Annotated in this window: 52 protein-coding genes and 1 pseudogene (1 of these 53 only partly in view); 23 read left to right on the forward strand and 30 right to left on the reverse strand. The window is 68.0% G+C overall.

Annotated elements, in window-relative coordinates:
- Window positions 1–463 (reverse strand): annotated as a pseudogene (locus VGD28_RS07985) (hypothetical protein); the annotation flags it as partial.
- 87 nt (window positions 464–550) lie between these two features.
- Complete coding sequence (locus tag VGD28_RS07990; RefSeq protein ID WP_331027807.1) at window positions 551–1,804, reverse strand: S8 family serine peptidase; 1,254 nt, start codon at window positions 1,802–1,804, stop codon at window positions 551–553.
- Between the two features lie 95 nt (window positions 1,805–1,899).
- On the opposite strand from VGD28_RS07990, the gene VGD28_RS07995 reads away from it, so the two are divergent.
- Window positions 1,900–2,382 carry an RNA polymerase sigma factor gene (locus tag VGD28_RS07995; RefSeq protein ID WP_331027808.1) on the forward strand — a complete coding sequence of 161 codons (483 nt, stop codon included), beginning with the start codon at window positions 1,900–1,902 and terminating at the stop codon, window positions 2,380–2,382.
- Window positions 2,379–3,077 (forward strand): anti-sigma factor, encoded by a 699-nt coding sequence (locus tag VGD28_RS08000; RefSeq protein WP_331027809.1) that lies wholly within the window; start codon window positions 2,379–2,381, stop codon window positions 3,075–3,077. Before VGD28_RS07995 ends, VGD28_RS08000 begins: the two co-directional genes overlap by 4 nt.
- A gap of 18 nt (window positions 3,078–3,095) precedes the next feature.
- Here VGD28_RS08000 and VGD28_RS08005 read toward each other — a convergent pair whose 3' ends face one another.
- Entirely contained in the window at window positions 3,096–5,081 is a 1,986-nt protein-coding gene (locus VGD28_RS08005; RefSeq protein WP_331027810.1) for a right-handed parallel beta-helix repeat-containing protein, read from the reverse strand.
- Window positions 5,082–5,104: 23 nt separating this feature from the next.
- A complete protein-coding gene (locus VGD28_RS08010; RefSeq protein ID WP_331027811.1) occupies window positions 5,105–5,833 on the reverse strand; it encodes an SDR family oxidoreductase in 729 nt (242 codons plus the stop codon).
- A 60-nt stretch (window positions 5,834–5,893) separates the two neighbouring features.
- Between VGD28_RS08010 and VGD28_RS08015 the strand changes: the two genes are divergently transcribed.
- Together VGD28_RS08015 and VGD28_RS08020 are read left to right on the forward strand one after the other, a co-directional pair.
- On the forward strand, window positions 5,894–7,510 hold the full coding sequence (locus tag VGD28_RS08015; protein WP_331027812.1) for a rhamnogalacturonidase: 1,617 nt from the start codon (window positions 5,894–5,896) through the stop codon (window positions 7,508–7,510).
- The gene (locus VGD28_RS08020) at window positions 7,507–8,517 is read left to right on the forward strand and encodes an aldo/keto reductase (RefSeq protein WP_331027813.1); all 1,011 of its coding nucleotides are present in this window, start codon (window positions 7,507–7,509) and stop codon (window positions 8,515–8,517) included. The genes VGD28_RS08015 and VGD28_RS08020 overlap by 4 nt, the downstream gene beginning before the upstream one ends.
- Before the next feature lie 143 nt (window positions 8,518–8,660).
- Here the strand turns inward: VGD28_RS08020 and VGD28_RS08025 are convergent, their stop codons facing one another.
- The 3 genes from VGD28_RS08025 to VGD28_RS08035 form a co-directional block, all read right to left on the reverse strand.
- Window positions 8,661–9,158 carry a DNA starvation/stationary phase protection protein gene (locus VGD28_RS08025; protein WP_331027814.1) on the reverse strand — a complete coding sequence of 166 codons (498 nt, stop codon included), beginning with the start codon at window positions 9,156–9,158 and terminating at the stop codon, window positions 8,661–8,663.
- Window positions 9,159–9,256: 98 nt separating this feature from the next.
- A complete protein-coding gene (locus VGD28_RS08030; RefSeq protein ID WP_331027815.1) occupies window positions 9,257–9,823 on the reverse strand; it encodes a TMEM165/GDT1 family protein in 567 nt (188 codons plus the stop codon).
- An 18-nt stretch (window positions 9,824–9,841) separates the two neighbouring features.
- Window positions 9,842–10,159: a hypothetical protein gene (locus tag VGD28_RS08035; protein ID WP_331027816.1), complete on the reverse strand. Its 318-nt coding sequence runs from the start codon at window positions 10,157–10,159 to the stop codon at window positions 9,842–9,844.
- A 190-nt stretch (window positions 10,160–10,349) separates the two neighbouring features.
- On the opposite strand from VGD28_RS08035, the gene rpmG reads away from it, so the two are divergent.
- Complete coding sequence (gene rpmG, locus VGD28_RS08040) at window positions 10,350–10,517, forward strand: 50S ribosomal protein L33 (RefSeq protein ID WP_066571778.1); 168 nt, start codon at window positions 10,350–10,352, stop codon at window positions 10,515–10,517.
- A 111-nt stretch (window positions 10,518–10,628) separates the two neighbouring features.
- Here rpmG and VGD28_RS08045 read toward each other — a convergent pair whose 3' ends face one another.
- The gene (locus VGD28_RS08045) at window positions 10,629–10,991 is read right to left on the reverse strand and encodes a response regulator (protein WP_331027866.1); all 363 of its coding nucleotides are present in this window, start codon (window positions 10,989–10,991) and stop codon (window positions 10,629–10,631) included.
- A 41-nt stretch (window positions 10,992–11,032) separates the two neighbouring features.
- Between VGD28_RS08045 and VGD28_RS08050 the strand changes: the two genes are divergently transcribed.
- The 4 genes from VGD28_RS08050 to VGD28_RS08065 all read left to right on the forward strand — a co-directional run bounded on the left by VGD28_RS08050 (window position 11,033) and on the right by VGD28_RS08065 (window position 13,470).
- Complete coding sequence (locus VGD28_RS08050; RefSeq protein WP_331027817.1) at window positions 11,033–11,305, forward strand: DUF3572 family protein; 273 nt, start codon at window positions 11,033–11,035, stop codon at window positions 11,303–11,305.
- Window positions 11,302–11,949: an HAD family hydrolase gene (locus VGD28_RS08055; RefSeq protein WP_331027818.1), complete on the forward strand. Its 648-nt coding sequence runs from the start codon at window positions 11,302–11,304 to the stop codon at window positions 11,947–11,949. The genes VGD28_RS08050 and VGD28_RS08055 overlap by 4 nt, the downstream gene beginning before the upstream one ends.
- Window positions 11,946–12,404 carry a RidA family protein gene (locus VGD28_RS08060; RefSeq protein WP_331027819.1) on the forward strand — a complete coding sequence of 153 codons (459 nt, stop codon included), beginning with the start codon at window positions 11,946–11,948 and terminating at the stop codon, window positions 12,402–12,404. Before VGD28_RS08055 ends, VGD28_RS08060 begins: the two co-directional genes overlap by 4 nt.
- A 217-nt stretch (window positions 12,405–12,621) precedes the next feature.
- Window positions 12,622–13,470, forward strand: a complete 849-nt coding sequence (locus VGD28_RS08065) for a TorF family putative porin (RefSeq protein WP_331027820.1) — start codon at window positions 12,622–12,624, stop codon at window positions 13,468–13,470.
- A 76-nt stretch (window positions 13,471–13,546) separates the two neighbouring features.
- On the opposite strand, the gene VGD28_RS08070 is transcribed toward VGD28_RS08065, so the two are convergent.
- The 7 genes from VGD28_RS08070 to VGD28_RS08100 all read right to left on the reverse strand — a co-directional run bounded on the left by VGD28_RS08070 (window position 13,547) and on the right by VGD28_RS08100 (window position 21,381).
- Window positions 13,547–14,017 (reverse strand): DUF3035 domain-containing protein, encoded by a 471-nt coding sequence (locus tag VGD28_RS08070; protein WP_331027821.1) that lies wholly within the window; start codon window positions 14,015–14,017, stop codon window positions 13,547–13,549.
- Window positions 14,010–14,549, reverse strand: coding sequence for a signal peptidase II (lspA, locus tag VGD28_RS08075; protein WP_331027822.1), 540 nt, complete (start codon window positions 14,547–14,549; stop codon window positions 14,010–14,012). Before lspA ends, VGD28_RS08070 begins: the two co-directional genes overlap by 8 nt.
- Window positions 14,550–14,559: 10 nt before the next feature.
- Entirely contained in the window at window positions 14,560–17,673 is a 3,114-nt protein-coding gene (locus tag VGD28_RS08080; RefSeq protein WP_331027823.1) for an isoleucine--tRNA ligase, read from the reverse strand.
- A 179-nt stretch (window positions 17,674–17,852) separates the two neighbouring features.
- The gene (locus VGD28_RS08085; RefSeq protein ID WP_331027824.1) at window positions 17,853–18,791 is read right to left on the reverse strand and encodes a bifunctional riboflavin kinase/FAD synthetase; all 939 of its coding nucleotides are present in this window, start codon (window positions 18,789–18,791) and stop codon (window positions 17,853–17,855) included.
- 37 nt (window positions 18,792–18,828) lie between these two features.
- Window positions 18,829–20,001, reverse strand: coding sequence for a dipeptidase (locus tag VGD28_RS08090; protein WP_331027825.1), 1,173 nt, complete (start codon window positions 19,999–20,001; stop codon window positions 18,829–18,831).
- A gap of 112 nt (window positions 20,002–20,113) precedes the next feature.
- Window positions 20,114–20,590 (reverse strand): dihydrofolate reductase, encoded by a 477-nt coding sequence (locus VGD28_RS08095; protein ID WP_331027867.1) that lies wholly within the window; start codon window positions 20,588–20,590, stop codon window positions 20,114–20,116.
- Window positions 20,587–21,381 (reverse strand): thymidylate synthase, encoded by a 795-nt coding sequence (locus VGD28_RS08100; protein WP_331027826.1) that lies wholly within the window; start codon window positions 21,379–21,381, stop codon window positions 20,587–20,589. The genes VGD28_RS08095 and VGD28_RS08100 overlap by 4 nt, the downstream gene beginning before the upstream one ends.
- Window positions 21,382–21,550: 169 nt before the next feature.
- Between VGD28_RS08100 and VGD28_RS08105 the strand changes: the two genes are divergently transcribed.
- Entirely contained in the window at window positions 21,551–21,949 is a 399-nt protein-coding gene (locus VGD28_RS08105; RefSeq protein ID WP_331027827.1) for a JAB domain-containing protein, read from the forward strand.
- Between the two features lie 141 nt (window positions 21,950–22,090).
- On the opposite strand, the gene VGD28_RS08110 is transcribed toward VGD28_RS08105, so the two are convergent.
- The 4 genes from VGD28_RS08110 to VGD28_RS08125 form a co-directional block, all read right to left on the reverse strand.
- Window positions 22,091–22,870, reverse strand: coding sequence for a class I SAM-dependent methyltransferase (locus tag VGD28_RS08110; RefSeq protein ID WP_331027828.1), 780 nt, complete (start codon window positions 22,868–22,870; stop codon window positions 22,091–22,093).
- Window positions 22,867–23,994: a peptide chain release factor 2 gene (gene prfB / locus VGD28_RS08115; RefSeq protein WP_331027829.1), complete on the reverse strand. Its 1,128-nt coding sequence runs from the start codon at window positions 23,992–23,994 to the stop codon at window positions 22,867–22,869. Before prfB ends, VGD28_RS08110 begins: the two co-directional genes overlap by 4 nt.
- 123 nt (window positions 23,995–24,117) lie before the next feature.
- Window positions 24,118–26,628, reverse strand: a complete 2,511-nt coding sequence (locus tag VGD28_RS08120; protein WP_414714478.1) for a penicillin-binding protein 1A — start codon at window positions 26,626–26,628, stop codon at window positions 24,118–24,120.
- Between the two features lie 201 nt (window positions 26,629–26,829).
- Window positions 26,830–28,077 carry an N-acetylmuramoyl-L-alanine amidase gene (locus tag VGD28_RS08125; RefSeq protein ID WP_331027830.1) on the reverse strand — a complete coding sequence of 416 codons (1,248 nt, stop codon included), beginning with the start codon at window positions 28,075–28,077 and terminating at the stop codon, window positions 26,830–26,832.
- Between the two features lie 464 nt (window positions 28,078–28,541).
- Here VGD28_RS08125 and VGD28_RS08130 point away from each other — a divergent pair, with 464 nt between their 5' ends.
- The 5 genes from VGD28_RS08130 to VGD28_RS08150 all read left to right on the forward strand — a co-directional run bounded on the left by VGD28_RS08130 (window position 28,542) and on the right by VGD28_RS08150 (window position 35,239).
- A complete protein-coding gene (locus VGD28_RS08130) occupies window positions 28,542–31,181 on the forward strand; it encodes a ribonuclease E/G (RefSeq protein ID WP_331027831.1) in 2,640 nt (879 codons plus the stop codon).
- A 132-nt stretch (window positions 31,182–31,313) separates the two neighbouring features.
- On the forward strand, window positions 31,314–32,663 hold the full coding sequence (locus tag VGD28_RS08135; RefSeq protein ID WP_331027832.1) for a M48 family metalloprotease: 1,350 nt from the start codon (window positions 31,314–31,316) through the stop codon (window positions 32,661–32,663).
- Window positions 32,660–33,412, forward strand: a complete 753-nt coding sequence (locus tag VGD28_RS08140) for a DsbA family protein (protein WP_331027833.1) — start codon at window positions 32,660–32,662, stop codon at window positions 33,410–33,412. Before VGD28_RS08135 ends, VGD28_RS08140 begins: the two co-directional genes overlap by 4 nt.
- Before the next feature lie 118 nt (window positions 33,413–33,530).
- A complete protein-coding gene (locus VGD28_RS08145; RefSeq protein WP_331027834.1) occupies window positions 33,531–34,472 on the forward strand; it encodes an ABC transporter ATP-binding protein in 942 nt (313 codons plus the stop codon).
- Window positions 34,469–35,239 carry an ABC transporter permease gene (locus VGD28_RS08150; protein ID WP_331027835.1) on the forward strand — a complete coding sequence of 257 codons (771 nt, stop codon included), beginning with the start codon at window positions 34,469–34,471 and terminating at the stop codon, window positions 35,237–35,239. Before VGD28_RS08145 ends, VGD28_RS08150 begins: the two co-directional genes overlap by 4 nt.
- Before the next feature lie 143 nt (window positions 35,240–35,382).
- On the opposite strand, the gene VGD28_RS08155 is transcribed toward VGD28_RS08150, so the two are convergent.
- The 3 genes from VGD28_RS08155 to glpX all read right to left on the reverse strand — a co-directional run bounded on the left by VGD28_RS08155 (window position 35,383) and on the right by glpX (window position 39,156).
- Window positions 35,383–37,242: a CocE/NonD family hydrolase gene (locus VGD28_RS08155; RefSeq protein ID WP_331027836.1), complete on the reverse strand. Its 1,860-nt coding sequence runs from the start codon at window positions 37,240–37,242 to the stop codon at window positions 35,383–35,385.
- A gap of 54 nt (window positions 37,243–37,296) precedes the next feature.
- The gene (locus tag VGD28_RS08160; RefSeq protein WP_331027837.1) at window positions 37,297–38,004 is read right to left on the reverse strand and encodes a CPBP family intramembrane glutamic endopeptidase; all 708 of its coding nucleotides are present in this window, start codon (window positions 38,002–38,004) and stop codon (window positions 37,297–37,299) included.
- A gap of 183 nt (window positions 38,005–38,187) precedes the next feature.
- Complete coding sequence (glpX, locus tag VGD28_RS08165; protein ID WP_331027838.1) at window positions 38,188–39,156, reverse strand: class II fructose-bisphosphatase; 969 nt, start codon at window positions 39,154–39,156, stop codon at window positions 38,188–38,190.
- A 168-nt stretch (window positions 39,157–39,324) separates the two neighbouring features.
- Between glpX and VGD28_RS08170 the strand changes: the two genes are divergently transcribed.
- Both VGD28_RS08170 and VGD28_RS08175 read left to right on the forward strand, forming a co-directional pair.
- Complete coding sequence (locus VGD28_RS08170; RefSeq protein ID WP_331027839.1) at window positions 39,325–39,651, forward strand: hypothetical protein; 327 nt, start codon at window positions 39,325–39,327, stop codon at window positions 39,649–39,651.
- 55 nt (window positions 39,652–39,706) lie between these two features.
- A complete protein-coding gene (locus tag VGD28_RS08175; RefSeq protein WP_331027840.1) occupies window positions 39,707–40,057 on the forward strand; it encodes a hypothetical protein in 351 nt (116 codons plus the stop codon).
- A gap of 130 nt (window positions 40,058–40,187) precedes the next feature.
- On the opposite strand, the gene VGD28_RS08180 is transcribed toward VGD28_RS08175, so the two are convergent.
- From VGD28_RS08180 to VGD28_RS08190, 3 genes are all read right to left on the reverse strand, one after another.
- The gene (locus tag VGD28_RS08180; protein ID WP_331027841.1) at window positions 40,188–41,480 is read right to left on the reverse strand and encodes a homoserine dehydrogenase; all 1,293 of its coding nucleotides are present in this window, start codon (window positions 41,478–41,480) and stop codon (window positions 40,188–40,190) included.
- A gap of 154 nt (window positions 41,481–41,634) precedes the next feature.
- The gene (locus tag VGD28_RS08185; RefSeq protein ID WP_331027842.1) at window positions 41,635–42,585 is read right to left on the reverse strand and encodes an isopenicillin N synthase family dioxygenase; all 951 of its coding nucleotides are present in this window, start codon (window positions 42,583–42,585) and stop codon (window positions 41,635–41,637) included.
- A 133-nt stretch (window positions 42,586–42,718) separates the two neighbouring features.
- Window positions 42,719–43,222 carry a hypothetical protein gene (locus VGD28_RS08190; protein ID WP_331027843.1) on the reverse strand — a complete coding sequence of 168 codons (504 nt, stop codon included), beginning with the start codon at window positions 43,220–43,222 and terminating at the stop codon, window positions 42,719–42,721.
- Window positions 43,223–43,325: 103 nt separating this feature from the next.
- Between VGD28_RS08190 and VGD28_RS08195 the strand changes: the two genes are divergently transcribed.
- The 5 genes from VGD28_RS08195 to VGD28_RS08215 all read left to right on the forward strand — a co-directional run bounded on the left by VGD28_RS08195 (window position 43,326) and on the right by VGD28_RS08215 (window position 46,530).
- Entirely contained in the window at window positions 43,326–44,567 is a 1,242-nt protein-coding gene (locus VGD28_RS08195) for a multidrug effflux MFS transporter (protein WP_331027844.1), read from the forward strand.
- 67 nt (window positions 44,568–44,634) lie between these two features.
- Window positions 44,635–44,973, forward strand: a complete 339-nt coding sequence (locus tag VGD28_RS08200) for a DNA primase (protein ID WP_331027845.1) — start codon at window positions 44,635–44,637, stop codon at window positions 44,971–44,973.
- Window positions 44,974–45,030: 57 nt separating this feature from the next.
- Window positions 45,031–45,624: a YdeI/OmpD-associated family protein gene (locus VGD28_RS08205; protein ID WP_331027846.1), complete on the forward strand. Its 594-nt coding sequence runs from the start codon at window positions 45,031–45,033 to the stop codon at window positions 45,622–45,624.
- A 62-nt stretch (window positions 45,625–45,686) separates the two neighbouring features.
- Window positions 45,687–46,094, forward strand: coding sequence for an ExbD/TolR family protein (locus VGD28_RS08210; RefSeq protein WP_331027847.1), 408 nt, complete (start codon window positions 45,687–45,689; stop codon window positions 46,092–46,094).
- Between the two features lie 40 nt (window positions 46,095–46,134).
- Complete coding sequence (locus VGD28_RS08215; protein WP_331027848.1) at window positions 46,135–46,530, forward strand: acyl-CoA thioesterase; 396 nt, start codon at window positions 46,135–46,137, stop codon at window positions 46,528–46,530.
- A 608-nt stretch (window positions 46,531–47,138) separates the two neighbouring features.
- Here the strand turns inward: VGD28_RS08215 and ppc are convergent.
- The 5 genes from ppc to gyrB form a co-directional block, all read right to left on the reverse strand.
- The gene (gene ppc / locus VGD28_RS08220; protein WP_331027849.1) at window positions 47,139–49,814 is read right to left on the reverse strand and encodes a phosphoenolpyruvate carboxylase; all 2,676 of its coding nucleotides are present in this window, start codon (window positions 49,812–49,814) and stop codon (window positions 47,139–47,141) included.
- Window positions 49,815–49,885: 71 nt separating this feature from the next.
- The gene (locus tag VGD28_RS08225; protein ID WP_331027850.1) at window positions 49,886–51,505 is read right to left on the reverse strand and encodes an MFS transporter; all 1,620 of its coding nucleotides are present in this window, start codon (window positions 51,503–51,505) and stop codon (window positions 49,886–49,888) included.
- 132 nt (window positions 51,506–51,637) lie between these two features.
- Window positions 51,638–52,012 (reverse strand): septal ring lytic transglycosylase RlpA family protein, encoded by a 375-nt coding sequence (locus VGD28_RS08230; RefSeq protein WP_331027851.1) that lies wholly within the window; start codon window positions 52,010–52,012, stop codon window positions 51,638–51,640.
- A 108-nt stretch (window positions 52,013–52,120) separates the two neighbouring features.
- A complete protein-coding gene (locus tag VGD28_RS08235; RefSeq protein ID WP_331027852.1) occupies window positions 52,121–53,212 on the reverse strand; it encodes an alpha/beta hydrolase in 1,092 nt (363 codons plus the stop codon).
- On the reverse strand, window positions 53,205–55,745 hold the full coding sequence (gyrB, locus tag VGD28_RS08240; RefSeq protein ID WP_414714479.1) for a DNA topoisomerase (ATP-hydrolyzing) subunit B: 2,541 nt from the start codon (window positions 55,743–55,745) through the stop codon (window positions 53,205–53,207). The genes VGD28_RS08235 and gyrB overlap by 8 nt, the downstream gene beginning before the upstream one ends.
- A gap of 159 nt (window positions 55,746–55,904) precedes the next feature.
- Between gyrB and VGD28_RS08245 the strand changes: the two genes are divergently transcribed.
- Window positions 55,905–56,049, forward strand: the 5' end (the start) of a protein-coding gene (locus VGD28_RS08245) for a DUF4893 domain-containing protein (RefSeq protein ID WP_331027854.1). The gene runs 491 nt beyond the window's last position; 145 of the gene's 636 nt are visible here — the first part of the coding sequence; its start codon is at window positions 55,905–55,907; its stop codon lies beyond the right edge, outside the window.

Genomic DNA, 56,049 nt, shown 5'->3' on the forward strand with positions numbered 1-56,049 from the left:
GGAGGTCATCGGTGCCGATCAGGTCGGCGGATGCCCCGCCCGACGCGCTGCCCGATGCCGCGCCGCTGCCCGACAGCCCGGCGCGACGGCCGAGCGCGCTGGTCTGGTTGTCGAGCGTGCCGCCGATGCTGCCATCGGCCCGGCCGCTCGCGCTTGCCTTGCCGCTGCGGCGGTCGATGCTGCGGTCGACCTCGGCCGATCCGCGGGCGCGCTTGGCGGCGCGGGTGGTGGATTCGACGGGTGCGTCGAGCCGGTCGAGCGGTACGCGCTCCAGCGGGCGGCTGATCGGGCGATCGAGCATGCTCCCGCCAGGTCGGCTGAGCGTGCCGCCCAGCGTGCCGCCGATCTGACCGCCGAGGCCGCCGGTCAGGCCGCCGCCATTGCCGCCCAGCAGCTGAGCCGAAGCGGGCGCCGAAAGGGTGAGGGCCGCGACCGCGGCGGCCGAAAGGAACAGGGTTTTCATCGCTTCCTCCATCGTCCGCGCGCCGGGCTTTGCGGCGCGCTTCACATGGGGAACGGATGCGGCTGCGGGTTTAATCCGAAGAAAGTTTCAGCGCGGGCGGGTGGCGCAATCGCCGCAGATCAGCCCTCGACCGAACTGCTTGTCGGCGCCGCGCTTGCCGAGATCCTTCGCCTCGCCGTCGAGCCTGCGGATCGCCGCGTCGATCCCGCCGCTGCCGAGATGCGCCGAAAGCCGTGCCGCGACGAAGGGCGCGGCATAGGAGGTGCCGCGCACTCGCCGCGCCCGTCCGCCCGCATCCGCCGCCAGCAGGTCCGCGCCCGGCGCGGCATAGTCGATCTTGAGCGCACGACCCGCCTCGATCAGCGGGCGCCCGCGGGCATCCACGCCCGTAACGGCGATCGCCTGCGGGTAGGACGCGGGGTAAGCGGGCGGGGCGGCGGGACCGTCATTGCCCACCGCCGCGACCACTATCGTCCCCAGCCGCCGTGCCGCGGCGACCACCCGCGCGAGCAGCGCGTTGGGCGGGCCCGTCAGGCTGACCACCACCACCGGGACTTTCTGGCGCACCATCCAGGCGACCGCCTGGCCGATCGCCGCAGCGTTGCCGCCCGCCGGATCGGTGCCATAGATATCGGCGACAAGGAGCTGCGTTCCCGGCGCGCTCGCGCGGATGCCACTTCCTCCTGCAAGCAGCGAGGCGATCGCCGCGGCGTGATCGTTCGCGCGCGGCGCGCCAGCGGCGAATCCCTGTTGCGCGGCAAGCGCCGCCGTCCCCGCGCGCACGCCGCCGTCGATGATCCCGATCCGCCCCGCCGCGCTCGCCTGTGGCGGAGCCGCCGCGGATGTGGCTGGCATCGTTGCGCCGCCGCTTGCGAAATACAGCGGATCGGCGCTGACCTCGCGCCCGCCCGCCACCTTGCGCAGTTCGCGCAGTGCCCGCCCGATCGCCATGCCGCGCGGCGTCTCGAACCGCGCATAGGCGATGCCCAGCTCGTCCAGCTCGACGCGCTCGATCAACCGGAATCCCCGCCCCGCTGCCGAGTCGATCACCGGGCGATCAGCATCGAGCATCACCAGCTCGCGTGCGCGGACTGCATTGCCCTCGGGATCGAGCGTGATGCGGTCGGGATGGCGGCGGACCAGCGCGCGCGTCCGCTCGACCTGCGCTCGGGCCAGCGATTGCGCGTCGTCGAGCGCGCGGTCGAGATCGCCGATCCCGCCCCTCACGCGATCCACCGCACCGCCGAGCGGGGGCACCGAAGGCAATTGCGGCAGCAGCTGCGCGCTCCCCGGCAATGCGAGGAGCAGCAACCCTCCGGTGACGATCCGTGCCAGCCACATGCCCTGCATCCTAGACTTGCGAATTTTCCGCGTCATGCTGGATGAAACGTGCGGCGGCATCCGTTTCATCCCGGCAAGCGAAAAGGCTTCACGGATTGCGCTTTGAGGACGAATTGCTGGGCCATCTGCCGCGGTTGCGCCGCTTCGCGCATGCGCTCGCCCGCAGCGCGGCGGATGCCGACGACCTGCTTCAGGCATCGGTCGAGCGCGCGCTTCTCAAACGCGACCAGTGGGAGCCGGGAACGCGACTGGATAACTGGATGTACCGACTGATGCGCAACCTCTGGATCGACACCGTCCGCGCCGAAACCCGCCGCGGCGAGACCTTCGTCCCCCCCGAAGCCGGGGAACGCGTCGGCGCCGCGGGCGAACAGGAAATGGCGGTCGAGCTGGGCAAGGTCGCCCAGGCGATGCGTACCCTGCCCCCCGAGCAGCGCGAGGCGGTGGCACTCGTGGTGATCGAGGGCTTTGCGTACAAGGAGGCCGCCGCGATCCTCGACATCCCGATGGGCACGCTCACCTCGCGCCTGGTGCGCGGGCGGGAGGCGTTGATGGCACGGCTGGGAGAAGCGGCATGACGATCGGTCCCGAAATGCTGATGGCCTATGCCGATGGCGAGCTGGACCCGATCGCGGCCAGGCGCGTCGAGACGGCGATCGCCGCCGACCCCGCGCTCGCCGCTCAGGTCGAGCAGCATCGCAAGCTCACCGCATCGCTCCGCGCTGCGTTCGAGCCGGTCGCCGCCGCATCCGTCCCGTCTTCGGTAGAGGCCATGCTGAGCGCGTCCGCCAAGGTCGTCCCGCTCGCTCCCAGGCCGGCCCGCCGCGAGCGCCCCTTCTGGATGGGTGCGGTCGCCGCGAGCCTGGTCGCGGGACTTCTCGCGGGGCCGCTCGTCCTCCCGCGCGATCCCGGCGGCGTCGCGATGCGCGACGGGACCGCGATCGCGAGCGGCGAGGTCGCGAAGGCGCTCGCCACCCAGCTCGCATCGGCGCAGGCGCCCGATGCGCCGGTGCGCGTCGGTGTCACCTTCCGCGACGGCGCGCAACGCTGGTGCAGGACCTTCGAATCCGGCGCGACCGGCGGCATCGCCTGCGCGCAGGGCGAGGACTGGCGGATCGAGCGGCTCTATGGCGGCGTGTCGCAGCGGGACGCGGCCTATCGGCAGGCCGGTTCCCCCGCCGCGGCGATGATGGCCGATGCGCAGGCGATGATGGCCGGCGACCCGCTCGACGCCGCCGCCGAGAAGGCCGCGCGTGATGCGGACTGGAAGTAAAGCCGCTCCTCGCGAGAACTAATCCCGCGGGCCCGCCGCCTCGATCACCTTGCGCGCCTCGGCCGGCCAGTCGCGGTCGGGGACGAGGAAGTTGCCGCGCGCGTCGTTGCCGATCTCAGGCAACCAGCGCCCGCCGGTCGACATCGAATTGTGCCAGTTTCCCGAGGCGCGGTTGTCGGTCGAGATCTTGCGGCGGTACATCTTGCCGGCGGTGTTGATGTTGAGCCACTTGCCGCCGGTCTCGACGACGTTGCCGGTCACGGTGAAGTGCTTGCTGCCCTCGTCGAGATAGATGCCGATGCGGTTCGAGATGTCGAAGATGTGGTTGTTGCGGATCACCGAATTGGGGTTGGCCGAGAGGTTGTAGATCGCCCCGCCATCCTCGTACCACAGCTTCACGCCATGGATGCGGTTGCCCTCGACCAGGGTGTTCTTGAGCGTGGTCGGCGTCGTGAACTTGGGGTTGTGGACATAGCCCTTCTGGTTCTCGTCGTAATTCGGGTTGCCGCCCGCGTCGTTATAGCCCCAGCCCCAGCCGACCGCGATCGCATCGTATGGCGCGTCCGAGATGTCGTTGTGGCGGATCGTCGCGCCGTCGATGTACGTCGTCAGGATCGCGGCATTGTCCTTATAGTCCTGGCTGACGGTGACGACCGTGTTGTCCTCGATCACGAGGTTGCGGTTGATCAGGTTGGGGTCGGTCGGGTGATGCGCGTCGGTGCGCACCCCGCCCGCCATGATCGCGCCGCCGGCGAGGACCGAGAAGCGGTTGCGCGATACGCGGATGCCGTCGGTCGCTAAACCCACGCCAGTCAGATGCGCCACCGGCTCGTTGCCGATGCCGAGCGCGATCTGGCCGAGCTGGGTGAAGTGGTTGCCCTCGAACGTCACGTCGCGCGCTGCCGAAACCTGCACCGCGGCGGGCATCTGGTGCCATTTGAGGCGCATCGATTCGAACTCGACGCAGCCCCAGCCGCACTTCTCCCACGCGTCCTTCGGCCGGATCGGCGAGACGTCGCTCAAATAGGCGCCGCTCTGCTGGTTGGCGTAGCCGGTCGGCTTGCTCGGCCCCATCCACGACGTGTGGGCGAAGGTGAGCCCGCGGAAGGCGAGGCGCTCGACCGGCGCCGCGGGGGTGCCGCTGATCGACACTAGGGTCTCCAGCGTGGGGACGACCACCTTCAAATCCTTGATATCCTCGTCGATCCCGGTGCGCAGGTAGAGCTTGCCCGCCTCAGGGTCGATCACCCATTGGTGATAGCGCGCATGCCAGTCGTTGGTCTTGCCGATGAACTCCAGCGCATTGACCAGGAACAGCCGCGAATCATCGGGGAAGATCGGCTTGGTGACCGTGTCATAGCCCCAGCTGTTGTTGTCCCAGGCGGGCTGCTGCATCGTCACGGTGGTGCCGCTGATCGACTTCACCGGCGAATAGCGATCGGTGAAGAAGCCGGTCGCCTCCAGCTCCAGCCGGTCCGGGCGGGCGAGCTTGCCGATATAGGCGTATTTCGGGTTGGTGATCTCGAAGCCGTTCGCGCTGAACTTGACGTCGGAGGCCTTGAGCTCGACCCAGGGCCGCTCTGCGGTGGTGCCGTTGACCCAGATCTGGCGCGTGTCGAGCCCCTTGGGGGTCGCGGCGACATAGATGCGGCGCTCTTCGTTGTATGAGGCGAAGCCCGTGACCTCGATGCCCGAGGAGATGACCGGCTTGGCGCCGTCCGCGGCGCGCCACTCGACGCTCTTGCCGTTGAGGCCGCCATCGACGCGGCGGAACACCAAAGGCTTGGTGAGCTTGTAGGTGCCGTCGGCGAGGATGACCGTAACGTCATCCTTGGCATTGCTCGCACGCACCAGCGCCTGCGCGCGTTCGAGGCTGCGGACCGGCTTCGCCTCGGTCCCCGGATTGCGGTCGTTGCCCCCAGGCGCGACATGCACCGTCACCTGCGCCAGTGCGGTCGAAGCGGAAAGTAGCGCGGCGGCCAGCGCCAGCGTCCGTGCAATCATCGGGAACCTCTCCTGTCTTTTTTTCAGTTCACCCAGCCGCCGTCGATCACATTGACCGTGCCGGTGGTGAAGGCGCTCTCGTCGCTGGCGAGGTAGACGGCCAGCGCCGCCAGCTCGCTCGTCCGGCCGAACCGGCCCATCGCCTGGCGCGCGGTGAACTCGGCATAGGCTTTCTCGAAATCGCCGGTATCGTGCAGGCGCTGGATCAGCGAGGGCGTCTCGACCGTGCCCGGGCAGATCGCGTTGCAGCGGATGCCCTGGGTCACATAGTCGATCGCGACCGACTTGGTGAGGCCGATCACCGCCGCCTTGGTCGCGCCATAGGCGAAGCGGTTGGGCACCGCCTTGATGCTCGAGCAGACCGACGACATGTTGATGATCGAGCCGCCACCGCGCGCGATCATGTTGGGCAGCACCGCCCGGATCATCCGGTACTGTGCCGTCACGTTGAGCGACTGGGAGAAATCCCACGCATCCTCGTCGCAATCGAGGATCGTGCCGGCATGGACGAAGCCCGCGCAATTGTAGAGGACGTTCAGCTCGGGAAATTCGGCGGCGATCGCCTGCACGGCCTCCTTGCTGGTCACGTCGAGCTGGCGCGTCTCCGCGCCCTGGAGCCCGTCTAGCGCCTCGGCGCGGACGTCGGTGGCGATCACCCGTGCGCCTTCGCGCACGAACGCTTCGACGGTGGCCCGGCCGATGCCCTGGCCCGCTGCGGTCACCAGTGCGATCTTGCCTTCGAGACGGCCCATAAACTCTCCAATGGGTAGATTGCGGCGTGGACAATGCCCTCTGTATTCGTATGATGAATTATGTTTGAGCATCATGCAAGCATCGATCGCCGCTCGACCCTCGGGCTGCTGGCCCTCATCTTCGGCACGCCCGCCGCGGCGCAGGTCGCCCTCGACGGCCATGGCGTGGAGGACATCCGAAAGCACGGCGCGCGGGGCGACGGGCGCGCGATCGACAGCCCGGCGATCAACCGCGCGGTGCAGGCGGCGGCGAAGCGCGGCGGGGGCGTGGTGCTGGTGCCGCCGGGCCGGTATCTCAGCTTCTCGATCCGGCTGCTCGACAATGTCACGCTGGTGCTGTCCGCCGGCGCGGTGATCGAGGCGGCGAACCCCGACATCCACGGCCGCAACTACGATCCCCCCGAAAATTATCTGGAGGAGCAGTTCCAGGATTTCGGGATCACCCATGTCCACAACAGCCTGATCTATGCCGATGGCGCGTCGAACATCGGCGTGGTCGGCCCGGGCATGCTCCACGGCCTGGGCCTCGACCGCGAGGGGCCGGGGGATCATTGGTGGCAGCGCGCGCACTGGCGCTCGTCCAAGGCGCTGGGCATCACGCCGAAGGAACAGATGCTGCGCGATCTCAAGGAGGCGGCGCAGGTCGGGCGCGCGAACAAGACGGTCGGCCTGATGAACTGCCGCAACGTGCGGCTTCAGGATTTCACCATCCTCCAGGCCGGGCATTTCGGCATCATCGCGCATGGCTGCACCAACATGGGCGTCGAGGGCATCGTCATCGACACCGACCGCGACGGGATCGATATCGACTGCTGCCGCGACGTGCGCGTCGTCAACTGCACCGTCAACGCGCCCAAGGACGATGCGATCGTGCTCAAGAGCAGCGGCGCGCTGGGCCGCAAGGTGGTGTGCGAGGACATCCTGGTCCAGGGCTGCAAGACCAGCGGCTATCTGATGGGTTCGCTGCTCGACGGCACTTACCGCCTGTCCGATTACGGCTCGCCCGACGGCAATGGCGTACTCGGACGGATCAAGATGGGGACCGAGACGATCGGCGGCTTCCGCAACGTGCGCATCGCCGATTGCATCTGCACCAACAGCCGCGGCATCCTGATCGGCATCGTCGACGGGGGCACGATGGAGGATGTGTCGGTGAGCGGGATCACCTTGCGCGATCCGGTCAACCACCCGCTGTTCGTTCACCACGGCGCCCGCATGCGCGCGCCCAAGGGCACGCCGGTCGGCAAGATCCGCCGCATCCGCTTCGAGGACGTGCAGGTCTCTGGCGGCGACTGGCGCGAGCCGTGCGGCGTCGAGGGCTTCGCCGACGGCCCGATCGAGGACGTGACCTTCCATGGCGTCGAGGTGCACTCGCCGGGCGGCGGCACCGCGGCCGATGCGGCGCGCGAGCCCGAATATCGCCGCGAGACCAGCCTCGAGGTGAGCTACCTCAAGACGCTGCCCGCCTCCGGCTTCTGGGCGCGGCATGCCAGGCGCCTGACGATCAAGGACTGCCGCTTCAGCGTCGAGAAGCCTGATGCGCGGCCGACGGTGGCGCTGCGCAATGTCGAGGGCGCGATCATCGACGGGCTGGTCTCCGACAAGCCGCGCGAGAGCGCGGTGTCGGCCAAGGACAGCAGCGGGATCGCGACCGGCGACGTGCGGACGTTCGCATGATCGAGCGCCTAACGAATTTGGGCGATCTCGCCTTCGGCGCGGCGTCGATCGGCAACCTCTATCGCGCAGTGCCTGAGGATCAGGCGCGCGAGGTCGTGGCGCGCGCGTGGAACGCCGGCATCCGCTATTTCGACACCGCGCCGCATTACGGCTTCGGCCTCAGCGAGAAGCGGCTGGGCGCGGCGCTGGCAGAGCTCGATCCCGGGCAGAGCGCGATCGTCTCGACCAAGGTCGGGCGGCGGCTCGATCCGCGGCCCGACGCCGATCTGTCGGCGGTGCGCCAGGCGTTCGTCTCGCCTGAGCCGTACGAGAGCATGTTCGACTACAGCTACGGCGCGGTGATGCGCTCGTACGAGGGCAGCCTCGCACGGCTGCGGCGCGACCGCATCGACATCCTCTATGCGCACGACATCGGCAGCTTCGCGCATGGCGATGCGCATCCCCGGCTGTTCCGCGAGTTCCTCGACGGCGGCTATCGCGCGATGCGCGAGCTGCGCGACTCCGGGGCGGTCGGCGCGATCGGGCTGGGGGTCAACGAGACCGCGGTGTGCGTCGAGATGCTGGGCGAAGGCGAGGTCGACCTGATCATGCTCGCCGGGCGCTATACGCTGCTCGAGCAGGACCCGCTCGACGACCTGCTGCCGCTCTGCGCCGAGCGCGGGGTGCGGCTGGTGATCGCGGGGCCGTACAACTCGGGCATCCTCGCCAAGGGCGTGCGCCATGGCGGGGCGATCCCCAACTTCAACTACGAGCCCGCCCCGGCGGAGATCGTCGCGCGGGTGGGGGCGATCGAGGATCTCTGCGCACGCCACGGCGTGCCGCTCGCCGCCGCCGCGCTGCAATTCCCGCTCGCGCATCCGCAGGTGGCGTCGGTGGTGCCGGGCATGGGCTCGGTCCGGCAGGTCGAGGATGCGCTGGCGCTGATGGCGCAGCCGATCCCGGCGGACTTGTGGGCGGAGCTCAAGGAGGCAGGGCTGATCCGCCGGGACGCGCCCACGCCCCGCTAACTCCATTCCTCCCCGGAGGGGGAGGGGGACCAGCGAAGCTGGTGGAGGGGTAGCTCACCACTGGCGTCACCACTGGTGGAGAATACCCCTCCGTCACCGCTGCGCGGTGCCACCTCCCCCTCCGGGGGAGGAGTTATCGTGCATCACCCCTTCCGGCTGGCCTCGAACAGGAACCAGGCGCGCTCCTCGGCCTGATCGGTCCATTCGTCGAGGATGCCGCTCGTGGCATTGTCCTTGGCCTCGTCGACGATCTCCTTGGCCTCGCGCAGCAGCGCGATCAGCTTGAGATTGTCCTCGCGCAGCTCGGCGAGCATCGCCTCGGGCGCGACGAAATCCTTGTCATTGTCCTCGATCGTCTGATGGCGCGAGATGTCGCCGACCGAGCGCAGCGTGGCATTGCCGGTCTTGCGCACGCGCTCCGCGATCACGTCGGTGCTGGCGAGGATCTGCGCCGCCTGGTCGTCGAGCATCAGGTGATAGTCGCGGAAATGCGGGCCGGAGACGTGCCAGTGGAAATTCTTGGTCTTGAAGTACAGCGCATAGCTGTCCGCCAGGATGCCGTTCAGCGCTTGCGCCACGGTCTTGGTGTCGTTGCGGTTGAGGTCGGTCGGCGTCTTCAGCGCGGCGTTCGGGTCGGCCATGATTCACTCCTGATCGGTTGAGTCGGCAATGAAACGATCCCTTGCCATATAGGGTCCGCTGCTGCGCTGCGAAAAGGGTGATCAGGGTAATCGAGCGGCTAGATCAGCCGCAAGGCGCCCGCGGCGAGGATCAGGCCGGTGGTGAGGCACAGCAGGCCGAATCCGATGCGGTAGGCGCGGATCGGCAGCTTGCGCCACGCCTTCTCGCCCAGCAGCGCCGCGGCGGTGTTGACCGCCAGCACCGCGATCGTGGCCCCGATCGCCGCCAGCACCGGCGAGGGGCCATGCGCGGCGAAGGCGAAGGTAAGGAATTGCGTCGTATCGCCCGCGGCGAGGATGAAGACGCCGAACAGCGATGTCGCGAAGGCGCCGAGCTTCCAACCGTCGAGCCGCTCGGGGGGCTTCTGTCGCCACAGCGCGCCCATCGACGCGAACAGCAGCGCCAGCGCGACCAGCAGCTGCCGCGCATCGGGCGTGAGCAGCGGCGCGATCAGCGCGCCGCCTATGGCCGCCACGGCATTGCCCGCCGCATGCGCGAGGAAGGCGGCGAGGGCGACGGTGAAGGGCTTGCCGAAGCGGTCGGCCAGGATCGCGACCAGCCAGGGCGAGCGGTCCCCCGCCTGAGCCAGCAGCACGGCGACGAAGGCGGGAACCAGCGAATCCATCAGGCCCGATATACCAGATCAGGCACCAAGGCGGATCGCGCAGGCGGCGGTGAAGGCAGCGGCGGTGCGCGGATCGTCGCGCCCGCAGCTGACGGCATCGCGCAGCAGCGCAAGCCCGTCCGCGATCATCGGCCCGCGCTGCCCTGCGGCGAGCGCCGCTTCGAGCGCGTGCACCACCGGGAGCGCCGGGGTGATGCCGTTGGCGAGCGCGATCCGGCGGATCGCATCGAGGTCGGCGGCAAGCTCCGCAGTTGCGGCTCGCGCCGCGCGCGCGCCGATCGAATCGATTCGCTGGCCAAGCTCGATCGCCAGCACCCGGTTGCGTGCATCGGTCACATGCGGTTCTCCCCCTGCGATCCCGTGAAGGGGACGGTGCGCCTGATATGGTTAACACCGAGCTAATCCGCCGCCAAAGCGACCGCGCGCTTGACATTGCGCGCCTCACGGGGCATGCGCCCACCCCTGACAGCGGCCTGCCAGCGCGCGGCCGCTTTATTCTTTTGAACCAGACTGCAGGATTCGGGCGATGGCCAAGCCGACAACCGTCAAGATCAAGCTCGTCAGCACGGCTGACACCGGCTTCTTCTATGTGACCAAGAAGAACCCGCGCACCCAGACCGAGAAGCTGAGCTTCCGCAAGTATGATCCCGTCGTGCGCAAGCACGTCGAGTTCAAGGAAGCGAAGATCAAGTAATCCGGCCCCCGGCCGGATCGCACTGCCCCGCACGGACGGGGCTGAAGGCCGCGGGCGAATCGCCCGGCGGCCTTTTCCGTTTGAACTCCTCCCCTTCAGGGAGGAGTGACATCACAAAAGCGCCCGCACTTCCTCGACGAAGCGCATCACCGAGATCGGCTTGGTGACATAGGCGTTGGCGCCGGCAGCGCGGATCCGCGCCTCGTCCTCCTGCCCGGCATAGGCGGTGACCGCCATCACCGGGATGCCCTTGAGCGCCGGGTCCCCGCGCATCCGCCCGATGATGTCGAGGCCGGAGATATGCGGCAGCTGGATGTCCATCACCACCAGATCGGGGTTGAACGCGCGCGCGGTCGCCACCGCCTCGCGCCCGTCGCGCACCGGCGAGGTCTCGAAGCCGTGCGCGCGTAGCAGGTCGCAGAAAAGTTTGAGGTTGAGTTCGTTGTCCTCGACAACCAGCACCCTTTTTGCCACGCGCAATCTATCCATCAAAGAGATCGGGCAAGCTCTAGGCGATGCGCGCTGGCGAGACAAATGAGGATGCAACCGCGCTGGCACTCGCCGCGCTCGGCTGGACGGTATCCGACGCCGCACGCGCGCATCGGCTGCTCGACATGACCGGCCTGACACCTGCCGACCTGCGTGCGCGGGCGGGCGAGCCTTCGGTGCTCGCCGCGGTGCTGGGGTTCCTCGAAGCCTATGAGCCCGACCTGGTCGCCTGCGCCGAGGCGATCGGTTCGCGGCCGGCGGCGCTGGTGGCGGCGCGCGAAAGGCTGGAGCGCGCATGAGGCCGTTGCTGATCTGCGATTGCGACGAGGTGCTGCTGCACATGGTGCGGCATTTCAGCGCCTGGCTCGACGAGGCGCACGACGTCGACTTCGACGTGTCGAACCACGACTGGGCCAACGCCATGAGGCGCCGTGACGGCGCCGCGCTGACGGCCGAGGCGATGTGGGGCTATCTCGACGGCTTCTTCCCGGGGCAGATGGCGCGGCAGACCCTGGTGCCGCATGCGCGCGAGGCGCTGGCGGCGCTGGCGGAGGCCGCCGACATCGTCATCCTCACCAATTTGAAGGACCATTGCCGCGAGCACCGCATCGCGCAGCTCGATACGCATGGCATCGTCCATCGCGTGGAGTGCAACCAGGGCGGCAAGGGCCGTCCCGTGGCGCAGCTGGTCGAGGAGCATGGCGCGGGGGTCGCGGTGTTCGTCGACGATCTTGCCCAGCACCACGAATCGGTCGCGCGTGCCGCGCCGCATGTGTTCCGGCTGCACATGGTGTCGGAGCCGCAGATGGCCGCGTTCGTGCCTGCTGCGCCGCACGCCCATGCCCGGATCGACGACTGGCGCGAGGCGCAGCGCTGGATCGCTGCGCGCTTTTCCGCCGGCCAGCCCGCAACCGAACTCGCAACCCTGGGAGATGCTAGATGACTGACGTCCACGCCAAGCTCGCCGAACTCGGCCTGACCCTGCCCGAGGCCGCCGCGCCGGTCGCCGCCTATGTGCCGACCGTGCTGGCGAGCGGGCTGCTCCACATCTCGGGCCAGCTTCCGTTCAAGGACGGGGCGGTGATGACCGGCCGCCTCGGTGAGGATCGCGACGTCGCCTATGGCCAGGAGGCGGCCGAGCGCTGCGGCCTGATGCTCGTCGCGCAGATCGGCAAGGCGCTGGGCGGGTTCGATCGGGTCGAGCGCATCGTCAAGCTCGGTGTCTTCGTCAACTCGGCGCCCGGCTTCACTGAGCAGCCCCAGGTCGGCAACGGCGCGTCGGAGTTGATGGAGAAGCTGTTCGGCGAAGCGGGGCGCCACGCCCGCGCCGCGGTCGGCGTCGCGGCGCTGCCGCGCGGCGCGGCGGTCGAGGTCGACGCGATCGTCGCGGTTCGCTGAGCCGTTTCAACTGTGACAACTCTGTTGCGCCGCCGCCACAGCGGCGGCGCAATGCATGCCGCAGCGCAAAAGGGAATTGTGCGTTGCGGCGGATTGGTGCAGCTTTATCCACATCGGGCAGGACCAGCCATGCCGGGACCTTTCAGGTCTTAGAGCAACATGGCGGACTGGCCGACTGCAGGTTGGGACCGAATCGTGATTCAACGAAAGGGATCCCATGCGTTTCACCAAACTCACGCTCGGCGCGCTGCTGCTCGCCGCCACCGCAACCCCCGCCTTCGCGCAGGAAGAGGCCACCGAAGCGCCTGAGCCGATCACCGTATCGGGCAGCGTGACGCTGGCGTCGGACTATCGCTTCCGCGGCGTCTCACAGACCGACAAGGAAGTCGCGCTGCAGGGCGGCGTCACCATCGCGCACGAAAGCGGCGCCTATATCGGCTTCTGGGGCTCGAACCTCGCCGGCTGGGGCACCTTCCTGGGCGCGAACATGGAGCTGGACGTCATCGCGGGCTACAAATTCCCCGTCGCCGAAGGCGCCACGCTCGATGTCGGCGTGACTTACTACATGTATCCGGGCGGCCTCGACAAAACCGACTTCTTCGAGCCCTATGTCAAGCTGTCGGGCACCGTCGGCCCGGTCACGCTGACCGGTGGCGTCGCCTATGCGCCGAAGCAGGAAGCGCTGGGCCGGGTCTATCCCGATGCCGCTGCGGCCGCGGCGGGCACGCCGAGCTTCCCGGGCGACAAGGAGGACAATATCTATGTGTCGGGCGACGCGGTTCTGGCCGTGCCGAACACGCCGCTCAGCCTGCGCGCGCATCTCGGCTATTCGGACGGCAATGACGGCCTCGGCCCCAACGGCACCAGCCTTGCCCCGACCGGCAAGTATCTGGACTGGGCGCTGGGCGCGGACCTGACCTTCAAGGGCCTGACGCTGGGCGTGTCGTACATCGACACCGACATCAGCGCGGCGGACAGCGCCTATCTGATGCCGAACTTCTCCAAGACCACCGGCGGCGACATCGCAGGGTCGACGGTCGTCGTGTCGCTGACCGCCGCTTTCTGATCGCCGCGGGCAAGGCAAACGAGAAGGGCGCCGGAATCGCTTCCGGCGCCCTTCTTCGTATCGGCTGCTGGGCGGATCAGTTCGGGGTCGGCGTGGGCGTAGGCGCCGGGGCCGGAGCTGCCGGGGTCGCGCCGGTTGCGGCACGCGCGTCGCGGCCGTCGCCCTGCGGGGCGGCGACGATGTCGCGGGTGGTGCTGCCCTTGTCGATCACATTGGTGCCGGGGCTGCCTACGGACGAGCGCACGCCGACATCGGCGGCGCTGTTGCCGCCCGCGGCCTGGATCGCCGCCTGCTCGGATGCGCTGCGCTGGGCCGATCCGCCGAACAGCGCGTCGAGCGCCTGCTGCGACGGGCCGCCCGAATCCTGCGGGCGCGGTGCGCCGGGCTGGGGCGGGCGCAGCGCGAAATCGGGCGGGATCACCAGCGGCGCCTGACGTGCCACGGCGAATTCGTCGGGCCGCTTGCGGTTGAGCATCCCGCCGCTGCCGCAGCTCACGAGCAGCATCGCCGATCCGCCGACGGCGGCGATGAGGACAGACTTACGCATTGGCATTCTCCACAGGGGCGCCGGGTTCATCGGCCTTGGGTTTCTCACGCACGAACAGCGCCCGGATGAGCAGGATCACGACGCCGATGGTAATCGCAGCATCGGCGACATTGAAGACCAAAAAAGGGCGCCATTCGGGATTCCACGGCGTCCACACGTGCAGATCGGCATAATCGACGACATAGCCGAAGCGCACGCGATCGACGATGTTGCCGAGCGCGCCGCCCAGCACCAGCGCCAGCGCGAACAGGTCGCCGCGGTTCTTCTCGCGCAGCATCCACCAGCCGACGCCCGCGGCGATCAGCGCGGTCATCGCGACCAGCGCCCAGCGCATCCATTCGGTCTCCGCCGCCAGCATCCCGAGCGACACGCCGTTGTTGGCGACGAAGCGCAGGTCGAAGAACGGCAGGATCTCCCGGACCGCGCCGGGGTAGGCAATGCCGAGGCCCTCGACCACGAACGCCTTCATCGCCTGATCGGCGACGAAGATCAGCGCGGCCAGCGCGAAGCCAAGCGTACGATTGCGATTCATGAGGCCAACGTCATCCAACTACCTGGGCGCAGCGGTGGCACAGCGCGCCCTCGGCTTCAACCTCCGGCAGCAGCCGCCAGCAACGGCCGCACTTCTCATGGTCCGTGCGCGCGACGGTGACGTCGCCGTCCTGAAGCTTCACATCGGCCACGATGAACACCTCGGCCAGCTCCGCGGCGGGGCGCAGCATCTCGGGCACCGTCACCTCGGCCTCGAGGCTCGACCGGATCGTCTTCTCGCGGCGATAGGGCTCGATCGCCTCGGTCACCTTCTCGCGCAACGCGCGGATGTCGGCCCACTCGGTCGAGATCGCGTCGTCGCCGGGCAGCGCGGGCAGCTCGGGCCATTCGAGGAAATGGACCGACCCGTCCTCGCTCGGATAGCGCGCCTGCCACACTTCCTCGGCGGTGAAGGCGAGGATCGGCGCGGCGTAGCGGACCAGCGCGTGGAACAGCAGGTCGAGCACGGTGCGATAGGCGCGGCGCTTGAGGCTGTCCGGGTCATCGCAATAGAGGCAGTCCTTGCGGATATCGAAGAAGAAGGCCGACAGGTCCTCGTTCATGAAGTCCGACAGGGCGCGGGCGTAGCGGTTGAACTCGAACGCTTCCGCCGCCGCGCGCAGCTCGACGTCGAGCGCGCCGAGCTTGTGGAGGATGTAGAGCTCGAGCTCGGGCATCTTGCCCACCGCGACCTTCTCGGCATCGGTGAAGCCGTCGAGCGCGCCGAGCAGATAGCGGAAGGTGTTGCGGATCTTGCGGTAGGCGTCGCCGGTGCCGGCGAGCACTTCCTTGCCGATGCGGACGTCCTCGAAATAGTCGGTCTGCGCGACCCACAGGCGCAGGATGTCGGCGCCGCTCTCGCCGATGATCTTGAGCGGATCGACGACGTTGCCGAGGCTCTTCGACATCTTGCGGCCCTGCCCGTCGAGCGCGAAGCCATGGGTGAGCACGGCGTCGTACGGCGCGCGGCCGCGCGTGCCGGCGCTTTCCAGCAGCGACGACTGGAACCAGCCGCGATGCTGGTCGGAGCCTTCGAGATAGAGGTTCGCGCGGGTTCCTTCCCCGTAACGCGCCTCGATCACGAAGCTGTGGGTCGAGCCGCTGTCGAACCACACGTCGAGGATGTCGTTGACCACCTCATAGTCTGCGAGCGCATAGTTTGACCCGAGCAGCGCCTGATGGTCCGCGCCGAACCACGCGTCGGCGCCGCCCTGACGGAAGGCGTCGAGGATGCGCGCGTTGACCGCTTCGTCGCGCAGATAGTCGCCGGTCTGGCGGTGGACATAGAGCGGGATCGGCACGCCCCAGGCGCGCTGGCGGCTGATCACCCAGTCCGGACGGCCTTCGACCATCGATCGGATGCGGTTGATCGAACGCTCCGGCACCCACCGCGTCCGCTCGATCGCATCGAGCGCGAGGTGGCGGAGGGTGGGGGAATTGGTCGGGTTGACGATCGGGCCGAAGCCGGCATCGGCGGCGAAGGCGGGGAGTTCGTGGGGGACGGAACCTGCGATTCTTCCCGTCGTCCCAGCTCTTCCCGTCACCCCAGCGAAAGCTGGGGTCTCCTGCGGCTCCTGCCCCGCCCCACGGCCAGAGGCCCCAGCTTCCGCTGGGGCGACGATGTTGTGGCGAGCGCCGTCCATCGGGATGAACCACTGCGGCGTGCAGCGGAAGATGATCTTCGCCTTGGAGCGCCACGAATGCGGATAGCTGTGCGCGAAATCGTCCGACGCGGCGAGCAGCGCGCCGGCTTCACGCAGGTCGGTGCAGATCGGCCCGTCGCTGGCGACGAACTTCTTGTTGATGACCGATCCCTGCCCGCCGAGCCACAGCCAGTCGGGGCGGTAGAAGCCCGCATCGTCGACCGCGAACACCGGATCGATGCCGTGCGCCTTGCACAGCAGGAAATCGTCCTCGCCATGATCGGGCGACATATGGACGAGGCCGGTACCGGCATCGGTGGTGACGAAGTCGCCGGGCAGGAACGGACGCGGCTTGGCGAAGAAGCCGCCGAGATGGTGCATCGGGTGGCGGGCAGCGGCGCCGGCAAGTTGGATGCCCTTGATGGTCAAGGCTGGCGAAGCTGCCTTCGGATCAATCGCATCGTCGAAGAAGAAGCGGATACCCGAATAGCGAGCCGCATCCAAGCCAGCCAACTTAAGCGCACGACTGAGCCGGTCACCAAATGCTTCGATCAACTCATCGGCGATCAAGACTCGGGCGCCTACGGGAAAGCCGATGGTGCGAAGTGCGGCTTCGACCTCTTCAATCGAGACGGCGCCTGCGTCCGTCCCAGACAACCCGACGGCGGTCGGGTCGAGCGTCAAGAGACGGTACTCGACCTCCTCCCCATAGGCGAGCGCCTGGTTCACCGGGATCGTCCACGGCGTGGTCGTCCAGATCACGGCATGCGCGCCGACCAGCTCGGGCGCGTTCGGCGCCTCCGTGATCTCGAACGCGACGTCGATCTGGGTCGAGACGACGTCCTCATATTCGACCTCGGCCTCGGCCAGCGCGGTCTTTTCGACTGGCGACCACATCACCGGCTTGGCGCCGCGATAGAGCTGGCCGCTGGTCGCGAACTTCAGAAGCTCGCCCGCGATCGTCGCCTCGGCGTCGGACTTCATCGTGAGGTACGGATCGTCCCAGTCGCCGATCACGCCGAGCCGCTTGAACTGCTCGCGCTGGATGCCGACCCACTTCTCCGCATAGGCGCGGCATTCGGCGCGGAACTCGGCCGGAGGGACCTCGTCCTTGCTCTGCTTCTTGGCGCGATACTGCTCCTCGATCTTCCACTCGATCGGCAGGCCGTGGCAGTCCCAGCCGGGGACATAGGGCGCGTCCTTGCCCATCAGGCTCTGGCTGCGGACCACGATGTCCTTGAGGATCTTGTTCATGGCGTGCCCCATGTGCAGGTCGCCATTGGCGTAGGGCGGGCCATCGTGAAGGATGAAGCGCTCGCGCCCCTTCCGCTGCTCGCGCAGCCGGTCATAGACGCCGATCTTCGCCCAGCGTTCGAGGATCGCGGGCTCCTTGGCGGCAAGGCCCGCCTTCATCGGGAAGTCGGTCTTCGGCAGGAAGACGGTGTCGCGCCAGTCGCGGGCGGAATCGGTGGTTTCGGTCATTTGGGGGCGGGGATTAGCTTGTGTGGGGCGGCGGGGGAAGAAGATTGGTTCAGCAGGGCGCGGAACGTGCTTGCAATGTTGGATTTCGCCTGCTTGGCTCGTTCGGCGGCATCGCGCCGCCGCTCTTTGAAATTCACCGTCAGGGTTGCCGCGAGCGCGTGAAAACGGCGCTGATAGTGTCAACCAAGTGTATACTTCCGCAGCGCGTTGCGCGCCGCGTCGCAATCGGCGGCGATCTGGGCCTTCAGCGCATCGAGCGAATCGAACTTCGCCTCGTCGCGGAGGTATTCGATCAGCTCGACCTCGATGGTCTGGCCGTAGAGGTCGCCCGAAAAGTCGAAGAAATAGGGCTCGAGCAGCTCGACTGGCGGCTCGATACTCGGGCGGATGCCGAGATTGGCGGCTCCCTCTAGGACGCGACCGTCCGAGAGGCGTCCCCGCACCGCATAGATGCCGTAGCGCGGCCGGAGATAATTGCCGAGCTGGAGGTTGGCGGTGGGATAGCCGAGCTCGCGCCCGAGCTTCGCGCCCGGCTCGACCACGCCCTCGATCGCGAAGGGGCGGGTGAGCAAAGCGGCGGCGTCGCGCGGCTTGCCGGCCTGCAGCGCCTCGCGGATGCGGCTCGATGAGATGACCTCGTCGCCATCCTCGACCGGGGCGACGGTATCGACGCTGAAGCCGAGCTCTTGGCCGAGCGCATGCAGCACGCCGACATCGCCGTCGCGGCCCTTGCCGAAGGTGAAGTCGGCGCCGGTGACGACCCCGCCCGCGCCGATCAGCTCGACGAGGCGCTGCTCGGCAAAGGCGCGCGCTGGCAGCCCGGCGAGCGCGGCGTCGAACCCGAACACCAGCATCGCGTCGGCGCCGGCCTCGCCGAACAGCCGCTGGCGCTGGTCGAGCGTGGTCAGGCGGAAGGAGGGCGTCTGCGGCCGGAAATAGCGCATCGGGTGCGGATCGAAGGTGGCGACGATCGCCGGTCTTCCCTCGGCGCGCGCGCGCTCGACCGCGCGGCCCACCACCGCTTGGTGCCCGCGATGAAATCCGTCGAAATTGCCGAGCGCCACGATCCCGCCGCGCAGATGCGCCGGAACCGCGACCGCTCCGTCCAGCCGCTCCATGCGCGCGCCTATAGAGGTGCCTTCCGCAAGTGCCAACTTACTGTGCAGAAGCGATCCCCGCGCGCAACACGCGAAGCACATTGCCACCCATCACCTTGCGGATTTCCTCAGGCGTGAAGCCGCGATCGACCAGTGCCTGAGTCACGAACACCAGCTGCGCCGTATCGAAGCCGGTGGTGACCGCGCCGTCGAAGTCGGAGCCGAGGCCGACATGGTCGATGCCGACCAGATCGCGGACATGCGCGATCGCGGCGGCGACCTTCTCCGGCTCGGTGCCGCAGATCGCGGCGTCCCAATAGCCGATGCCGATCACCCCGCCGGTCTTCGCGACCCCGCGAATCTCGTCGTCGGAGAGGTTGCGGTTGACCTTGCACACCGCTTGCACCCCGCCATGGCTGGAGACGACGGGGCGTTTGGCCATCGCGAGGATCTCGGCGACCGACTTGTGGCTGGCATGCGCGATGTCGACGACCATGCCGAGTTGTTCCATGCGGCGGATCGTCGCGCGGCCCAGTGGGGTGAGGCCGCCCTTGGCGATGCCGTGCATCGATCCCGCCAGCTCATTGTCGAAGAAGTGGGTGAGGCCCGCCATGCGGAAGCCCGCGGCGTGGAGCCGGTCGAGATTGGCGAGCTTGCCCTCCATGTTCTGCAGGCCCTCGATCGACAGCAGCCCGCCGACCGTCTTGCTGCCCTTCGCGCGAGCGGCGAGCAGCGCGTCGAGATCGGCGGGGGTGCGGATCACGCGCAGCTTGCCCTCCGACGCCGCGGCGGCGCGGCCGAGCTTCTGCGCGTGGAACAGAGAGCGCTCGAGCAAGGACGTCCAGGTGCGCGGCGGCTGGAGCTGCGCCACCGCGAGCATGGTGATGTTGTCGGTGTCGGCGCCGTTGGCGTCGTAATTCTGGTTCTTCGGCGTCTTGGTGACCGAGGAGAAGACCTGGAGGGCGACATTGCCCTCGATCAGCCGCGGCAGGTCGACCTGGCCGCGCTCCGACCGATCGTTAAGGCTGCGCTTCCACAGCAGCGTGTCTTCGTGGAGGTCGGCGATCTGGAGGCTGGCGTGGAGCTTCCGCGTCTCGGGCGTGACGGCGGGAAGCTTGGTCGCGACGACCTTGTTCATGCCGCGCTCGACGATGCCGGGCGCGATCGCGAAGAAAGCGAGCACGGCGACCATCAGCAGGGCGACGAGCCAGAGAATCCATTTCCGCTTCATTGCCGCTCCCCCTGGTCGTCATGCCGGACTCGTTCCGGCATCCACGGTGCCGCGCATCCAGTCGGTGCATGTGTGCGACACGGTGGACCCCGGCACAAGGCCGGGGTGACGATCACGTCAGGCGTTCGAGCGTGACGAAGCTGTGCGCGGGGCGGCCTTCCTCGGCGGGACGATCCTCGCGCGCGGTCTCGCGCCATTCGGGGCCGAAGGGCGGGACGACGGCGTCACCTGCGGGCGACACATGCACCTCGGTCAGCTCGATCCGCTCCGCACGGTCGAGGAACAGCGCGAAGATCTCCGCGCCGCCGATCACCGCGACGTCGCCATCTCCCGCAAGGCGCAGCGCCGCCTCGACCGAGCTCGCCACCTCCGCCCCCTCGCGCTGCCACGACGGATCGCGGGTCAGCACGATGTGGCGGCGGCCGGGCAGCGGCGAGGGAAAGCTCTCGAACGTCTTGCGGCCCATGACCATTGGCTTGCCCATGGTCTGCGCCTTGAAGCGCTTGAGGTCGGCGGGCAGGTGCCAGGGCAGCTTGCCGTCAACCCCGATCACGCCGTTGTCGGCTCGCGCGAGATGGAAGCTGATCAGACCGCGACCTCGGCCTTGATGTGCGGCTGGGCGACATAGTCGTGGAGGACGAAATCCTCATATTCGTAGGCGTCGATCGAGGTCGGCTTGCGCAGGATCTCCAGCCGCGGGAGCGGGCCGGGGGCGCGGGAGAGCTGCAGCTCGGCCTGCTCGAGATGGTTGGAATAGAGGTGGCAGTCGCCGCCGGTCCAGATGAACTCGCCCGGCTCGAGATCGCATTGCTGCGCGAGCATGTGGGTGAGCAACGCGTAGCTGGCGATGTTGAACGGCACGCCGAGGAAGATATCGGCCGAGCGCTGGTAGAGCTGGAGCGAGAGCTTGCCGCCCGCGACATGGCACTGGAACAGGCAATGGCACGGCGCCAGCGCCATCGCGCCCAGCTCACCCGGGTTCCACGCCGACACGATCATGCGGCGCGAGGCGGGATTGGTCTTGAGCTGTTCGATCAGCCCCTTGATCTGATCGATATGGCTGCCGTCGGGCGCCTGCCAGTCGCGCCACTGCTTGCCATAGACCGGACCGAGATCGCCTGCGTCATCGGCCCATTCGTCCCAGATGCTGACCTTGCGCTCCTGCAGCCACTTCACATTGGTGTCGCCGCGCAGGAACCACAGCAGCTCGACGATGATCGAGCGCAGATGCAGCTTCTTGGTGGTGAGGACCGGGAAGCCTTCGGACAGATCGAAGCGCATCTGGTGGCCGAACACGCTGCGCGTGCCGACGCCGGTGCGGTCCATCTGCACCGCGCCATGGGCCAATGCCCGCTCCATGAGATCGAGATACTGCCGCATCGCTTGAGCCTAGCCGAGCGGTGATGCGCCGCCAAGCATGGGCGCGGGCCAAGCTGTGGATCGTCTTGCATCCGATATGGAGCAAAGTGCTCCGTCAACCGAGTCAGACTGGTCCGTCGCGGAGACGCCTCGGCTCGACGGATTCCGCGGGTTCCGGAACGATGGCGTCATGGCGTTGCAAGCGTCTCTCCCATCCCCCGGTACGCCGTTCGAAGCGATCGGCAGGCTTGTCGCGGACAGCGTCGCCGGGGAAAGGGTGGAGGTGGCCGCCTTCGCCTATTGCGACGATGCCGGGCGCATGCTCGGTATCCGCCACGCCCGCAGCGACGCGGCGGACGCGGTCGATCTGCCGGTGCGGCGGGTTGCGATCGATGCGCTCAGCCTCGACGCGGCGGTGGTGGTGATGGCGCACAACCATCCCCGCGGCGAAGCCTGGCCGAGCCAGGCGGATCGCGAAGCGACGCGGCGGCTGGCCGATGCGCTGCGCACGCTCGGCGTGCGGCTGCACGAGCATCTGGTGGTGGGCGCGGGCGAGGCGTGGAGCTTCCGCGCGGCGGGGTTGCTTTAAAGCACAAATTAATCCTCCCCCGCCAGGTGGGGAGGTGTCAGCAAGGCTGACGGAGGGGGCGGATGCCAGACCGCCAGCGGTGCGCGTCCTCCCCCTCCGTCGCCTTCGGCGCCACCTTCCCCTGGCGGGGAGGATTGGATCTTATTCGTCAGTGGTCGATTTGGGCTTGGGAGCGCCGGCCTTCTTCGGCGCGGGGCTGAAACGGCAGGCGCGAATGGCTTCGGGCTCGGGGCGCGGACCCTCCGCCTTGAAGGTGGCGAGGTAGCCGCCGGCCGAGGGCATGTCGCGCATCGTGACCAGTTTGTAGCCGACCGCGGCGAACTCGCATTTGAGCAGCTCGGGCGGGGTGCCGTGGTTCTGCGTCTCGCGATCGGCATCGACCACCACGACAAGGCCGTCGGGGCGCAGCGAGGGGCGCATGCGCCACAGGAACTCGTACGGCGCCTCGATCTCATGGTACATGTGAACCATCAGGATTCGGTCAAAGCTGTTGCCCGGCAGCTTGGGGTCTTCGGACTCGCCCAGGCGCACGCTGACATTGTCGAGCCGCTCGCGCGACACGCGCTGGGCGAGTCCCTCGACCACCCCGGGAATGATGTCCTCGGCGAGCACCCGGCCCTTCTTCCCGACGCGCTGGGCGAGGCGGATCGTGTAATAGCCCTCGCCCGCGCCGATATCGGCGACGGTGGTGCCGGGCCTGATCTCGGCCAGGTCCATCACCGTATCGGCTTCGTTCAGGCGGTCGCGCGCTTCCTCGGTCGACCAGCGGGCGGAGACGATCGTCGCGACCGGACGGTCGGCGGCGGGGAAATTGAGTTCCTCTTCCGGCTCGGGCTTGGGCGTCGGGCGCGGCTGCGTGGCGTCGCACCCTGCGATGGCAAGGGCACCCAGCAACAGCAGCGAGGCGCCCCTTGGCCTCAATCCACGTCCTCCACCTCGACCGTCTCGCCGGTCACGCGCTGTGATAGCGCAGCTGCCATGAACGGGTCGAGTGCCCCGTCGAGCACATCTGCGGGCGCGGTGGAAGTGGTTCCGGTGCGCAGGTCCTTCACCAGCTGATAGGGCTGGAGGACGTAGGAGCGGATCTGGTGGCCCCAGCCGATCTCGGTCTTGGCGCTGTACTCGCCCATCGCCGCGGCCTCGCGCTTGGCGAGCTCAGCCTCGTAGAGGCGGGCCTTGAGCATCCCCATCGCGGTCGCGCGGTTCTTGTGCTGCGAACGGTCCTGCTGGCTCGCGACGATGATGCCGGAGGGAACGTGGGTGATGCGCACCGCCGAATCGGTGGTGTTGACGTGCTGGCCACCGGCACCGGAAGCCCGGTAGGTGTCGATCTTGAGGTCGCTCTCGTTGATCTCGATGTCGATCGAATCGTCGATCACCGGATAGACCCAGACCGACGAGAAGCTGGTGTGGCGGCGCGCCGAGCTGTCGTAGGGCGAGATGCGGACCAGGCGGTGCACGCCGCTCTCGGTCTTGGCATAGCCATAGGCGTTCTCGCCTTTGATCAGCAGCGTCGCGGACTTGATCCCGGCCTGCTCGCCGGCGTGATAGTCCATCAGCTCGACCTTGAAGCCGTGGCGTTCGGCCCAGCGCGTGTACATGCGCTGGAGCATCTCGGCCCAGTCCTGGCTCTCGGTGCCGCCGGCGCCCGAATGGACCTCGAGATAGGTGTCGTTGGCGTCGGCCTCGCCCGAGAGCAGCGCCTTGACCTTGTCCTGTTCGGCCCGCTCGGCGAGCGCGGCGAGCGCCTGCGTGCCCTCGACCGCCATCGCCTCGTCGCCCTCGGCCTCGGCCATCTCGATCAGCTCGGACGTGTCGGCAAGCTCGCGCTCGATCGCGCGCGTCGCGGCGATCGATTCGTCGAGCCGGCGGCGCTCGCGCATCACGTCCTGCGCTTCCCTGGGATTCTCCCACAAGGTCGGGTCCTCGACGCGCGCATTGAGCTCGTCGAGCCGGCGCAGCGCCTTGTCCCAGTCGAGGAAGCGGCGCAGCAGCGCGAGCGCTTCGTTGATCTTGTCGGCATGTGCCTGCGCTTCGGCGCGCATCGTATCGAACCTTTCAAAACTTGGCCGTCATCCCAGCGAAAGCTGGGATCTCAAGCCGCAAGCGAGCGGCCTGAGGCACGAGGCCCCAGCTTTCGCTGGGGCGACGCAGATTAAAAACGCCCGCTAGTAGATTCCGCCCTCGCGTTGCAAGAAGTCGCTGTCGCGCGGGCCTTCGCGGCGCACCGCCTTCTTGGTCGCCTCGGCCTTGGGCGCGGCCTCTTCCTCGCTGCGGCGGGCGCGGCGGCGCGGCTCGCTCTCGGGCTTGAACGCCTCCCAGATCACCCCCGCCTTGGGATCGGTGCCCGGCCAGGCGCCATAGACGCGGCGTCCGCTGGCGCGGTCGATGCGGACCATGCGGATGCCGGCTGGCGCGGTGAAGGGCAGCACATCGAGCCCCTCATAGGCCTTTTGCGCGAACTGCTTGAAGATCGGCGCGGCCAGCGTGCCGCCCTGCGCATAGCCGCCCAGGTTGGTGGGCGTGTCGTAGCCGATATAGACGCCGGCGATCATCTGCGGCGTGCCGCCGATGAACCACACGTCGCGCGGGCCGTTCGAGGTGCCGGTCTTGCCCATGATCGGGCGGTTCAAGTCGCGCAGGATCGTCGCGGTGCCGCGCTGGATCACGCCTTCGGTGATGTGGACCATCTGATAGGCGCTCATCGCGTCGATCACCTGGCGCGAGCGGATGACGGGGCGCGGCATCGGCTTGCCATCCCAGTCGGGCATGTTGCAGCGGTCGCACGCGCGCCAGTTCTGCGGCCAGATCACCTTGCCGTGGCGGTCCTGCGCGAAGTCGATCAGCGAGGGGGTCAGCGCGCGGCCGTGATTGACCAGGATCGAATAGGCGTTGACCATCCGCATCACGGTCGTCTCGCCCGCGCCGAGGGAATAGGAGAGGTAGGGCGGATATTTCTGCGCGCTGACGCCCATGCGCTGCATCAGATCGACCACCTTCTCCATGCCGGTGGCGTTCGCCGCCTGCACGGTCATCAGGTTGCGCGACTGCTCGATGCCCCAGCGCATCGTCTTGGGCCCCGCGCCGCGCGTGCCGCCGAAGTTGCGGAAGCATTTCTGGCCGAGCGCGGCGCCCTGATAGACGCAGAACGGCCCGTCGACGATGATCGAGGCGGGGGTCATCCCGTTCTCGAGCGCAGCGGCGTAGACGATCGGCTTGATCGTCGAGCCCGGCTGGCGCTGCGCCTGGGTCGCGCGGTTGAATGCCTGCACCGTGGCGTCGAACCCGCCCTGCATGGCAAGGACGCGGCCGGTATTGGGGTCCTGAACGACCATGCCGCCCGAAACCTTGGGGATCGAGCGCAGCGCGAATACGCCACCCTCGGGCGCGACTGCGATCACGTCGCCGCGCTTCAGCGCATTGAACGCCGCGCCGCCCTGGCCGCGCACCGGCATCTGCGCGCCGGACGCGGGGAGCGTGCCGGTGCGCCCGTCACCGAAGCCGATCTCGGCGCTGCCGCCGCTCTTGGAGATGACGATCGCGGGGCGCCAGTCCTCGTAATCGAGGTTGATGTTGGTATTGAGCAGTGCCGCGCGCCAATTGTCGCCCTCGAACGCCACTTCACGCATCGGGCCGGACCAGCCGCGGCCGCGATCATAGCGCAGCAGGCCGTCGCGCAGTGCCTTTTGCGCCGCCTTCTGGATCTCGGGATCGAACGAAGTGCGAACCCACAGGCCGCCGGCATAGACGCTGTAGGGGCCGGCCTTCTCGGTTTCGCCGAAGCGATCGAGCAGCAGACGACGAACTTCCTCGATGAAATAGCCGCCGAGCGGGTCGGTGCTGGGCGACTTGCGCGGCACCGCACCGAGCGGTGCGGCGACGGCCTCGTCATGCGCGGCCTGATCGATATAGCCGTTCGCCAGCATCTGCCCGAGCACCCAGTTGCGCCGCTCGATCGCGCGGTCGGCATGCCGCTCGGGCATATAGTTGGAGGGACCCTTGGGCAGGATCGCGAGATAGGCGAATTGCGGGAGGGTCAGCTGCGAGAGGTCGCGGTCGAAATAGGCGTGCGCCGCCGCCTCGACCCCGAAGGCGTTGCGGCCCAATGCGATCTGGTTGAGGTAGAGCTCGAGGATCTGCTCCTTGCTCAACGTATTCTCGATGCGGAAGGCGAGGATCGCCTCGCGCGCCTTGCGGACGTAGCTGACCTCGTTGTTGAGCAGCAGGTTCTTGGCGACCTGCTGGGTGATGGTCGAGGTGCCGCGCGGCGTCTCGCCGCTGGTCAGCCCCTGCCATGCCGCGCGGACCAGGCCGGGATAGTCGACGCCGCCATGGTCGAAGAAGGTCTTGTCCTCCGCCGACAGGAACGCGCCGACCAGCAGCTTGGGATATTCGTCATAGGACAGCTCGACGCGGCGCTCGCGCGCATAGCTGCGCAGCGGCGTGCCGTCGCCCTGACGGACATTGGTGGGCAAGGGCGGCTCATAGGCGCGCAGCATGTCGACTGAGGGCAGATCGCGCAGGAACAGCGCCCACAGCAGCACGGTGCCGACGCCCGAGAGCAGCGCCAGCCAGGCGAGCACGCGGAACCACCAGCGCTGGCGGAGCGCCGCGAACCGGCCTCCGGCATTCCCGCGCATGAACTTCAGCCTGAAATCGGGTTGGGTCGCTTCCGCCATCGGGGCGGGGTTTAGCAGGATTGAGCGGGCTTGCCAGCCGGGGATGCGGCGGGGCGTTCGGGATGAGAAAATCCTCCCCCGCCAGGGGGAGGTGGCAGGCGCAGCCTGACGGAGGGGGCGGACGCGATCACGCCCGTCGGGTGTCCTCTCCCTCCGTCGCCTTCGGCGCCACCTCCCCTTGGCGGGCGAGGATATGGGGATCTACCGCGCCGCCATCCGGGTCGCGAAATGGATCGCCACCGCGCGGCTTACGCTCTCCGCCACGCGGCGGCGGCCATCTGCCGAATTGAGGAAGGCGGCGTCCTTGGCGTTGGAGATATAGCCGGTCTCGAACAGGATCGACGGCACGTCGGGCGCCTTGAGCACCAGCAGCGATGCCATGCGGTGGTAATTGTCCTTGACCGGCATCAGTCCCTGCGCCTCGCGCCCCAGCAGGCGGGCGAACTTGGCGGAAGCGTTCATCGTCTCGCGCTGCGTGAGGTCGATCAGGATCGAGGAGACCTCGCGATTCTGGCCGGCAAGGTCGAAGCCGGAGAGCAGGTCGGACTTGTTCTCGCGCGCGGCGAGGCGTGCGGCCTCCTTGTCGGAAGCGACCTCGGACAGAGTGTAGACGGTCGCGCCGCTCGCCTCCGCATTGTGCGCGGCGTCGCAATGGACCGAGATGAACAGCGCGGCGCCCAGCTTGCGCGCGATCTCGAACCGGTCGCGGTGGAGGAGGTAGCGATCGTCCTCACGCGTCATCGCGACCCGGACGCGGCCCGACGACAGCAGTTCGTCACGGATGGCGCGCGCGGTCTTGAGCGTCAGGTCCTTCTCCTGCAGCCCTTCGGCCGAGATCGCGCCGGGGTCGTGCCCGCCATGACCGGCGTCGATCACCACCAGCGGGCGGCTGTCGTCGCTGCCCTGGATCCGCGGCAGCTTGAATGCGGCGGCGCGCGCGGGCACGGGCACCGAGACGCTGTAGCTGTGGCGGCTCGACGCCCGAGTGAAGCTGAACGGAGGCAGGAAGCTCATCCGCCCCTCGGCGGCAGCACGGGCGAAGCGCGAATCATCGACCGTGCGCAGCTCTAGCGTGAGTGCGGTGCCGTCGGCGGAGAAGCGGCCCTCCGTCACGATCGCGGGGCGGGCGAGGTCGAACACCACGCGCGAGCCGTCGCCGCGCGATGCCTGGCGCACGCTGCTGACCGGACCGCCGGCCTCGGCGCGCGCGCCCGGCATCGCGCCCGTCAGGTCGAGCGCGATGCGATTGGGACCCGCGAGCACGAAGCTGCTCGCCGCCGCCACCCGCTCATCGAAGCGGATGACGATGCGGTTCGACTGGACGTCGATATCGCGGATCGTGCCTGCCCAACTCGGCGCGCCGCTGAGCCAGCCGGCGAGGAGGGCGAGGAAGAAGGACACCCGGGCGATATGCCGCGCCGGGCTGGGGGGGGTCCAGCCCAAAAGCATGCACTTTACTCACATGATCAATTCCCTGACCCGAGCGGGACTAGGGCGCTGCGCCTTCAAACAGGGTGAAGCAACGCGGTTAATCGACAATTCGGCATGTTTTTGCCGAAATGGGTGGCAAGGCCTTGCCGGTCGGCGCGCGGCGGGCTGATCCGTTGCGCGCCCGGTTGCAGGGTGCTACGCATCGCCCGACCGGCTTGTGCCGGCCGTTCGCCGCCACCCTGTTTCGGCGGTAATTCAGGTTGATGCTGTGATGTCGCAATTTCCCCGTCGCTCCGATCGCCAGGCCCCTGCGGCCGGCCGGTGTGCGACGGCGGAGCATCCGGGCCGCGGGCTCGGACGTGCGCCCACAGCAGACGCAAATCTTCAAACCAGTTTCGACCGCGCCGCCCTGGGCAGCGCGGTCGGCATCATTGACCGCGTGCCGCGGCTGACAACCGCTCGGCGCGCCCGGAGAACAATAAATGACCATGCGTATGCTGATCGACGCACGCCACCGGGAAGAGACCCGCGTGGCCGTCGTCAAAGGGAACCGAATCGAGGAGTTTGATTTCGAGTCCGCCGAGCGCAAGCAGCTCAAGGGCAATATCTATCTGGCCAAGGTGACCCGCGTGGAGCCCTCGCTCCAGGCGGCGTTCGTCGAATATGGCGGCAACCGCCACGGCTTCCTGGCCTTCAGCGAAATCCACCCCGATTACTACCAGATCCCCAAGGAGGACCGCGAGGCGCTGCTTCGCGAGGAGGCCGAGCATGCCGCCGAGGAAGCGGCGCTGCGCGAAGAGGCCGATGGCGACGACGACCAGGATCATGACGACGAGGAAGGCGGCGACGTCGAGGTCGTCGAGCGGCCCGCCGAGGAGGATGAGGAAGCCGCCGAGGGAGCCGATGGTGAAGGCGAGGACGGCGGAGCCAATAGTGGCGGGCGCCGCCGCCGCGGCCGCAAGGGCAGCGACGATCAGGTCGAGGCGCTGCGCCAGCGCCGCATGAGCCTGCGCCGCCGCTACAAGATCCAGGACGTGATCCGCCGCCGCCAAGTGCTGCTGGTCCAGGTCGTCAAGGAAGAGCGCGGCAACAAGGGCGCGGCGCTGACCACCTATCTGTCGCTCGCCGGCCGCTATTGCGTGCTGATGCCCAACACCGCGCATGGCGGCGGGATCAGCCGCAAGATCAGCTCGGCGGCCGACCGCAAGCGCCTGAAATCGATCATGTCGGACCTCAAGCTCCCGCCGACGATGGGCTGCATCGTCCGCACTGCGGGGCTCCAGCGCACCAAGACCGAGATCAAGCGTGACTTCGACTATCTCGCCCGGCTGTGGGACGAGATCCGCGAGAAGACGCTGCAGTCGTCAGCGCCCGCGCTGGTCTATGGCGACAGCGACCTGATTAAGCGCGCGATCCGCGACATCTACAATCGCGACATCGAGGAAGTGATCGTCGAGGGCGAGGAGGGCTATCGCCACGCCAAGGACTTCATGAAGCTGCTGATGCCGAGCCACGCCAAGAAGGTGAAGCACTACAGCGACGCGGTGCCGCTGTTCCAGCGCGCGCATGTCGAGGACCAGCTTGCGGCGATGTACCACCCGGTGGTGCAGCTCAAGAGCGGCGGCTATCTCGTGATCAACCCGACCGAGGCGCTGGTCTCGATCGACATCAACTCGGGCCGCTCGACGCGCGAGCATAATATCGAGCAGACCGCGACCGCGACCAACCTCGAGGCGGCGCAGGAGATCGCGCGCCAGCTGCGCCTGCGCGACATGGCCGGGCTCGTCGTCATCGACTTCATCGACATGGACCACGGATCGAATGTCCGGAAGGTCGAGAAGGCGATGAAGGAAGCGCTCAAGAACGATCGCGCGCGCATCCAGGTCGGCCGCATCAGCGCGTTCGGCCTGATGGAGATGAGCCGCCAGCGCCTGCGCACCGGCGTGCTCGAGGCGTCGACCGTGACCTGCCCGCATTGCGAAGGCACGGGCCTGGTCCGCACGGCTTCGTCGGCGGGCCTCTCCGCGCTGCGCCTGATCGAGGACGAGGCCGCGCGCGGCCGCGGCTCGCTGCTCACGCTGCGCTGCAGCCAGGAAGCGGCCTTCTACGTGCTCAACAAGAAGCGTGCGGACATCGCCGAGATCGAGGACCGCTATGGCGTGACCGTCGAGATCCTTTCGGACGGCGAGCTCGAAGGCGCGCGCATGTCGGTCGAGGCCAGCGGGCCGCCCCCCGCGCATGCGCCGAAGTTCGCCGCCGCGATCGAGGAGATCGAGGAGGACGTCGTCGAGGAGATCGACGAGGAAGAGGACGAAGAGGAAGTCGAGGCCCGCGAGCCGCGCCGCGAGCGCAGCGACCGGGGCGAGGGCGAAGGTGAGGGTCGCAAGCGCCGCCGTCGTCGTCGTGGCCGCCGTGGTCGCCGCGACGAGGAGAATGGCGAGCGCCAGGAGGCGGAGGATGCCGCCGACGAGAGCGAGGGCGAGCCGGAAGAGGCCGATGAGGCAGAAGCGCCCGCTGAAGCTGCCGGCGACGAGGGCGAGCCGCGCAAGCGTCGCCGTCGCGGCCGCCGCGGTGGCCGCCGCGGTGCCGCGGGCGAGGGCGGCGAAGGTGCCGAGGCCGAAGCCGGCGAGACGGCCGAGGAAGCGGCTGCCGAACCGGTGACGGTGGAAGCCGAGCCCGAGCCGGTTGCCGAGGAAGCGCCGGTCAAGCCCAAGCGTACGCGCCGCAAGAAGGCTGATGCCGAGGCCGCCGGGCCCCCGGTCGCCGCGATCGACGAGGCGACCGCTGCGGCAGGCATCGCCGCCGAGCCGCAGCCCGTGGTTGCCGAGGAAGCGCCGGCCAAGCCCAAGCGCGCGCGCCGCAAGAAGGCCGATGTCGAGGCGGAAGCGCAAGCCCCCGCCGCCGAGGCTGCACCCGCAGCTGAGGCTGCCGCCGAGCCGGTTGCGGAGGAAGCACCGGCCAAGCCCAAGCGCCGCAGCCGCGCCAAGGCGGCCGCGCCGGTCGCGCAGGACCTGGAGCCGGCAGCTGCCGTTACAGCCCCGGCCGATGGCGAAGCGGAAGCCGGCGAGGGCGAAGGCGGCGAGCCGCGCCGCGGCTGGTGGCAGCGCACCTTCGGAGCGTGATGTGTCGAGCGGCGGGGATGGCTCCATTCCCGCCGCTCACGCATCGTTCATGCGGCTCGCCCCATCCCGCTCCGGGGCGTGCGGCAGTGACGGCCGGTTGATCGCAGGGGATAATCCGCCATGATGCCGGCCATGCAGCGCTTCGTATCGCTCTTCGCGCTCCTGCTGCTCGTCTGCGTCACGAGCCCGGCTTTCGCCCAGTCGATCCTGCGCGATGCCGAGAGCGAGGCGCTGCTCGCGGACATGTCGCGCGACCTGATCAAGGCCGCCAATCTTCAGCCCAACAACGTCCGCATCATCCTGATCAACGATCCGTCGATCAACGCCTTCGTCGCCGGCGGGCAGGCGGTCTATATCCATTCGGGCCTGATCGACGCCGCCAGCAGCGCCAACGAGGTGCAGGGCGTGATCGCGCACGAGCTCGGCCATGTCACCGGCGGGCACGTTCCGCTGGGCGACCGCATGGCCAAGGGCGCGACCGGCATCACCATCCTCAGCCTGTTGCTCGGCGCCGCGGCGATGGCCGCCGGCTCGGCGGACGCGGGCATGGGGCTGATGCAGATGGGCCAGCGCGCCGCGCTCGGCAATTTCCTCGCCTTCAGCCGTGCGCAGGAGGCCACCACCGATGCCGCGGGCGTCAAATATCTCTCCGGCGCCGGGGTCAGCGGGCGCGGGATGCTCGATTTCTTCAAGAAGCTGCAGCAGCAGGAATATCGCTGGGGCCTCAAGCGCGGCGGCGAGCAGAGCTATGTGATGAGCCACCCGATGTCGGGCGACCGCATCGCGACGCTGACCGCCGATCTCCAGGCCGACCCGGCATGGAGCAAGCCCAGCGACGCGGCGCTGGAGGAGCGCTTCCGCCGCATGCAGGCCAAGCTGCGCGGCTATGTCTCCGATCCCAAGGACACGCTGCGCCGCTATCCCGAGACCGATGTGACCGTGCCGGCGCGCTACGCCCGCGCCTATGCCTATCACAAATCGGGCTATCCGCAGCAGGCGGCCGCGGAGGCGGCGGCGCTGGTCCGGGCCGAGCCGCACAATCCCTATTTCCTCGAGCTCGAAGGGCAGATCCTGCTCGAATCGGGCAAGCCAAAGGAAGCGATCGCGCCGCTGCGCGAGGCGACCGAGAAGACCAACTTCCAGCCGCTGATCGCCACCACCTTCGGCCACGCTTTGCTCGCGGTCGAGGACCCCGCGCTGCTGCCCGAGGCCGAGAAGGTGTTGCGCCAGTCGGTGGTGCGCGACCGCGAGAACCCCTTCGCCTGGTATCAGCTCGGCATGGTCTATGAGCGCAAGGGCGACAGCGCGCGCGCCGCGCTCGCGACCGCCGAGCGATCGAGCATGATCGGCGATATGGGCCGCGCGCTGCCCAGCGCGCAGGCGGCAATGGCGGGGCTGCCGCAGGGCTCGCCCGACTGGATCCGCGCGCAGGACATCGTCATGGCCGCGCAAGCCGCGATGCAGGACAGGAAGAGAAGGTGACCGATTCCATGGTGAAGAGTCCGCTGGCGCTCGTCGGCCTGATGGCGCTGTCCGCGGCGCTCGGTGGCGGGATCGTCCTCGGGGCGCAGGCGCTCGTGCCCGCCAGTGCCGGGAACGCGGACAAGGCGCGGATCGGCGAGGTGGTGCGCGACTATGTGCTCGAGAATCCGGAGATCCTGCCCGAGGCGATGAAGCGCCTGCAGGAGCGCGAGACGGGCAAGGCGGTCGCGTCGAGCCGCCCCGCGATCACCCAGCCCTATGCCAGCGCCTGGGAAGGCAACCCCAAGGGCGACGTCACCGTCGCGGTCTATATGGACTATGCCTGCGGCTATTGCCGCGCCAGCCTGCCGATGATCGCGCGGCTGGTGGCGGAGGATGCCAATGTCCGCATCGTCTATCGCGAGCTGCCCGTGCTGAGCGAGGTCAGCCGCACCGCGGCGCGCTGGGGCCTGGCGGCGGCCGAGCAGGGCAAGTTCAAGCCGTTCCACACCGCGCTTTATTCGGCGGGGCAGCTGAGCGAGGGGTCGATCCGCGCCGCGGCGGCAGCGGCCGGGCTCGATACCGCGAAGGCACAGGCAGCGCTCGCTTCGCCGCAGGTGGAAGGCGAGATCGCCCGCAACCTCGAGATCGGCGGCAAGCTCGGCATCACCGGCACGCCCAGCTGGGTGATCGGCGATCGCGTCATCTCGGGCATGGTGCCCTATGAGGTGCTGCAGCAGACGGTGCAGGCCGCGCGCAAGAAGGGCTGACCCGCGTCCGTACGGGCGCGAGCGGAGCCGCCCGGTAAAAAATCGAACGAAGAACGAACATTGCGGGTTGCGCGAGGCGCATCCGTCCCTACATCGCGCGCAAATCAGGGGGCCTTCCATGCAGCCGATCCTCTCCGTTCGCGGTGTCAGCAAGACCTATGCCTCGGGGCACAAGGCGTTGGGATCGGTCGATCTCGACATCAACAAGGGCGAGATCTTCGCGTTGCTCGGCCCGAACGGCGCGGGCAAGACCACGCTGATCAGCATCATCTGCGGCATCGTCACGCCGAGCTCCGGCACGATCGTCGTCGACGGGCATGACGCCTTGTCGGAGCCGCGCGCGGCACGGATGAAGATCGGGCTCGTGCCGCAGGAACTGTCGGTCGACATGTTCGAGACGGTTCAGGCGACCACGCGCTACAGCCGCCGCCTGTTCGGCCGCGCGGGGCATGACGACTATGTCGATCAGGTGCTCAAGGACCTGTCGCTCTACGACAAGCGCCACAGCAAGGTGATGGAGCTGTCGGGCGGGATGAAGCGCCGCGTGCTGATCGCCAAGGCGCTGGCGCACGAGCCCGACATCCTCTTCCTCGACGAACCCACCGCTGGAGTCGACGTCTCGCTGCGCCGCGACATGTGGAAGCTGATCGGCAGCTTACGCGAGCGCGGCACCACCATCATCCTCACCACCCATTATATCGAGGAGGCCGAGGAGATGGCCGACCGGGTGGGCGTGATCAACAAGGGAGAGCTGCTGCTGGTCGAAGGCAAGGCCGAGCTGATGAAGAAGCTCGGCAAGCGCGAGATGGACATCGCGCTGGTCGAGCCGATGGCGGCGATCCCGGCCGAGCTGGACGAGTGGCATCTTGCGCTCGAGGATGAGGGCACGCGACTGCGCTACACCTTCGACGCGCAGGCCGAGCGCACCGGCATCCCCTCGCTGCTGCGCAAGCTCGGCGACCTCGGCATCGCGTTCAAGGATCTCGATACCTCCAAGTCGAGCCTCGAGGACATCTTCGTCGACCTTGTCGAGCGCCGGGACGAGGAGAAGGCGGCATGAGGGGCTTCAACCATCACGGCGTCTGGGCGATCTACCGATTCGAGATGGCGCGCGCGCTGCGCACCTTGTGGCAGAGCCTGGTCACCCCGGTGATCACCACCGCGCTCTATTTCGTCGTGTTCGGCGGCGCGATCGGCAGCCGCATGCAGGAGCTGGACGGCGTCGCCTATGGCAGCTTCATCGTGCCCGGCCTGATCATGATGAACCTGTTGCAGCTGTCGATCTCCAACGCGTCGATCGGCATCTATTTCCCCAAGTTCACCGGCACGGTGTATGAGCTGCTCTCCGCGCCCGTCTCCGCCATGGAGATGGTGATCGGCTATGTCGGCGCCGCGACGACCAAGTCGATCGCGATCGGCCTCGTCATCCTGTTCACCGCGATGCTGTTCGTCGACGTGCCGATCCGGCATCCGTTCGTGATGATCGCGATGCTAGTGCTGACGTCGGTGACGTTCAGCATGCTCGGCTTCATCATCGGCATCTGGGCCAAGGGCTTCGAGCAGCTCTCCTTCGTCCCGGCGCTGATCGTGACGCCGCTGACCTTCCTCGGCGGCGCCTTCTACACGATCAACATGCTGGCGGAGCCGTGGCGGACGATCAGCCTGGCCAATCCGGTGGTCTATCTGGTCAGCGGCTTCCGCTGGAGCTTCTTCGGCACCGGCGACGTGTCGATCGGGGTCAGCCTGGGCTTCACCGCGGCGTTCCTGGCGGTATGCCTCGGCGTGATCGGCTGGATCTTCAAGACCGGCTGGCGGCTGAAGAACTGAGGTAAAAATCCTCCCCGGAACGGGGAGGGGGACCGCCGCCGAAGGCGGTGGTGGAGGGGGTCCGAGGCAATGGAATCCCTCGCCTCGGACCCCCTCCGTCAGCGCTTCGCGCTGCCACCTCCCCGTGCCGGGGAGGATTTAGTTCACCCCGCCACCGGCAGCGTGATCATCGATCCGGCACACACCCGCTGGGTCGCCTTCACGAAGTCCCCCGGCTTCGCCTTGTAGATGTTGGGCACGAACGTTTGCGGGTTGCGGTCGATCACCGGGAACCAGCTCGACTGGACCTGCACCATGATGCGGTGGCCCTTGCGGAACACATGATCATGGTCGCGCAGCGGCACGTTCCACGCGACCACCTTGTTCGGCACCAGTGGCTTTGCCGTCTCGAAGCTCTCGAGCCAGCGCCCGCGGCGCACCTCCATCGCGATCGGCAGCTGGTAGCCGTTGAGCGTCTTCGGGTAGTCGCCGAGCGCGCTGGACTTGGTCGTCAAATCATAATCGTCGGGCAGCACGTCGATCAGCTTGACCACCATGTCGCTGTCGGTGCCCGAGGTCGATGCCTGCAGCGTCGCGCTGATCGCGCCGCTGACGGTCAGATCCTTGTCGAGCGGCGCGCTGACATAGGTGAGGACGTCCTGCCGCCCGTTCACGAAGCGCTGGTCCGCCGCCTCCCACCAGCGCCATTCCTGCGAGGGATAGGTGACCGAGATCGGCCGCTCGCGGTACGGCACCGGGTTGGCCGGATCGGAGACATATTCACGGCATCCTTCGCCCGCGGGCGCGGTGAAGGACAGCGATCCGTCGGCATGGAGATAGAGGCTGGTCGCCTTCGTCCCTGCCGGCGGCCATTTGGCGTAGTTCTTCCACTGCCACGACCCGCTCTGGAAGACCTTGGCCTCGCCCCTGGGCTGCGTGCCCTTGCCGTGCAGCCAGTATGCAAAGAACGGCGCCTCGATATCGCGCATGAACTCGGTGCCGCTGGGCTTGCCGAAGTTGACGTAGCCGAGATTGTCGCCCGCGCTCTTCCAGCTGCCGTGGTTCCATGGCCCGGCGACGATCATGCTCAGCCCCTTGGGATCGTCCTTCTCCATCCGCTCGTAGATCTTCCAGCCGCCGAGCGGGTCCTCCTGGTCCCAGAAGCCGACCACATGCAGCGTCGGCACGGTGGTGCGGCCGAGCCGGTCGGTCCACACCTGCCGCTTCCAGTGATCGTCGTAATCGGGATGCTCGATGATCTGGGTCAGCATCGGCACGCTGCCCTTGAAGTGCAGCTTGTCGAGATTCTCGACCGGGCCGAGCTTCAGGAACCAGTCGTACATATCGACCGGCGGCGGCCCGCCGGGATTGTAATCGAAATCCTCGCCGTCCTTGTTGTTCTGGAGGCCATAGGTCCAGTCGGTGAGGTAGGAGAGGCGGAACGCGCCGTAGCGGTGGAGGTCGTCGTTCATCCACCAGTCGTTCCACGCCGCCTGCGGGCTCACCGCTTTCAACGCGGGATGCGGCCGGGCGAGCGCCACCGCCGCGGCATAGCCGGGATAGGAGCCGCCGGTCATGCCGACGCGGCCGTTGTTGTCGGCGACGTTCTTCACCAGCCAGTCGATCGTGTCATAGGCGTCGCTCGCCTCGTCGGGCGCGTTCGAGCCAGCGGGGGACAGCGCCATCGACATGGCGAACACGCCCTCCGACTTGTAGCGCCCGCGCATGTTCTGGAAGACGAGGATATAGCCGTCCTCCATCATGTACTTGATCGACGCCGGCACCGCCCTGGGCGCTGCGCCCGGCACGCCATAGGGGGTGCGCTGGAGGATCATGGGCAGCTTGCCGGGCTTGCCCGCGGGGCGCAGGATCACCGTCTGCAGCCTGGTGCCGTCGCGCATCGGGATCATCACCTCCTGAAAGGTGAAGGCGGCGGCCGGGGCCTGCGCCGTCGTTGCCTGATGTGCCGGGGCGGGGGCAGTCAGCGCAGTTGCGAGGGCGGCGGCAAGAAAGCGGCGGTACATCAACTCATGTCTCCCCGTTGTCAGGCGGGAATAGAGGCGCGGCGCCTGCCGCTGTCAATCGGCCTGCGGACGCAGCAGCGCCGGGCGCAGGACGAGGCCGTTGAGGTTGAGCAGCGCGTGCACCAGCATCGCGAACCACAGCTCGCCCGTGGCCAGGTAGAGCGTCGCGAGCAAGGTGCCCGCGACTGCCGAGAAGATCATCCCCGCCCAGCCCTGATAGCGGTGCGCCCCGGCGAAGAGCAGCGTGGCGAGCGCGAAGCCGAGCGGTGCGCTGCCCGTCGCCAGCGCCGCGAACAACGGCAAGGCGAGGCGGAAGAACAGTTCCTCCACAATCCCCGCCGCGATGCCCAGCGCGGCGGTCCAGCCGAATTCGCCGCGGCGGCGGGGCAGGATGCGGTCGATATCCCCGGCGCTGAACGGCCGCCGTCCGCGCCGTAGCTGCCAGCGCGCAAGGAGAAGGCCGATCAGCGCTCCTCCGCAGAGGCCCGCAAGCACGGCCACCTTGAACGCCGCCCCGCCAAACCCGGCAAAGTCGCGTGCCGTCATCGCCAGCGCGGCGAACTCGACGGGCAGGCGGGCAAGCGCGTCAAGCCGTCCGCCGATCGCCAGTACGACGAGCGCGCTCGCCCCAAACGCGAGCGGCGCGCGGCGCATCCAGCGGCGGTATCGGGCGATCCGCCCGGTGCCCGGCGGCACCCCGCCGCCCCGGAGATACCAGGCATAGGCGGCAATGAGAGCCGCCAGCAGCAGCCAGTGCGTCAACCGTGCCGCCTCGGAGGTGGCGACATCGTTTGAATCCCTCTCTTCGTTCCGTCATTTTCGCGCAGGCGGGAATCCATTCGCCGCGACGATGCGGATCGATCCTCGACGGCAGAAAGAATGGATTCCCGCCTGCGCGGGAATGACGGCGGGAAAGGTTCGCGCTCTGCCATCACCTCCGCCTGATCAGGCGTTGCGGTGCTCGCCCCGCACCCAGCGGACGGTGCCCGAGCTCGAGCGCATGACGACGCTCTCGGTGGTCATCTTGCCCGGCTTGCGCTTGACGCCCTCGAGCAGCGAGCCGTCGGTCACGCCGGTCGCGGCGAAGATGCAGTCGCCCTTGGCCAGCTCGGTCAGGTCATATTGCTTGTCGAGATCCTCGATGCCCCATTTGCGGGCGCGGGCGCGCTCGTCCTCATTGCGGAACAGCAGCCGGCCCTTGAACTGGCCGCCGACGCAGCGCAGCGCGGCGCAGGCGAGCACGCCCTCGGGCGCGCCGCCCTGGCCCATATAGACGTCGATCGTCGTGTCGGGATCGGTGGTCGCGATCACCCCTGCGACATCGCCGTCGCCGATCAGCACCACGCCGCAGCCGATCGCGCGCAGCTCGGCGATCAGCTTCTCGTGGCGCGGGCGATCGAGCACGCAGGCGATGATCTCGTTGGGCTTGACGCCCTTCGCCGCGGCGATCGCCTCGATATTCTGGGTCGGGGACTTGTCGAGGTCGATCACGTCCGCCGGATAGCCGGGGCCGACCGCGATCTTGTCCATATAGACGTCGGGCGCGTTGAGCAGATTGCCTTCCTCGGCGATGGCGAGCACGGCAAGGCTGTTCGGCCCCGCCTTGGCGCAGATCGTGGTGCCCTCGAGCGGGTCGAGCGCGATGTCGATCTTCGGCCCCTTGCCCGGCGCGCTGCCGACCTTCTCGCCGATGAACAGCATCGGCGCCTCGTCGCGCTCGCCCTCGCCGATCACGACGGTGCCGTCCATGTAGAGCGAGTTGAGCGCGGCGCGCATCGCTTCCACGGCGGCGGCGTCGGCCGCCTTCTCGTCGCCGCGGCCGACCAGCGTCGACGCGGCGATCGCCGCAGCTTCGGTGACGCGCACCATTTCAAGCACCAGGACGCGGTCGAGCACCTTGCTGGCGGTCTGCATGATCGGCGAAGCCCCTCTAAAGATCGACGTTTCGGAGCGCGATAGGAGTGCGCGCGAGGCTTGTCGATGGGGGCCAACGCTGTCATTCCCTCAAAAGCCGGCAACGGCCGCGAAACCGGGGCCGGTTCGCGGCGTTCGGTGCGTAACAAGGGATCAAAGGCGCGTGACATGCTGAGTCTGCTGCTGGCGTTGAGCGTCGCGGGTGAGCCGCCCAGGATCGTCACCCTGCCCCGGCGTGCCCGTCCTGCCGCGGTCGTCCGCAAGCGCGCCGCGCGCAAGCCGGTGCGCCGGCCGCTGCCGCAGCCGGCCACATTGTGCCTGACCGGCACCTGTACCCGGTCCGCCGCGCCCGGCGATCGGTTGACCGGGCCGACCGCGCCCGAGCGCAGCGGGAAGATGGATGTGGTCCGGTCGACCGGCATGCCGTGCGGCGTGCAGGGCGCGCCGGTCTGCCCGAAAAAGGGCCAGGAGCTGCTGAGCACGCGCATCGACTAGCCATGTTCCGGCGCGGACCTCGTTGTGCTAACGCAACGAGGGGAGGGTGTAGCCCATGTCCGCGCTGCTCGTATTCGCGTTGATGCTCCAGGCCGGCGGCGACGATGCCGCGATGCAGGCCTATCGCGACAAGACCCGCGCCGTCATCCCGTGCAAGACCACCGGAGATCCCGACGAGGTGACGATCTGCGCGCTGCGTGAGGCGGACAAGAAGTACCGCGTGCCCTTCGTCACCACCAATGCTCGCGACAATGTGCCCTATCAGACCGAGCGCGTGCTTGAGGACACGATGTTCCAGTGCGGCGTCAGCGGCCCGTTCCTGACGCAATGCGGCGGGATGGTCGGGGTGACGGTGGGCGTCGGGTTCGACGGCAAGGTGATGCGCAAGCGCGAACCCGCGCCCTAGCACGCCCCCCCGAATCCTCCCCCGCCAGGGGGAGGTGTCAGCGAAGCTGACGGAGGGGGAGGACGCGAAACGCCGGTCGGGGAGTCCTCCCCCTCCCCCTAGCGGGGGAGGATTGAACGCCCGTCGGCCCTCACTCCCCCAATATGTGCATCCACATCGGTTCGCCCGCAAGGCTGGGCGAACCGCGCAGCTTCTCCAGCGCCTGCGCGATCGAGCGTTCGGGCACTTCGTGCGTCACGATCGCGACGAGCACGCTGCCATCGGCCATCGCGCCGCGCTGAATCAGCGATTCGATCGAGACGCCCGCGTCGCGCATCGCCGCGGCGATCTCGGCCAGCACGCCGACCTTGTCGGCGACGGTGAAGCGCAGATAGGCGCGGCCGCGGCGCTCTCCGGTCGGCGCGGCGGGTTCGGCGGTCAGGCTCGCGGCGGGCATCGCATAGGGCGGGCCGAATTCGGTGCGCGCGATGTCGATCAGGTCGGCGACCACCGCCGATGCGGTCGGGCCGTCGCCCGCGCCCGCGCCCTGGAACAGCAGCCGGCCGACGAAATTGCCCTCGGCGACGACCGCGTTGGTCGGGCCAAGGACATGCGCCAGCGGATGCGCGAGCGGCACGAGGTGCGGGTGGACACGCTGGAACAGCCCGTTGCCATTGAGATCAGCGATGCCGAGCAGTCGCACGCGATAGCCCAGCGCCGCCGCCTCCGCGATGTCGGCGGCGAGCAGATGGCGGATGCCGCCGATCGCGACGTCGCCGAACGCGGGCTGGGTGCCGAACGCGATGCTCGCCAGGATCGACAGCTTGTGCGCGGCGTCGACGCCGTCGATGTCGAAGCTCGGGTCCGCCTCGGCGAAGCCCGCCGCCTGCGCCTCGGCCAGCACCTCGGCGAAGTCGCGGCCTTCGGCCTCCATCTTGGACAGGATGAAATTGCAGGTGCCGTTGAGGATGCCATAGACGCGGTCGATCTGGTTGGCCGCGGCGCCTTCGCGCAGCCCCTTGATCACCGGCACCCCGCCCGCGACTGCCGCCTCGAACTTCATCGGCGTGTCGCTCTTCTCGGCGACACCGGCGAGCTCGAGGCCATGATGCGCGATCATCGCCTTGTTGGCGGTGACGAGGCCCTTGCCCGCCGCCAGCGTCGCGCGGGCAAGCGCGAGGGCGGGGCCGTCGGACCCGCCGATCAGCTCGACCACCACGTCCGCCTTGGGGTGACGCGCCAGCTCGGTCATGTCGTCGACCCAGTCGAAGCGCGCGATGTCGACGCCGCGGTCCTTGGCGCGGTCGCGCGCGGAGACCGCGACGATCTCGATCGGCCGGCCCGCCCGGCGCGCGATCAGCTCGGCATTGGCGTCGATCAGGCGAATGACGCCCGCACCCACGGTGCCAAGGCCGGCAAGAGCAACGCGCAACGGTTCGGTCAAAGCTTCTTCCTCAACGCTTTCGTCACCCCGGCCTCGTGCCGGGGTCCAGCGGGCGGCAAGAATCGCCCGTGCGGCTCTTTGCGGCACGGTGGACCCCGGAACAAGTCCGGGGTGACGGAGGAATAGTTTTGCCGGGGTTACTTCTTCGCCGCGGCTACTTCTTCGTCAGCCCGATCTCGCGCAGCCGTTCCGCCAGATAATCATGCGCGGTGATCGGCGGCTCGCGCTCGGGATTCTCCGCGCTCACGCATTGCGGCAGCGCCTTGATCAGGAAATCGGGCGCGGGATGCAGGAAGAACGGCATCGAATAGCGCGGCGTGCCGCGGCGCTCGACCGGCGGGTTGACCACGCGGTGGGTGGTCGAGGGCAGGACATGGTTGGTCAGCCGCTGCAGCATGTCGCCGACATTGACCACCATCGCGCCCTCGGGCGGCCGCACCGGCAGCCACTCGCCGTCCTTGTCGAGCAGCTCGAGCCCTGCTTCCTCGGCGCCGAGCAGGAGCGTGATGAGGTTGATGTCCTCATGCGCCCCGGCACGCACGTTGGGCGCATCCTCGGTCACTGGCGGATAGTGGAGCAGGCGCAGCACCGAGTTGCCGTCCTTCACCGCATGGTCGAACCAGTTCGGTTCCAGTCCCAGATGCCGCGCGATCGCCGAAAGCAGCTTGTCGCCCGCCGTGTCGAACGCCGCGAACAGCTCGAGGAAGGTCTCGCGGAATCCCTCGGGCCGGTCGGGCCAGATGTTGGGCGCCATGTTCGCCTCGAACCGGTGCCCGGCGGGCAGCTCGCGGCCGATATGCCAGAATTCCTTGAGGTCGACATATTCCGCGCCCTTGGCGATCTCGGTCTTGAACGGCGTGTAGCCGCGCGCGCCGCCGCCGCCCGCGACGAAATAGCCGCGCTTCTCTTCCTCCGGCAGGTCGAAGAACGCCTTGGTCGCCGCCCAGGCACGGTCGATCAGGTCCTGCGGCACGCCATGGTCGGACACCATCGCGAAGCCGAACCGCTCGAACGATCCGCCCAGCGCGGCGGCGAACCCGTCCGGGTCGCGCGCCTGATCGGCGAGGCTGACCAGCGGGACTTCGGCAAGAACGGTGTCGGGCATTCAAGGTAACTCCGGAAACGATTCTCCCGGAAATAGACCTTCATGCGGCCCGCGAACAGAGGCGGGAGAGGCGCGGTGCCGCGCGCCCCTCCCGCAGCCCGCGCCTACGCAGCGCCGGAACGGGTTACAGCCATTATTTGCCGAGAACGGTGAGCGTGCCGCGGCTCTTCGAATCGCCCGTGGGATCGAGCTTGAGCGTGAAATCGCTGCCTTCGCTGGTCTTGCCGCTGAACTGGCCGTCCTTGGCCGCGACGGTGAAGCCGGCCGCCTGCATCTGCTCCTCGAACCAGCTGCGGACCTGGCCGGCGGCGGCGGGCGCCTCGAACTGCACGCGCACCCTATCCTCACCGCCCGCGTCGCGATTGGCATCGACATTCAGGCTGGCGATCGTCGATCCGGGATAGAGCTTGAGGCCGTCGACCTCGAAATTCTCGGCCTTCAGATCGAATTTGGGCAGCTTGATCGACCCTTCAAACCCCGGCACCTTGACCGCGACACGCCCGTCCTTGTCGGCCTTGATCGATGCGTTGCCCTCGCCGCTGTTAACCGAGATGCTCGCGCCATTGCCCTCGCCCGAGCCATCGCCGCACGCCGCGAGCGCCAGCACCAGGGGGAGGGCAAGCCAGTTCCGGGTCATATGCAAGCTCCACCGTATTAGTTGGGCAACACACTAGCCCGCGCCGCAAAAAAGATCAAGCCGCGGGGTGACGTGCCCGGTGCGATGCGGCATTGGGCGCGGCATGGACGCGCAGACTCCCCACCAACCCGGCGAAGCGGCGAACCGGTCGCCCATTCCGATGGGCGAGTTCGTCGCGCTGATCGCGTCGATCATGGCGCTGACTGCGCTCGGCATCGATTCGATGCTGCCGGCGCTGCCCGCGATCAGCGACGAGCTCGGCGTCAGCCAGCCCAACCATCGCCAGTATGTCATCACCGCCTTCATGCTCGGCTTCGCGGTCGCGCAGCTGTTCCACGGCCCGCTCGCCGACCGCTTCGGGCGCAAGCCGGTGATCATGGCGGCGCTTGCCTTCTACGTGGCCACCAATGCGGTCGCGGCCTTTTCGGGCAGCTTCGAGCTGCTGCTGCTCGCGCGCGCGGCGAGCGGCGCTGCGGTCGCCGCGGGGCGCGTGGTGACGGTGGCGCTGGTGCGCGACTGTTTCCAGGGGCGGGCGATGGCGCGGGTGATGAGCCTCGCCTTCATGACCTTCATGATCGTGCCCGTGCTCGCGCCCGCCTGGGGCCAGCTGATGGTGATTATCTTCGGCTCGTGGCGGCTGATCTTCGGCGGGATCGCGATCGTCGCGGCGCTGGTGCTGATCTGGTTCACGCTTCGCATGCCCGAGACGCTGGCGCGCGATACCGTGCACCCGCTCGACCTGAGCGAAATCTGGCGCGGCTATGGCAAGATGTTCCGCGATCGCTGGGCGGTCGGCTACACCTTGGCCACCACCGCGATCTCGGGCTGCTTCTTCTCGTTCATCGGGTCGATCCAGCAGATCGTCTATGACGTGTTCAAGCGGCCCGAGCTGCTGACATTGGTGTTCGCCTCGGTCGCCGGGCTGATGGCGCTGGGGTCGTTCCTCAATTCGCGCCTGGTGATGCGCTTCGGCATGCGCTTTCTCTCGCATCTCGCGCTGGTGACGACCACTGTGCTCGCCGTGATCCACCTGACGGTGATCCTGCTGGGCGGCGAGAATCTGTGGGTGTTCATCGCGCTTCAGGCGCCGATGATGGCCGCGATGGGCCTCGCCAACTCGAATTTTTCAGCGATGGCGATGGAGAATATGGGTGAGATCGCGGGCACCGCGTCGAGCCTGCAGGGCTTCATCGCGACGATGGGCGCGGCGGTGCTCGGCGCGGTGATCGGCCAGTCGTTCGACGGGACGACGGTGCCGCTGTACCTTGGTTTCACCGTGCTGGGCGTGACCGCACTCGTCATCGTCTTCGTCACCGAACGCGGCAAGCTGTTCCGCCGCAACTGACCGTGCGGCAGGGAACCGTCAGCCCCTCTTCGCCGTTCGCGCTTCAGGAGAAGCAAGGAGGGCTGCGATGGGCGGTCATCAGGTTCCAGGGCGCGGACCCGGCGACGACGGATATGACGAGGACGGCTATGACGAGAGCCAGCGCGCCGAAATCCTCGAGGCGACGCGCGACGGCCCGGGCGACGGCACGGTCCTGACCGATCTCGATCCCGACCTCGGCGAGGAGCTTGACGCCGACGCGGAGGAGGACGAGCTGCTGATGGTCGCCGACGAGGTCGGGGAGGAGGAGGTCGCGGAGAGCGACGCCGCCGATGACGACGAAGACGATCTTCAGGGCGACTTCGACGCCGGCACGCTCGACGCGGATGATCTCGACGATGGCGATGCGGTTGCCCTGAACCCTTGATCGGCACCCTTGACCGGGGGGCGCTTCGGGCGGAGCATCGCCAGCGAAGGGAGCGCCATGACCACCGATCCGCGCGTGGATGCCTATATCCAGCGGCAGGCCGATTTCGCCCGCCCGATCCTGATCTGGCTGCGCGCGCGCGTCCACGCCGCTTGCCCCGATGTGGTGGAAGGCATCAAATGGGGGATGCCGGCCTTCTCCTATCGCGGCCGTCCGCTCGCCAGCATGGCCGCGTTCAAGGCGCATGCCAGCTTCGGCTTCTGGTATCGCGACCAGCTCGCCACGGGCAAGGAGGGGGAGGCGATGGGCCAGTTCGGCCGCATCGAATCGCGCGCCGATCTGCCCGATGACGCCGCGATGGAAGCACAGGTGCGCGCGGCGATGGCGCTCACCGATTCGGGCGCTCTCCCCAGGCGCGCCGTCAGGCCGCCCAAGCCCGAGGCCGAGGTGCCCGAGGCATTGGCCGAAGCGCTCGCGCGCGATCCCGCGGCAGCGGCGGCGTTCGACGCATTTCCGCCGAGCGCGCGACGCGACTATTGCGAATGGATCGCCGGCGCCAGGCAGGAGGCGACGCGGGATCGGCGCCTCACCGACGCGATCACCTGGATCCGCGAGGGCAAGAAGCGCCACTGGAAATATGAAAGCTGCTGAAGGGCTTGCGTTCGGCGACATTTATGTGATGATGCAACATCTCTTGCGATAGGAGGTGCCCTATGCGTCGTTCCGTTGCATATCGTGAGCCCGAGTCGATCTCCGCGCTCAACACCACCCCATTGATCGATGTGCTGCTGGTGCTGTTGATCATGCTCATCGTCACCATCCCCGCGGCGACTCACAAATTGCCGGTCGATCTGCCGCAGGGGATCGGGGAGCCGTCGGTCGACCTTCCCCACCGGCTCGATATCTCCGCGGCAGGCCAGCTTGCCTGGGACGGGCGGACGATCGCCGATGCCGAGCTTCCCGCGCTGCTCGCCTCGACCCTCGCGGCGAACGGCGTGCTGCACTTCAAGGCGGATCAGGCCGCGCGCTACGAGCGCTTCGCCACGGTGCTGAGCGCCGTCAAGCGCTCGGGCGTCACCCGGCTGGGCTTTGTCGGCAACGAGGCGATGGCGTTCGACTGAGCTTTCCCGCGCGCCATAGTTGCCGTAAACGTCAAGCGCTATGGCGCGCTTCACACGGACGATCACCGCCGGGCCGGACGACATCGACGAGCTCGGCCATGTCAACAATGCGGTCTGGGTCCGCTGGATCCAGGACGTAGCGGTGGCGCACTGGCACGCAGTCGCGCCGCCCGAGCATCGCGATGCCTATATCTGGGTCGTGACCCGGCACGAGATCGACTATCGCGGCAATGTGTCCGAGGGCGAGACGGTGACCGCCGAAACCTGGGTGCCCCATCCGCCGCGCGGCGCGCGCTTCGACCGCCACATGCGCTTCACCGGCGACGACGGCAAGGTGAAGGTCGAGGCGGTCTCGACCTGGGCGATGCTCGACCGCGCCACCGGCCGGCTGGTGCGCGTACGCGACGAGATCGCGGCACCGTTTCTGGAGGGGTGAGCGGGGAGGTGCGAGGACCGCTGTCGACCCCATTGCGGACGTTCGGTTCGATCGCCATTCTCGCCACGATGCTGATACGATGGCCTTCGATAAGATTCGCAGCTGCCATGACCGTTTCCGTCCTCCTCGCGACAATGGCGTTCGACGGTTTATCTATGGGCGGTCCGAGGGGCGCAGGTGGCTGGGCTGCATTTGTTGGATTCATAGCCCTGCCATTCCTGGTGTGGCTTACGAAAAGCGGCAGGTCCGCCAAATACGTACAGGCCGTGCCATTGTTGATCGTGGTTCTCGTCATTGCATACTCGAGTTGGGCCATGGTTTAATCCCAACCAACAGACCTTGCAGCCGACCAAGATGGCAGCTTCCCACCCAAATCTCGACCGCGCTTGCAATGTTGGAACTGATTTGCTTGCGTCGTTTGGTGCCAGGCACCGCCCTTTGATTTCGTCGATCCACCCGGCAGAATCGGTCTGCCGCACGCACCCCGGACAAGGGCGACGAAGTTGACAGAATGAATCGCGTTCCGCGTAATTTCGTCAACTTCGCGGGAGAGCCGGCGGCGTCCCGATACCGACCGTCGCAAACCCACTCGGCTTGCGCCGTGCGGTTCAGCCCGAATTCCGCAATGCCGTCGCGATCGCGTTGATCGACAGCAGGATGCCCTGTTCGATCTTGGGATCGGTTTCCCCCGCGCGGTGGCGCTTGAGCAGCTCGACCTGAAGCAGGTTGAGCGGCTCGATATAGGGCAGGCGCAGCTTGATCGAGGTTTCGAGCGCGGGGTGCTTCTCCAGCAGCCGCGTCTGGCGGGTGACTTCGAGCAGCTGGTCGTGCGTCGCCTGCCAGCCGTCGCGGATGCGCCCGAAGATCGCATCGCCGAGCGCGCGGTCCTCGACCAGCCCGGCGTAGCGTGCGGCGATGCCCATGTCGGACTTGGCCAGCACCATCTCCATATTCGCCAGCGCCGAGGCGAACAGCGGCCAGCCCGCCGCCATCTCGCGCAGCAGGCCGCGATCCTTGAATTCGGACAGCGCCGCGCCGACGCCGTACCAGCCCGGCAGCATCACGCGCGCCTGCGCCCAGCTGAACACCCAGGGGATCGCGCGCAGATCCTCGATCGCGTCGCTCTTCTTGCGGCTCGCCGGGCGGCTGCCGATCTTGAGGCCCGCGATCTCGGCGATCGGGGTCATCTGGCGGAAGAAGCTGGTGAAGCCCTCGGTGCCATAGACGAGGCCGCGATAAGCCTTGAACGCGGTGCCCGACAATTCCTCCATCGCCGCCTCGAACCGCGCCGCGTCGGCGGCGCTGAGCTGCTGCGGCTCGAGGCTGGCGAGCAAGGTGGCCGAGGCCATCGCTTCCAGGTTGGTCTGCGCGCTCTCGCGCGTGCCGTACTTGGCGGCGATCACCTCGCCCTGCTCGGTGATGCGGATGCGGCCCTGCACCGTGCCCGCGGGCTGCGCCTGGATCGCCTGGAAGGAGGAGCCGCCGCCGCGCCCCACCGCGCCGCCGCGGCCATGGAACAGCTGCATCCCGATCCCGGCTTCCTCGAACACCGGCTTCAAAGCCGTCGAGCCCTTGGACAGCCCCCAGGTCGAGGTGAGGTAGCCGCCGTCCTTGTTCGAGTCCGAATAGCCGATCATCACTTCCTGATGCCCGCGCGCGCGGGCGATCGCTGCGATCTCGGGCAGCGCGAACCAGCCGCGCATGATCTCGGGCGCGGCTTCCAGATCGCCGATCGTCTCGAACAGCGGCACCGCCATGACATGCGCCTGCGGTTCCTCGCCCGGAATGTAGAGGCCTGCTTCCTTGAGCAGCACATGGACTTCAAGCAGGTCGGACACCGATTGCGCCATCGACACGATATACTGGCGGATCGCGGCGCGGCCGTAGCGGTCATGCGCCTCGGCCGCGGCGCTGACGATCGCCAGCTCGGATGCGGTCTCGTCCGAATAGGTCGCGTAGCGGCTGGTGAGCGGGCGGGGCGATGCCAGCTCGCGGCGCAACAGCGCGACCCGTGCTTCCTCGCCGAGCGCGGCATAGTCGGCCTCGATCCCGGCGACCTTGAGCAGCTCGGCGATCACGCGCTCGTGCACTGCGCTGTTCTGGCGCATGTCGAGCGTGGCGAGGTGGAAGCCGAAGATATCGACCGAGCGGATCAGCCGCCCCAGCGCGCCGCTCGACGCCAGCGTCTCCGCGCCGTGCGCGGCGAGGCCATGCGCGACGGTGGCGAGGTCGGCGCGGAAGGCAGCGGGATCGGCATAGCGCTCGCCGGTGAGCGGGCCGGGGCGCGGCGCCGGCTTGCCGGTGAGGTCGCGATAGGTGGCGGCAAGGCGCGCATAGATGCCGGAGAGCGCCCGGCGATAGGGCTCGTCGGCGCGGCTCGCGGCATCGTCGCCGCTGCGGTCGGCGAGCGCCGCCACGTCGGGATCGATGTCGGCATGATGGCTCGAGATCGACAGCTCGGCGCCGAGCGCGTGAACCGCGTCGAGATAGTGATTGAGCACCGTCTCGGCCGATCGCGACAGCGTCAGGCGCAGCGAATCGGCGGTGACGAAGGGGTTGCCGTCGCGGTCGCCGCCGATCCAGTTGCCGGGGCGCAGGAAGGCGGGCACGCGGCTGCCCAGCGCGCGGTCCCAGCGCGCGTAGAGCGCGGGCAAGGTCGGCAGGAACACGTCGCGCAGATAGGAGAGCGCGGTCTCGACCTCGTCCGCGACATAGAGCCGCTCGGGCCGCAGCACGCGCGTCTGCCACAGCAGGGCGACCTGCCGCACTACCGCCTCGTCGACCAGATCGCCGTCCTGCGTCTCGGCGATGCCGTTGTCCTTGAGGGCCATCAGCTCGGCGATGCGGTTGCGATGGTCGATCATCGACTTGCGGCGCACCTCGGTCGGGTGCGCGGTGAGCACGGGCGCGACCAGCGCCTGCTCGAGCAGCTCGGCGACGCGCTCGGGGGCGATGCCGTGCTCTTTCAGCCTCGCGATGGCGTGCTCGACATCGGCGCCGGTCTCCGCGGCGATGCCCTGCCGGTCCTCGGCCAGGTTGGCGAGCATCGAGAACAGCATGAAGCTGCGCACGAAATCGAGCGTCTCGTCGAGGTTCAGGCTGCCAAGGCCGGGGTCGATGCTGTCGGCGCCGGCGATGCCGCGATGCCGGTCGACCGATGCCGAGCGGATATATTCGATGCGCCGGAACAGCGCCTCCCCGCCATAGGCGCGGATCACGTCGCCAAGGACGCGGCCGAGATAGCGGATGTCGGGATTGTTGGTGATGGGAGGAGCGCTGGCCATGCGCGCGTGCTGCACTGCGGCATGGCCAGCGTCAACCGGTTCGTTACTTCACCCACCTCAAGCGCGAATGATTATGTCGCATGATCATCGATCCGCCGCCGGAAGGTTTCGGGCAGGAACAGCAGGCCGATGATCAGCGTCAGCACCGCGACGGTGATCGGATACCACAGGCCGTAATAGATATCCCCGGTCGCCGCGACCATCGCGAAGGCGATCGTCGGCAGGAAGCCACCGAACCAGCCATTGCCGATATGATAGGGCAGCGACATCGCGGTGTAGCGGATCCGGCTCGGGAAGATCTCGACCAGCAGTGCCGCGATCGGGCCATAGACCGCCGTCACCAGCAGCACGAGCCAGAAGAGCAGCGCGACGATCAGCGGCTTGTTCATCGCTGCCGGATCGGCCTTGGCGGGATAGCCGGCGGCGCTCAGCGCGGCGTTGATTTCGGCGCGGAACGCTGCGGCATCGCCGGCCTGCTCGATCTTGCGGTCGCCGACGAAGATCTCGGCGCGCTCCTTGCTCCCGTCTGCCGAGCTGTAGGGGATGCCCGATTTGGCGAGTAGCGACTTGGCGATGTCGCAATCGGTGCGGTCGAACTTGTTGCCGCCGATCGGGTCGAACTGGACCGAGCAGGTGGCGGGATCGGCGATGACGCTGACCGGCGCCTTGGCCTGCGCCGCCGCCAGCGCCGGATTGGCCGCCTGGGTCAGCGCATGGAAGGTCGGGAAATAGGTCAGCGCCGCCAGTGCGCAGCCGGTCAGGATGATCTTCTTGCGCCCGATCCTGTCGGAGAGCGCGCCGAAGATGACGAAGAAGGGCGTGGCGAGCGCCAGCGCGATCGCGATCAGGATGTTGGCGGTGGCGCCATCGACCTTCAGCGTCTTCTCGAGGAAGAACAGCGCATAGAATTGCCCCGTATACCAGACCACCGCCTGGCCCGCGACCGCGCCGAGCAGCACGATCAGCACGGTGCGCAGGTTGCGCCACTGGCCGAACGCCTCGGTGAAGGGCGCCTTGGAGGTGGTGCCTTCCTCCTTCATCTTCTGGAACACCGGGCTCTCGGCGAGCTGGAGGCGAATCCACAGCGACACGCCGAGCAGCAGGATCGAGACGAGGAAGGGCAGGCGCCAGCCCCAGTCGGTGAATGCCGCCTCACCGATGACGGTGCGGATGCCGATCACCACCAACAGCGCCGCGAACAGGCCGAGCGTCGCGGTGGTCTGGATCCAGCTGGTGAACAGCCCGCGCTTCCCCTCGGGCGCATGCTCGGCGACATAGGTCGCGGCGCCGCCATATTCGCCGCCGAGCGCGAGGCCCTGGACGAGCCGCAGCGCCACCAGGATCACGGGCGCAGCGACGCCGATGCTGGCATAGCTCGGCAGCACGCCGACCGCGAAGGTCGACAGGCCCATCAGTCCCATCGTCACGAGGAAGGTGTATTTGCGCCCGACGACATCGCCGAGCCGGCCGAATACCAGCGCGCCGAACGGCCGCACCGCGAAGCCCGCGGCGAACGCGCCAAGCGCGAGGATGAACGCGGTGGTCTCGTTCACGCCCGAGAAGAATTTGGCCGAGATGACCGTGGCCAGCAGCCCGTAGAGATAGAAATCATACCACTCAAACACCGTGCCGAGCGACGAGGCGATGATCACCTTGCGTTCGTTCCGGCCGGTCACTGCGGCTGTGGTCATTCAGGCCCTCCCATTTATCTTACATAATGGTGGCGGGTTTTACAGTCTGCGTCGAGGGCCGAAATCGCGCAGAAGCGGGGGACCAGCGAAATTTGTCCCTCTCTCCTTCCGAAGGGAGGGGAGGAATGAGGATCAATCCTCCAGCAGCGCCAGGCTTACCTTCGCCGTGCCCGTGCGGTGCATCCCAATCTCGCGCGCCGCGGCGTGGGAGAGGTCGATCACCCGCCCGCCGCGAAACGGGCCGCGGTCGTTGACTCGCACCACGACGCTCTTGCCGGTGGTCAGGCTGGTGACGCGGATGCGGCTGCCGAAGGGCGCGGTGCGGTGCGCCGCGGTCAGCGTGTCGGGATCGCAGCGCTCGCCGTTTGCTGTGCGGTTGCCCTCCATCTCGCGGCTGAAATAGCTCGCCATCCCGCTGCCGAGATCGGCGCCGGCGACATCATCCTCCGCCGCCGCGGTCGGTGCCGCCAGTGCCAGCGCCAGCGCGCCGAAGAATAGACCCCGCATCCCCATGTCCCCTTTTGCGGCCATGGATGAACCAGCGCCCGCCCGGACGGGCAAGCGCCACAGCGCTCGCCCGCGCCAAATCCGCGACCGGTTGCTGGAGCAACCGGCTCAGCGGCCCGCGCGGCCGAGATGTCGGTCGAAGAAGGTGGCGATGAGCCGATAGGTCTCGATCGATTCGGGCATGTCGGGCCAGACGAAGAAGGCGTGCGGCAGCCCGTCGAACAGATGCAGCTCGCTTTCCACACCCGCCGCGGCGAGCCGGCGATGCGCCAGCGTCAGCGCACTCACCGCGAAGTCGCGCCCGCCGGCAAGCAGCAGCGTCGGCGGCATCGCCTTGACCTGTGCATCCGAGACGATCGGATATGCCAGCGGGTCGGTCGCCGGCACGCCCTCCATATAGGCGAGCGGCAGGACGGGCGGCAGTGCGGGCGCGTTAAGCGGCGCACCGCCGGTGATGGGGTCGGCCAGATAGGGGCTGTCGCCGCTGAAGGGCGCGCCGGTGCCGCACAGCGTGCCGATCGCACCCGGCCGCGGCAGGCCCTGTTTCGCGACCCATGCGGTCGCCTGCGCCGTGATGATGCCCCCGGCCGAGCAGCCATAGATCCCGATATTCTCGGGCCGGTACTGTTCGAGCAGCGCGCGATAGACCGCCGCCAAATCCTCGGAAGCCGCGGGGTAGCGATGCTCGGGCGCGAGGCGATAGTCGACGGTCACGACCTTGACCCGCATCGTCGCAGCGATCGGGATCGCCTCGACCAGCGCGCCGCTGCCCGCTCCCCACATGAAGGCGCCGCCATGGACGTTGATCAGGACGCGTGCGGCATTTCCGGGTGCGCTGCCCGCTACGGGCTCGACCACATCGACCGCGACGCCGCCCAGCGTCGTGCGCCGCTCGCGCGTCGCGAAATGGCGGCGCATCTCGGCAAGCCGGTCGTCATTATACTTCTGGTAGAAGGCCCGCTGCTTCGCGACGTCGCCGGCGATCGCGGCGGGGGCGGTCGCCGCTCTCATCCGCACCAGCACCGCCCGCGCCTCAGGCGAAAGCTGGCTGGAAGGCGGAAGGGCGAAGGACGGAACCTGCACGCCGGGCGGAGCGGGCGCCCCGGTCTGCGCACCGGCAGGGGCAGCGGTGAAGAACAGCGCGAGCAGGCCAAGGATGGCGTTCCAGCCGCCCCGGCCGCTCGGCTGCATCTCAGACATCGAGGTTGGCGACGCTCAGCGCATTCTCCTGGATGAACTCGCGGCGCGGCTCGACCACGTCGCCCATCAGCCGGGTGAAGATCTCGTCGGCGACATCGGCCTGATCGATCGCCACCACCAGCATCGAGCGGTTCTGGGGATCGAGCGTGGTCTCCCACAATTGCTCGGCGTTCATCTCGCCCAGCCCCTTGTAGCGCTGGATCGACAGCCCCTTGCGGCCCGAGGCGAGGACCGCATCGAGCAGCTCGCTTGGCCGCGCGACCAGCGTCTCGCCCTTGGCGGCGACCACGGGCTCCTCGTCCTCGCCCTCGGCGGCGGGCGCAGCTTCGGCCTCGGCCTGCGCGGCCTTGACCGACACCAGCTTGGACACCGCCGCATAGCTCTCGGCCTGCTCGGCGGCGAGCGCGTGGAGCTTGCGGCCCTCGGCCGACGCCAGGAACGCCGCCTCGACGATGTGATGATCGGTCACCCCGCGCCACAGCCGCTCGAAATGGAAGCCGCCTTCCTCGGTGACGCGCGCCGACCAGCGCGCATCCTCGTCGGTCAGGTCGAGCCGCTTCGTGACGGCGGCCAGCCGCTCGCCGCGCTGCGCGCGCGATGCTTCGGGATCGAGTGCGCCGCCCAGCGCCAACGCCTCGATGATCGAGGGATCGTAGCGGCGCGGAACATAGCGCATCAGCGTCTTCATGCGCCGGGCATGCTCGACCAGCTTGGCGAGGTCCTCGCCGAAGCGCGGGCCTTCACTGGTTTCGAGGCGATTGTTGCCCACACCGGCCTCGACCAGATAGTCGTCGAGCGCGGCATCGTCCTTGAGGTACACTTCCGACCGCCCCTTGGTCGCCTTGTACAGCGGCGGCTGGGCGATGAAGAGGTGCCCCGCCTCGATGATCTCGGGCATCTGGCGGTAGAAGAAGGTGAGCAGCAGCGTGCGGATATGCGCGCCGTCCACGTCGGCGTCGGTCATGATGACGATCTTGTGGTAGCGCAATTTCTCGAGGTTGAAGTCGTCGCGGCCGATGCCGGTGCCCATCGCCTGGATCAGCGTGCCGATCTCCTTGGACGACAGCATCCGGTCGAAGCGCGCGCGCTCGACGTTGAGGATCTTGCCGCGCAGCGGAAGGATCGCCTGGAAATGCCGGTCGCGGCCCTGCTTGGCCGATCCGCCGGCCGAGTCACCCTCGACCAGGAACAGCTCGGACTTGGCGGGATCGCGCTCCTGGCAGTCGGCGAGTTTGCCGGGCAGGCTGGCGATGTCCATCACGCCCTTGCGCCGGGTCAGCTCGCGCGCCTTCTTGGCGGCCTCGCGCGCGGCGGCGGCGTCGATCACCTTCTGGATGATCATGCGCGCATGTTGCGGGTTCTCCTCGAGCCACTCGGCGAGCTTGTCGGCCATCAGCGCCTCGAGCGGCTGACGGACTTCCGAGCTGACCAGCTTGTCCTTGGTCTGCGAGCTGAACTTGGGGTCGGGCAGCTTGACCGAGACGATCGCGGTGAGCCCTTCGCGCATGTCGTCGCCGGTGAGGGTGACCTTCTCCTTCTTCAGCAGCCCCGACTTGTCGGCATAATTGTTGATCGTGCGCGTCAGCGCTGCGCGGAAGGCGGCGAGGTGGGTGCCGCCGTCGCGCTGCGGGATGTTGTTGGTGAAGCAGAGGACGTTCTCGTAATAGGAGTCGTTCCACTCCAGCGCGACATCGATCGTCACATCGTCGCGCGTGCCCGCGATCGCCACCGGATCGGGCATCAGCGGGGTCTTGTTGCGGTCGAGCCACTTCACGAACGCGGCGATCCCGCCCTCGTAGAACAGCTCGACTTCCTTGACCTCCTCATGCCGCGCGTCGCGCAGGAACAGGCGAACGCCCGAGTTCAGGAACGCCAGCTCGCGATAGCGATGCTCGAGCTTCTCGAAGTCGTACTCGATCTGGTTCTTGAACGTGCCGCCGTCGCCCGGGACCTTCTCGGTCGAGGCGAGGAAGGTCACGCGCGTGCCCTTCTTCCCCTCGGGCGCCTTGCCGATCACCTTCAAGGGCGCGGTGGCGTCGCCATAGGCGAAGCGCATGTAATGCTCCTCGCCGTCGCGCCAGATATTGAGGTCGAGCCATTCGCTGAGCGCGTTGACCACCGACACGCCCACGCCGTGCAGGCCGCCGGAGACCTTGTAGGCATTGTCGTCGGACGTGTTCTCGAACTTCCCGCCGGCATGCAGCTGGGTCATGATGACCTCGGCCGCCGACACGCCTTCCTCGGGATGGATGCCGGTCGGGATGCCCCGGCCATTGTCCTCGACCGAGACCGACCCGTCGGCGTTCAGCTGGATGATGATGCGGTCGCAGTGCCCCGCCAGCGCCTCGTCGATCGCGTTGTCGCTGACCTCGAACACCATGTGGTGCAGGCCCGAACCGTCGTCGGTGTCGCCGATATACATGCCGGGCCGCTTGCGCACCGCGTCCAGGCCTTTCAGGACCTTGATGCTCTCGGCGCCGTAGCTGTTGCTGTTCGGGGTGTTTTCGGGGGTGTTCTGATCGTTCGATTCCATGCCGAGCATATAGGGTCCCGAGTCACGAAACGGAAGCAAAATGGGGCGAGACGGGCGCTATGGATGCATCGCCGCGCACGCCGGATGTTAACCATTTTCTAACGTACTTTGGCGACTGTGCGTTAACTGTACCTTATCCCGATGCCGGGGGGCGTCCATATGCGTAGCGTCATACTCGCTGTCCTTGTCTCGTGCGGCCTCGCCGGCTGCGCCGCGCGGCGCGAAACCGTGGTGGTCAGCGCTTCGCAAGTCGAGATCGTCGACGATGGCGGCGCCGGGCAGGTGATCCGTCCGGCCGACCAGG

Origin of the sequence: Sphingomonas sp., assembly GCF_036402235.1 — a bacterium.
Taxonomy (GTDB): domain Bacteria; phylum Pseudomonadota; class Alphaproteobacteria; order Sphingomonadales; family Sphingomonadaceae; genus Sphingomonas.

Bases quoted from the DNA above. Each gene is read 5' to 3' on its own strand.
- VGD28_RS08135 (WP_331027832.1), top strand. From the start codon at position 31,314: ATGCAGCGCTTCGTATCGCTCTTCGCGCTCCTGCTGCTCGTCTGCGTC.
- VGD28_RS08210 (WP_331027847.1), top strand. From the start codon at position 45,687: ATGCGTCGTTCCGTTGCATATCGTGAGCCCGAGTCGATCTCCGCGCTC.
- VGD28_RS08055 (WP_331027818.1), top strand. From the start codon at position 11,302: ATGAGGCCGTTGCTGATCTGCGATTGCGACGAGGTGCTGCTGCACATG.
- VGD28_RS08185 (WP_331027842.1), bottom strand. From the start codon at position 42,585: ATGCCCGACACCGTTCTTGCCGAAGTCCCGCTGGTCAGCCTCGCCGAT.
- VGD28_RS08225 (WP_331027850.1), bottom strand. From the start codon at position 51,505: ATGACCACAGCCGCAGTGACCGGCCGGAACGAACGCAAGGTGATCATC.
- VGD28_RS08050 (WP_331027817.1), top strand. From the start codon at position 11,033: ATGCGCGCTGGCGAGACAAATGAGGATGCAACCGCGCTGGCACTCGCC.
- VGD28_RS08215 (WP_331027848.1), top strand. From the start codon at position 46,135: ATGGCGCGCTTCACACGGACGATCACCGCCGGGCCGGACGACATCGAC.
- VGD28_RS08235 (WP_331027852.1), bottom strand. From the start codon at position 53,212: ATGTCTGAGATGCAGCCGAGCGGCCGGGGCGGCTGGAACGCCATCCTT.
- VGD28_RS08200 (WP_331027845.1), top strand. From the start codon at position 44,635: ATGGGCGGTCATCAGGTTCCAGGGCGCGGACCCGGCGACGACGGATAT.
- VGD28_RS08230 (WP_331027851.1), bottom strand. From the start codon at position 52,012: ATGCGGGGTCTATTCTTCGGCGCGCTGGCGCTGGCACTGGCGGCACCG.
- VGD28_RS08080 (WP_331027823.1), bottom strand. From the start codon at position 17,673: ATGACCGAAACCACCGATTCCGCCCGCGACTGGCGCGACACCGTCTTC.
- VGD28_RS08060 (WP_331027819.1), top strand. From the start codon at position 11,946: ATGACTGACGTCCACGCCAAGCTCGCCGAACTCGGCCTGACCCTGCCC.
- ppc (WP_331027849.1), bottom strand. From the start codon at position 49,814: ATGGCCAGCGCTCCTCCCATCACCAACAATCCCGACATCCGCTATCTC.
- glpX (WP_331027838.1), bottom strand. From the start codon at position 39,156: ATGCAGACCGCCAGCAAGGTGCTCGACCGCGTCCTGGTGCTTGAAATG.
- VGD28_RS08170 (WP_331027839.1), top strand. From the start codon at position 39,325: ATGCTGAGTCTGCTGCTGGCGTTGAGCGTCGCGGGTGAGCCGCCCAGG.
- VGD28_RS08070 (WP_331027821.1), bottom strand. From the start codon at position 14,017: ATGCGTAAGTCTGTCCTCATCGCCGCCGTCGGCGGATCGGCGATGCTG.
- VGD28_RS08085 (WP_331027824.1), bottom strand. From the start codon at position 18,791: ATGGAGCGGCTGGACGGAGCGGTCGCGGTTCCGGCGCATCTGCGCGGC.
- VGD28_RS08120 (WP_414714478.1), bottom strand. From the start codon at position 26,628: ATGGCGGAAGCGACCCAACCCGATTTCAGGCTGAAGTTCATGCGCGGG.
- VGD28_RS08025 (WP_331027814.1), bottom strand. From the start codon at position 9,158: ATGGCCGACCCGAACGCCGCGCTGAAGACGCCGACCGACCTCAACCGC.
- VGD28_RS08090 (WP_331027825.1), bottom strand. From the start codon at position 20,001: ATGAAGCGGAAATGGATTCTCTGGCTCGTCGCCCTGCTGATGGTCGCC.
- VGD28_RS08020 (WP_331027813.1), top strand. From the start codon at position 7,507: ATGATCGAGCGCCTAACGAATTTGGGCGATCTCGCCTTCGGCGCGGCG.
- gyrB (WP_414714479.1), bottom strand. From the start codon at position 55,745: ATGGAATCGAACGATCAGAACACCCCCGAAAACACCCCGAACAGCAAC.
- VGD28_RS08000 (WP_331027809.1), top strand. From the start codon at position 2,379: ATGACGATCGGTCCCGAAATGCTGATGGCCTATGCCGATGGCGAGCTG.
- VGD28_RS08065 (WP_331027820.1), top strand. From the start codon at position 12,622: ATGCGTTTCACCAAACTCACGCTCGGCGCGCTGCTGCTCGCCGCCACC.
- prfB (WP_331027829.1), bottom strand. From the start codon at position 23,994: ATGCGCGCCGAAGCGCAGGCACATGCCGACAAGATCAACGAAGCGCTC.
- VGD28_RS08100 (WP_331027826.1), bottom strand. From the start codon at position 21,381: ATGCGGCAGTATCTCGATCTCATGGAGCGGGCATTGGCCCATGGCGCG.
- VGD28_RS07990 (WP_331027807.1), bottom strand. From the start codon at position 1,804: ATGTGGCTGGCACGGATCGTCACCGGAGGGTTGCTGCTCCTCGCATTG.
- rpmG (WP_066571778.1), top strand. From the start codon at position 10,350: ATGGCCAAGCCGACAACCGTCAAGATCAAGCTCGTCAGCACGGCTGAC.
- VGD28_RS08205 (WP_331027846.1), top strand. From the start codon at position 45,031: ATGACCACCGATCCGCGCGTGGATGCCTATATCCAGCGGCAGGCCGAT.
- VGD28_RS08155 (WP_331027836.1), bottom strand. From the start codon at position 37,242: ATGTACCGCCGCTTTCTTGCCGCCGCCCTCGCAACTGCGCTGACTGCC.
- VGD28_RS08125 (WP_331027830.1), bottom strand. From the start codon at position 28,077: ATGCTTTTGGGCTGGACCCCCCCCAGCCCGGCGCGGCATATCGCCCGG.
- VGD28_RS08175 (WP_331027840.1), top strand. From the start codon at position 39,707: ATGTCCGCGCTGCTCGTATTCGCGTTGATGCTCCAGGCCGGCGGCGAC.
- VGD28_RS08015 (WP_331027812.1), top strand. From the start codon at position 5,894: ATGTTTGAGCATCATGCAAGCATCGATCGCCGCTCGACCCTCGGGCTG.
- VGD28_RS08150 (WP_331027835.1), top strand. From the start codon at position 34,469: ATGAGGGGCTTCAACCATCACGGCGTCTGGGCGATCTACCGATTCGAG.
- VGD28_RS08010 (WP_331027811.1), bottom strand. From the start codon at position 5,833: ATGGGCCGTCTCGAAGGCAAGATCGCACTGGTGACCGCAGCGGGCCAG.
- VGD28_RS08030 (WP_331027815.1), bottom strand. From the start codon at position 9,823: ATGGATTCGCTGGTTCCCGCCTTCGTCGCCGTGCTGCTGGCTCAGGCG.
- VGD28_RS08145 (WP_331027834.1), top strand. From the start codon at position 33,531: ATGCAGCCGATCCTCTCCGTTCGCGGTGTCAGCAAGACCTATGCCTCG.
- VGD28_RS08005 (WP_331027810.1), bottom strand. From the start codon at position 5,081: ATGATTGCACGGACGCTGGCGCTGGCCGCCGCGCTACTTTCCGCTTCG.
- VGD28_RS08190 (WP_331027843.1), bottom strand. From the start codon at position 43,222: ATGACCCGGAACTGGCTTGCCCTCCCCCTGGTGCTGGCGCTCGCGGCG.
- lspA (WP_331027822.1), bottom strand. From the start codon at position 14,549: ATGAATCGCAATCGTACGCTTGGCTTCGCGCTGGCCGCGCTGATCTTC.
- VGD28_RS08130 (WP_331027831.1), top strand. From the start codon at position 28,542: ATGACCATGCGTATGCTGATCGACGCACGCCACCGGGAAGAGACCCGC.
- VGD28_RS08105 (WP_331027827.1), top strand. From the start codon at position 21,551: ATGGCGTTGCAAGCGTCTCTCCCATCCCCCGGTACGCCGTTCGAAGCG.
- VGD28_RS08195 (WP_331027844.1), top strand. From the start codon at position 43,326: ATGGACGCGCAGACTCCCCACCAACCCGGCGAAGCGGCGAACCGGTCG.